Source organism: Marinimicrobium sp. LS-A18 (genome assembly GCF_000463525.1).
In the GTDB taxonomy this organism is placed as follows: domain Bacteria; phylum Pseudomonadota; class Gammaproteobacteria; order Pseudomonadales; family Cellvibrionaceae; genus Marinimicrobium; species Marinimicrobium koreense.
In genome coordinates, this window is sequence record NZ_AWEP01000006.1 from 807400 (window position 1) to 865070 (window position 57671).

At 57.3% G+C, this 57671-nt stretch carries 49 protein-coding genes (2 of these 49 only partly in view); 29 read left to right on the forward strand and 20 right to left on the reverse strand.

Annotated elements, in window-relative coordinates:
* The 6 genes from dnaB to N645_RS0114605 form a co-directional block, all read left to right on the forward strand.
* Positions 1-579 carry the final stretch of a replicative DNA helicase gene (dnaB, locus tag N645_RS0114580; RefSeq protein ID WP_024462251.1) on the forward strand. The gene continues 816 nt to the left of window position 1, outside the view, so only the last 579 of its 1395 coding nucleotides appear in the window; its start codon lies beyond the left edge, outside the window; the stop codon is at positions 577-579.
* Between the two features lie 176 nt (positions 580-755).
* Positions 756-1610, forward strand: coding sequence for a pantoate--beta-alanine ligase (panC, locus tag N645_RS0114585; protein WP_024462252.1), 855 nt, complete (start codon positions 756-758; stop codon positions 1608-1610).
* Positions 1611-1637: 27 nt separating this feature from the next.
* Positions 1638-2018 (forward strand): aspartate 1-decarboxylase, encoded by a 381-nt coding sequence (gene panD, locus N645_RS0114590; RefSeq protein ID WP_024462253.1) that lies wholly within the window; start codon positions 1638-1640, stop codon positions 2016-2018.
* Between the two features lie 244 nt (positions 2019-2262).
* Positions 2263-4200, forward strand: a complete 1938-nt coding sequence (gene acs, locus N645_RS0114595) for an acetate--CoA ligase (protein WP_024462254.1) — start codon at positions 2263-2265, stop codon at positions 4198-4200.
* Positions 4201-4226: 26 nt separating this feature from the next.
* Entirely contained in the window at positions 4227-5081 is an 855-nt protein-coding gene (locus N645_RS0114600; protein WP_024462255.1) for a hypothetical protein, read from the forward strand.
* Positions 5081-5851, forward strand: coding sequence for a TatD family hydrolase (locus N645_RS0114605; protein WP_036161457.1), 771 nt, complete (start codon positions 5081-5083; stop codon positions 5849-5851). The genes N645_RS0114600 and N645_RS0114605 overlap by 1 nt, the downstream gene beginning before the upstream one ends.
* 32 nt (positions 5852-5883) lie before the next feature.
* Here the strand turns inward: N645_RS0114605 and N645_RS0114610 are convergent, their stop codons facing one another.
* Positions 5884-6687, reverse strand: a complete 804-nt coding sequence (locus N645_RS0114610; protein WP_024462257.1) for a ThiF family adenylyltransferase — start codon at positions 6685-6687, stop codon at positions 5884-5886.
* Positions 6688-7217: 530 nt separating this feature from the next.
* Here N645_RS0114610 and N645_RS0114615 point away from each other — a divergent pair.
* The 3 genes from N645_RS0114615 to N645_RS0114625 all read left to right on the forward strand — a co-directional run bounded on the left by N645_RS0114615 (position 7218) and on the right by N645_RS0114625 (position 11750).
* Positions 7218-9950, forward strand: coding sequence for a TonB-dependent receptor (locus N645_RS0114615; protein WP_024462258.1), 2733 nt, complete (start codon positions 7218-7220; stop codon positions 9948-9950).
* Positions 9951-10104: 154 nt separating this feature from the next.
* Positions 10105-11088 (forward strand): amidoligase family protein, encoded by a 984-nt coding sequence (locus tag N645_RS0114620; protein WP_024462259.1) that lies wholly within the window; start codon positions 10105-10107, stop codon positions 11086-11088.
* On the forward strand, positions 11073-11750 hold the full coding sequence (locus N645_RS0114625) for a gamma-glutamyl-gamma-aminobutyrate hydrolase family protein (protein ID WP_024462260.1): 678 nt from the start codon (positions 11073-11075) through the stop codon (positions 11748-11750). Before N645_RS0114620 ends, N645_RS0114625 begins: the two co-directional genes overlap by 16 nt.
* Before the next feature lie 42 nt (positions 11751-11792).
* Here the strand turns inward: N645_RS0114625 and N645_RS0114630 are convergent, their stop codons facing one another.
* The 3 genes from N645_RS0114630 to N645_RS0114640 all read right to left on the reverse strand — a co-directional run bounded on the left by N645_RS0114630 (position 11793) and on the right by N645_RS0114640 (position 13397).
* A complete protein-coding gene (locus tag N645_RS0114630) occupies positions 11793-12359 on the reverse strand; it encodes a porin family protein (protein ID WP_024462261.1) in 567 nt (188 codons plus the stop codon).
* 73 nt (positions 12360-12432) lie between these two features.
* Entirely contained in the window at positions 12433-13050 is a 618-nt protein-coding gene (locus N645_RS0114635) for a BON domain-containing protein (RefSeq protein ID WP_024462262.1), read from the reverse strand.
* Between the two features lie 77 nt (positions 13051-13127).
* The gene (locus N645_RS0114640; RefSeq protein ID WP_024462263.1) at positions 13128-13397 is read right to left on the reverse strand and encodes a hypothetical protein; all 270 of its coding nucleotides are present in this window, start codon (positions 13395-13397) and stop codon (positions 13128-13130) included.
* A gap of 341 nt (positions 13398-13738) precedes the next feature.
* Between N645_RS0114640 and N645_RS0114645 the strand changes: the two genes are divergently transcribed.
* The 6 genes from N645_RS0114645 (at position 13739) to N645_RS0114670 (ending at position 20437) form a co-directional block, all read left to right on the forward strand.
* Entirely contained in the window at positions 13739-15232 is a 1494-nt protein-coding gene (locus tag N645_RS0114645) for a cell wall metabolism sensor histidine kinase WalK (protein ID WP_024462264.1), read from the forward strand.
* Complete coding sequence (locus N645_RS0114650; protein ID WP_024462265.1) at positions 15229-15750, forward strand: hypothetical protein; 522 nt, start codon at positions 15229-15231, stop codon at positions 15748-15750. Before N645_RS0114645 ends, N645_RS0114650 begins: the two co-directional genes overlap by 4 nt.
* Positions 15747-17111 (forward strand): sigma 54-interacting transcriptional regulator, encoded by a 1365-nt coding sequence (locus N645_RS0114655; protein ID WP_024462266.1) that lies wholly within the window; start codon positions 15747-15749, stop codon positions 17109-17111. Before N645_RS0114650 ends, N645_RS0114655 begins: the two co-directional genes overlap by 4 nt.
* Before the next feature lie 123 nt (positions 17112-17234).
* On the forward strand, positions 17235-18365 hold the full coding sequence (gene mnmH, locus N645_RS0114660) for a tRNA 2-selenouridine(34) synthase MnmH (protein WP_024462267.1): 1131 nt from the start codon (positions 17235-17237) through the stop codon (positions 18363-18365).
* A 60-nt stretch (positions 18366-18425) separates the two neighbouring features.
* Positions 18426-19949, forward strand: coding sequence for a cryptochrome/photolyase family protein (locus N645_RS0114665; protein ID WP_024462268.1), 1524 nt, complete (start codon positions 18426-18428; stop codon positions 19947-19949).
* A gap of 101 nt (positions 19950-20050) precedes the next feature.
* Positions 20051-20437 carry a DUF6746 family protein gene (locus N645_RS0114670; protein ID WP_024462269.1) on the forward strand — a complete coding sequence of 129 codons (387 nt, stop codon included), beginning with the start codon at positions 20051-20053 and terminating at the stop codon, positions 20435-20437.
* A 104-nt stretch (positions 20438-20541) separates the two neighbouring features.
* On the opposite strand, the gene N645_RS17220 is transcribed toward N645_RS0114670, so the two are convergent.
* From N645_RS17220 to N645_RS0114705, 7 genes are all read right to left on the reverse strand, one after another.
* Positions 20542-21240 carry a PEP-CTERM sorting domain-containing protein gene (locus tag N645_RS17220; protein ID WP_081666210.1) on the reverse strand — a complete coding sequence of 233 codons (699 nt, stop codon included), beginning with the start codon at positions 21238-21240 and terminating at the stop codon, positions 20542-20544.
* A 209-nt stretch (positions 21241-21449) separates the two neighbouring features.
* Complete coding sequence (hflK, locus tag N645_RS0114680) at positions 21450-22337, reverse strand: FtsH protease activity modulator HflK (protein ID WP_024462271.1); 888 nt, start codon at positions 22335-22337, stop codon at positions 21450-21452.
* Complete coding sequence (gene hflC, locus N645_RS0114685; protein WP_024462272.1) at positions 22334-23224, reverse strand: protease modulator HflC; 891 nt, start codon at positions 23222-23224, stop codon at positions 22334-22336. The genes hflK and hflC overlap by 4 nt, the downstream gene beginning before the upstream one ends.
* 4 nt (positions 23225-23228) lie before the next feature.
* Positions 23229-24911 (reverse strand): protease modulator HflK family protein, encoded by a 1683-nt coding sequence (locus tag N645_RS0114690; protein WP_024462273.1) that lies wholly within the window; start codon positions 24909-24911, stop codon positions 23229-23231.
* A gap of 7 nt (positions 24912-24918) precedes the next feature.
* The gene (locus tag N645_RS0114695; RefSeq protein WP_036161463.1) at positions 24919-26601 is read right to left on the reverse strand and encodes a hypothetical protein; all 1683 of its coding nucleotides are present in this window, start codon (positions 26599-26601) and stop codon (positions 24919-24921) included.
* 145 nt (positions 26602-26746) lie between these two features.
* Positions 26747-28753, reverse strand: coding sequence for an alkaline phosphatase PhoX (locus N645_RS0114700; protein WP_051174473.1), 2007 nt, complete (start codon positions 28751-28753; stop codon positions 26747-26749).
* A gap of 199 nt (positions 28754-28952) precedes the next feature.
* Positions 28953-30191 (reverse strand): bifunctional alpha/beta hydrolase/OsmC family protein, encoded by a 1239-nt coding sequence (locus N645_RS0114705; protein ID WP_024462276.1) that lies wholly within the window; start codon positions 30189-30191, stop codon positions 28953-28955.
* Positions 30192-30301: 110 nt separating this feature from the next.
* Here N645_RS0114705 and pbpG point away from each other — a divergent pair, with 110 nt between their 5' ends.
* The 4 genes from pbpG to N645_RS0114725 all read left to right on the forward strand — a co-directional run bounded on the left by pbpG (position 30302) and on the right by N645_RS0114725 (position 33594).
* A complete protein-coding gene (pbpG, locus tag N645_RS17225; RefSeq protein ID WP_051174474.1) occupies positions 30302-31261 on the forward strand; it encodes a D-alanyl-D-alanine endopeptidase in 960 nt (319 codons plus the stop codon).
* Between the two features lie 148 nt (positions 31262-31409).
* Complete coding sequence (locus tag N645_RS0114715) at positions 31410-31922, forward strand: RNA polymerase sigma factor (RefSeq protein WP_051174475.1); 513 nt, start codon at positions 31410-31412, stop codon at positions 31920-31922.
* Complete coding sequence (locus tag N645_RS0114720) at positions 31919-32626, forward strand: hypothetical protein (RefSeq protein WP_024462279.1); 708 nt, start codon at positions 31919-31921, stop codon at positions 32624-32626. Before N645_RS0114715 ends, N645_RS0114720 begins: the two co-directional genes overlap by 4 nt.
* A gap of 65 nt (positions 32627-32691) precedes the next feature.
* Complete coding sequence (locus N645_RS0114725; protein ID WP_024462280.1) at positions 32692-33594, forward strand: hypothetical protein; 903 nt, start codon at positions 32692-32694, stop codon at positions 33592-33594.
* 11 nt (positions 33595-33605) lie between these two features.
* Here the strand turns inward: N645_RS0114725 and N645_RS17620 are convergent, their stop codons facing one another.
* The 3 genes from N645_RS17620 to N645_RS0114740 all read right to left on the reverse strand — a co-directional run bounded on the left by N645_RS17620 (position 33606) and on the right by N645_RS0114740 (position 38091).
* Positions 33606-35318 (reverse strand): S8 family serine peptidase, encoded by a 1713-nt coding sequence (locus tag N645_RS17620; protein WP_024462281.1) that lies wholly within the window; start codon positions 35316-35318, stop codon positions 33606-33608.
* Between the two features lie 118 nt (positions 35319-35436).
* On the reverse strand, positions 35437-37143 hold the full coding sequence (locus N645_RS0114735) for a DUF5666 domain-containing protein (protein ID WP_024462282.1): 1707 nt from the start codon (positions 37141-37143) through the stop codon (positions 35437-35439).
* 168 nt (positions 37144-37311) lie between these two features.
* Positions 37312-38091: a hypothetical protein gene (locus N645_RS0114740; protein WP_024462283.1), complete on the reverse strand. Its 780-nt coding sequence runs from the start codon at positions 38089-38091 to the stop codon at positions 37312-37314.
* Positions 38092-38184: 93 nt separating this feature from the next.
* Between N645_RS0114740 and N645_RS0114745 the strand changes: the two genes are divergently transcribed.
* Positions 38185-39609, forward strand: a complete 1425-nt coding sequence (locus N645_RS0114745) for a GTPase domain-containing protein (protein ID WP_024462284.1) — start codon at positions 38185-38187, stop codon at positions 39607-39609.
* Between the two features lie 3 nt (positions 39610-39612).
* Here N645_RS0114745 and N645_RS0114750 read toward each other — a convergent pair whose 3' ends face one another.
* From N645_RS0114750 to N645_RS18120, 3 genes are all read right to left on the reverse strand, one after another.
* Complete coding sequence (locus N645_RS0114750) at positions 39613-39882, reverse strand: Txe/YoeB family addiction module toxin (protein WP_024462285.1); 270 nt, start codon at positions 39880-39882, stop codon at positions 39613-39615.
* The gene (locus N645_RS0114755; protein ID WP_024462286.1) at positions 39879-40130 is read right to left on the reverse strand and encodes a type II toxin-antitoxin system Phd/YefM family antitoxin; all 252 of its coding nucleotides are present in this window, start codon (positions 40128-40130) and stop codon (positions 39879-39881) included. The genes N645_RS0114750 and N645_RS0114755 overlap by 4 nt, the downstream gene beginning before the upstream one ends.
* A gap of 404 nt (positions 40131-40534) precedes the next feature.
* Positions 40535-41074 (reverse strand): hypothetical protein, encoded by a 540-nt coding sequence (locus N645_RS18120; RefSeq protein WP_152521727.1) that lies wholly within the window; start codon positions 41072-41074, stop codon positions 40535-40537.
* 598 nt (positions 41075-41672) lie between these two features.
* Between N645_RS18120 and N645_RS0114765 the strand changes: the two genes are divergently transcribed.
* The 3 genes from N645_RS0114765 (at position 41673) to N645_RS0114780 (ending at position 43601) form a co-directional block, all read left to right on the forward strand.
* Positions 41673-41888 (forward strand): AlpA family transcriptional regulator, encoded by a 216-nt coding sequence (locus N645_RS0114765; RefSeq protein WP_024462288.1) that lies wholly within the window; start codon positions 41673-41675, stop codon positions 41886-41888.
* Between the two features lie 477 nt (positions 41889-42365).
* Positions 42366-43031 carry an inovirus-type Gp2 protein gene (locus N645_RS0114775; RefSeq protein WP_024462289.1) on the forward strand — a complete coding sequence of 222 codons (666 nt, stop codon included), beginning with the start codon at positions 42366-42368 and terminating at the stop codon, positions 43029-43031.
* A 60-nt stretch (positions 43032-43091) separates the two neighbouring features.
* On the forward strand, positions 43092-43601 hold the full coding sequence (locus tag N645_RS0114780) for a hypothetical protein (RefSeq protein WP_024462290.1): 510 nt from the start codon (positions 43092-43094) through the stop codon (positions 43599-43601).
* A gap of 26 nt (positions 43602-43627) precedes the next feature.
* Here the strand turns inward: N645_RS0114780 and N645_RS0114785 are convergent, their stop codons facing one another.
* A complete protein-coding gene (locus N645_RS0114785; RefSeq protein WP_024462291.1) occupies positions 43628-45124 on the reverse strand; it encodes a tryptophan halogenase family protein in 1497 nt (498 codons plus the stop codon).
* Between the two features lie 91 nt (positions 45125-45215).
* Complete coding sequence (locus N645_RS0114790) at positions 45216-48230, reverse strand: TonB-dependent receptor (RefSeq protein ID WP_024462292.1); 3015 nt, start codon at positions 48228-48230, stop codon at positions 45216-45218.
* Between the two features lie 606 nt (positions 48231-48836).
* Here N645_RS0114790 and N645_RS0114795 point away from each other — a divergent pair.
* Positions 48837-50423 carry a carboxylesterase/lipase family protein gene (locus N645_RS0114795; protein ID WP_024462293.1) on the forward strand — a complete coding sequence of 529 codons (1587 nt, stop codon included), beginning with the start codon at positions 48837-48839 and terminating at the stop codon, positions 50421-50423.
* A gap of 89 nt (positions 50424-50512) precedes the next feature.
* On the opposite strand, the gene N645_RS0114800 is transcribed toward N645_RS0114795, so the two are convergent.
* Positions 50513-51406: a LysR family transcriptional regulator gene (locus N645_RS0114800; RefSeq protein WP_024462294.1), complete on the reverse strand. Its 894-nt coding sequence runs from the start codon at positions 51404-51406 to the stop codon at positions 50513-50515.
* A 237-nt stretch (positions 51407-51643) separates the two neighbouring features.
* On the opposite strand from N645_RS0114800, the gene N645_RS0114805 reads away from it, so the two are divergent.
* The 5 genes from N645_RS0114805 to N645_RS0114825 form a co-directional block, all read left to right on the forward strand.
* The gene (locus tag N645_RS0114805; RefSeq protein ID WP_238559265.1) at positions 51644-53209 is read left to right on the forward strand and encodes a tannase/feruloyl esterase family alpha/beta hydrolase; all 1566 of its coding nucleotides are present in this window, start codon (positions 51644-51646) and stop codon (positions 53207-53209) included.
* Positions 53210-53293: 84 nt separating this feature from the next.
* Positions 53294-54481: a CaiB/BaiF CoA-transferase family protein gene (locus N645_RS17235; protein ID WP_036161468.1), complete on the forward strand. Its 1188-nt coding sequence runs from the start codon at positions 53294-53296 to the stop codon at positions 54479-54481.
* Positions 54482-54539: 58 nt separating this feature from the next.
* The gene (locus N645_RS0114815) at positions 54540-55838 is read left to right on the forward strand and encodes a serine hydrolase (protein WP_024462296.1); all 1299 of its coding nucleotides are present in this window, start codon (positions 54540-54542) and stop codon (positions 55836-55838) included.
* Positions 55838-57136, forward strand: a complete 1299-nt coding sequence (locus N645_RS0114820) for a CitMHS family transporter (protein WP_024462297.1) — start codon at positions 55838-55840, stop codon at positions 57134-57136. Before N645_RS0114815 ends, N645_RS0114820 begins: the two co-directional genes overlap by 1 nt.
* Positions 57137-57193: 57 nt before the next feature.
* Positions 57194-57671 carry the 5' portion of a hydroxymethylglutaryl-CoA lyase gene (locus N645_RS0114825; protein WP_024462298.1) on the forward strand. Its footprint extends 422 nt past the window's final position, so 478 of the gene's 900 nt are visible here — the first part of the coding sequence; the start codon lies at positions 57194-57196; the stop codon falls past the right edge of the window.

Consider the following 57671-nt stretch of genomic DNA (forward strand, 5'->3'; position numbering starts at 1 on the left):
CAGGGCAAGATCCGCAACGGTAAGCTGACCGAGGAGGATTGGCCCAAGCTGTCCGCTGCGGTCAGCAAGATGAAAGACAAGCCGCTGTTTATCGACGATACCCCGGGACTGTCGCCCACCGAAATGCGAGCCCGGGTGCGGCGCATTGCCCGCGAGCACGGCAATCCGGCGATGATCATGGTGGACTACCTGCAGTTGATGCAGCTCTCCGGTCCGAGCGAAGGGCGGACCCAGGAGATTTCTGAAATCTCCCGCTCGCTCAAGGCCATGGCCAAGGAATTCGACTGCCCGGTCATTGCGCTGTCCCAGCTGAACCGGGGGGTGGAGCAGCGTCCCAACAAGCGGCCCATGAACTCGGATCTGCGTGAATCCGGTGCCATCGAGCAGGATGCCGATGTGATTCTCTTCATTTACCGGGATGAATACTACAATGAGGACAGCCCGGATAAGGGCATTGCCGAGCTGATTCTTGGCAAGCAGCGTAACGGTGAAATCGGCACCTGTCGGGCGGCGTTTATTGGCAAGTTCACCCGCTTCGAAAACCTGGCGCCGGAATATATGCAACAAGGGGAATATTGATGCATAGGGTGACGCTTTTGCCTCTGAAAGCATGAATCAGGCGCCACGTTGCACAAAGATTGTACATCCCGAAACGACCGTGTATTATCCCGCCCCCAAGTTTGGGTAATTAGGTAACGCTGTGCCTGGCACGGCGTTAGGGTCCGCACCGCGTTGTCGCCTGAAACGAGCCAGCCATGCAGGTATTTCATCAGATTCACTCGCTGCGCACCGCTTTGGCTGAGGAACGTCGCCAGGGCAAGCGTATTGGGTTTGTGCCCACCATGGGCAACCTGCATCAGGCACATCTTGCTCTGGTGCAGCAGGCTCAGGCCAGCTGTGACTGTGTCGTTACCAGTATTTTCGTCAACCCGCTGCAGTTCGGGCTGAACGAAGACTGGGACAAGTACCCCCGGACTCTGGCGGCCGACACGGCCAAACTGGAAGCCATCGGCTGCGACTTCCTGTTCTGCCCCGACGAAACCGAGATTTATCCCAACGGCATGGCCGAGCAGACTCGGGTCGTCGTGCCCACCATGACTGACGTGCTCTGTGGTGCCAGTCGCCCGGGCCATTTTGAAGGCGTGACGACGGTTGTTACCAAGCTGTTCAACATCGTTCAGCCGGATGAGGCAGTGTTCGGTGCCAAGGACTTCCAGCAACTGGCGGTAATACGCCGGATGGTGGAAGACTTGTGCATGCCGGTCAGGATCAGCGCCGGAGACATTGTACGCGAAGCCGACGGCCTCGCGCTCAGCTCCCGCAATGGCTTTATTGGTGAGGATGAGCGCCCGCGGGTGTCTCAGTTGTATCGGAGCCTGAGTTGGGTGCGCGAGCAGATTCAGTCCGGTCGGCGCGACTATCTCGTGCTGGCGGAAGAAGCGAAGGAACAGATTGAAAACGCGGGTTTCCGACCCGACTATGTCAGTGTGTGCAACAGTCATACGCTCGACCCGGCGGCCCACGATGACGCCGAAATCACGATTCTCGGCGCGATGTACACTCGGGGTGCGCGCCTGATTGACAATGTATCCCTTGTGCTGGACGCTTGACGTCAGCACCAAACACGGGAGAAGCCTATGCTTTCTACTCTGCTGAAAGGCAAATTGCACATGGCGGCGGTCACCCAGGCCGAGCTCTGGTACGACGGTTCATGCGCCATCGATAGCGATCTGGTGGCGCTGGCTGGGCTGCGCGAGTTTGAACAGATTGATATCTACAACGTCAACAATGGCGAGCGGTTCACCACCTACGTGATCCTGGCAGAAGCCGGATCGGGAACCATCTCCATGAACGGCGCCGCGGCCCGCAAAGTGCAGGTCGGCGACCGGGTCATAATCGCCAGTTACGGGCAGTACAGCGAAGCCGAGCTGCTCAATCACAAGCCTCGCCTGGTGTATCTCGATGAGAACAACCGGGTAGAGCGCACGACCAATACCATTCCGACCCAGGTCGCCTGACCCGGGTTGCCCCGCACCCGCCTCCAATCCGGCGGGTGTGGCTCTCCTTCCCCTCCGGCGCTTTCGAACTCCTTTGATCGACATCATCCGCTTAACGATTATTTACGGCCAGGCCGCTTTGGACAACGTTGTCTGTGGCCAATTTCAGAAACTGCTGTTAAGCTTGAGTTTGCGGCTCCGAGCCCGGATCTTGAACACTAGAGTCAACCACGAATTGCAATAACAACTGTCAGCGAGGCTTCTCATGTCCGAACACCACATCCACCCGGTTCCCGATTCCTTCAAAGCGCATGCGGCCATTGATGCGGAGCGCTATCGGGCGATGTACCAGCGCTCAGTAGAGGACCCGGATGGGTTCTGGGCGGAGCAGGCCGACGCCTTTCTGACCTGGGACAAAAAGTGGGACAAGGTGTGTGAGAGCGATCTGCGCAAAGGGGAAGTCGCCTGGTTCAAGGGCGGCAAGCTCAATGTCAGCGTAAACTGCGTCGATCGCCATCTGGAGCAGCGGGCGGATCAGGTCGCCATCATCTGGGAGGGGGATGACCCCTCGGAAGACCAGATGATCACTTACCGGGAATTGCACACCGAAGTCAGCCGGCTGGGCAATCTGTTGCGTGAGCGCGGCGTCAAGAAAGGCGATCGGGTGTGCATTTATATGCCGATGATTCCCGAGGCCACCTACGCCATGCTCGCCTGTGCCCGTCTGGGCGCCATCCACTCGGTGGTGTTTGGTGGCTTCTCCCCTGATGCACTGAAAGACCGGATTCTGGATGCGGATTGCCAGGTGCTGATCACCGCCGATGAGGGGGTTCGCGGTGGCAAACACATCCCGCTGAAAAACAATGCGGACAAGGCGATGAACGCCTGCCCGGGTGTGCATACTTGCCTGGTGGTCAAGCGTACCGGTGCCGATGTCGGCTGGAAGGAAGGTCGGGATATCTGGTACGAACAGGAAGTGGAGCGCCAATCCGATCACTGTGAGCCGGAGAGCATGGATGCCGAAGACCCCCTATTCATTCTGTATACCTCGGGCTCTACCGGCAAACCCAAGGGGGTGCTGCACACCTCCGGTGGCTATCTGCTGCAGTCGGCCATGACCCATAAATATGTATTTGACCACCAGGAAGGTGACGTTTACTGGTGTACGGCGGATGTGGGCTGGGTCACTGGCCACAGCTACATCGTATACGGCCCCCTGGCGAACGGTGCAACCACGCTGATGTTTGAAGGGGTGCCCACCTACCCGGATGCCTCCCGCTGTTGGCAGGTGGTCGACAAGCATATGGTCAACACCTTTTACACCGCGCCCACGGCCATTCGGGCTCTGATGGGGGCGGGCGATAAGTGGGTCACCCAGACCTCCCGTCAGTCCCTGAAGCTGTTGGGAACCGTGGGGGAGCCAATCAATCCCGAGGCGTGGGAGTGGTATTACCGGGTGGTGGGCGAGAGCCGCTGCCCGATCATGGATACCTGGTGGCAGACCGAAACCGGTGCCCATATGCTGACCCCGCTGCCCGGTGCCACCGACCTGAAACCCGGTTCCGCCACTTTGCCCTTCTTCGGGGTGCAGCCGGTGCTGCTGGACAATGAGGGCCATGAAATAGAGGGCGCCGGTTCCGGTAACCTGGCGATCAAGGCGCCCTGGCCAAGCCAGATTCGCACGGTGTATGGCGATCATCAGCGCTGTATCGATACCTATTACAGTGCCTACCCCGGTTACTACTTTACCGGCGACGGTGCCCGTCGGGATGAGGATGGTTATTATTGGATTACCGGCCGGGTGGATGACGTGCTCAACGTCTCCGGCCACCGGATGGGGACCGCGGAAGTGGAGAGTGCGCTGGTGCTGCACCCGAAAGTCTCCGAGGCCGCAGTTGTTGGCTATCCCCACGACATCAAGGGCCAGGGCATCTATGCGTATGTCACCCTGATGGGCGGTGAAGAGCCGAGCGATGCGCTGCGTAAGGAGCTGATTGACCTGTGCGTACAGGAAATCGGCGCCATTGCCAAACCGGATATTATTCAGTGGGCGCCCGGCCTGCCGAAAACCCGCTCGGGTAAAATCATGCGCCGCATCCTGCGCAAAATTGCCGCCAACGAGCTCGATAATCTCGGGGATACCTCAACGTTGGCGGACCCGGCCGTGGTGGATGATCTGATCGATAACCGGGCCAATCAATAAAACCAATTGTGGGAGAGTAGAGACCAATGAATCAACTTTGGAAGCAACGTTTCGGCACGGGGGTACTGGCCACCGCGTTGGCGGCGGCCGCACTGAATGCCGGGGCCGGTGAGTCGCCCCGGCTCGAACAGCAGTGGGAAACCGAGGGGCTCCGCACTCCGGAGTCTGTGCTTTACCATGAGGTTGATGGCGAAGCCTATCTGCTGGTGGCCGAAATCGAAGGCGAAGGCAATCAGGCCGACGGTAAAGGGGGGATTGCCAAGCTATCCCTGGACGGCGAAATTATTGATCAGGACTGGGCCCGCGGTATGAGCGCCCCGAAAGGCATGGGCGTTCTGCGCAACACTCTCTATGTCGCCGACCTGACCGAGGTTTTGGCAGTGAGCCTGAAAACCGGGCAGATCATGTCCCGGATTCCGGTGGCGGACTCGGTGTTCCTGAACGATGTCGCCATTGATGATGGGGGAACCGTCTATGTCTCCGATACCCGCACGGGCAAGGTCCACCGCATTCTCAGTGACGGTGCTGAGCTGTTTCTGGAGGGCCTGAAAGATCCGAACGGTCTTTACATCGACGGCGACGATATCTATATCGGGGCTGGAAACCGTTTGCTGAGAGCGAATCCCGAAGGCGATCTGGAAACCGTGGCCGAAGGCTTTGAGTCCGGTATTGATGGCGTTGAGAAAATCGGTTCCAACGAGTTCCTGGTGACCTGCTGGGTCGGGCTGGTGTATCACGTCCGTGATGGCCAGGTGACCCGCCTGATGGATACCCGTGATCCGCGCATGAATACCGCCGACCTGGGGTGGAATCCGGATGATGGGGTCACCTATATTCCCACATTCTTTACCGACTCGGTCATTGCCTACCGTTGGCGCTGATGACGACTCCCCTGATCGACAGCCACTGTCACCTGGATTTTGAGGCTTTTGATCGGGACCGGGGGGCACTCTGGTCCCGGTGTCGATCCGGGGGAATTCATCAGCTGATTATTCCGGGGACGGATCCGGAGCAGTGGGGGCGAGCCCGGGCGCTTTGTGACGCACCGCACTCCGATTGGTACTTCGCCGCCGGTATGCATCCCTGGTGGCAGGAGCGGGCCGTTGAAGGCTGGGACTCGGCGTGTCGGGATTTCCTGGCTCACCCCCGTTGCGTGGCGGTGGGGGAGTGTGGTCTGGACAAGCAGATCGATACGCCCATGGGCGAGCAGGAGTCCCTGCTGGACATCCATCTTGAGCTGGCTCGGAGCTGTGACAAACCGCTCATTCTTCACTGCGTCAAAGCCCACAATGAACTGATCCGGCGGCTCAAACGTCACCGGTTTCCTCGGGGCGGTGTAGTTCATGCCTTCAGCGGTAGCGAGGATATCGCGCAAACCTATTGGCAGATGGGATTTCGGCTCGGCGTGGGAGGTGTCATCACCTATGAGCGCGCCCGCAAAACCCGGGACGCCGTCAGCCGGGTGCCGTTTGAGGCACTGTTACTGGAAACCGATGCACCGGACATGCCGTTGTCCGGCCGGCAGGGCGAGCGCAACAGTCCGGAGTTCTTACCGTTGATTGCCCAGGCGCTCGCCGATTTGAGGGGTTGCTCTGAGGAGCAGGTGGCCCGTCAGACCACCGACAATACCCGGCAGCTCTTCGGTATCTGAATGGCGGTTCAATTTGATGCGAAAGCGTCGGCTCAACAGCCTCGGTCCTGAAGATAGCGTTCCACGGCCTGACTGGCGGCGGCGAACCCGAAACTGCCCGTGACCATAACCGCCGAGCCCAGTCCACCGCCACAGTCGAGTTTGACGCCGCTGTCCGGGTCCCGGTTGCCTTTATCGCCCACGCACACGCTGCCGTCCAACTGAGGGAAGTGCATCTGCTCATTGGAATAAATGGCGTCCACCCGAAAGCGTCGCTTGGCGTCTTTGCGAAATCCGTAATGTCGAAAGAGCAGATTGCGTACCTTGCGCAGCATGGGGTCGTAAGCGGTTTGTGCCAGGTCGGAACAGACAATCTGCTTCGGGTCCCGCTTCCCACCCGAAGAGCCCACGGTGATCAGGCGGCCCTTGAGGCGACTGATGTAGGCCACCAGGTGTGCTTTGATGTGGGCGGAGTCGATGGCATCAATCACAACGTCGTGGTCCCGATTGATCAGTTGTTCAATATTGTCACTGGTCAGAAAGGTTTCCTCGCTGTGAACCGTCATCTCCGGGTTGATGGCCTTGAGGCGATCGCTCACCACCTGATTCTTGGACGCGCCGATATAGCCCTCCAAAGCGTGCAGTTGCCGGTTGGTGTTGGTCACGCACACGCCATCGAGCTCGATCAGGGTCAGGGTCCCGACGCCGGTACGCGCCAAGGCCTCCGCCGCCCAACTGCCTACGCCACCCAGCCCAACTACGGCAAAGTGAGCGCCTGCCAGGTGCTCCAGGGCCGGTTCGCCATAAAGCCGCGCCAGGGCGCCAAAGCGTTGCCGGTAAGCGGGCGTCAGAGTCATGCAGTGCTCCTCAAGTGCAGGGGTAGGCTGGATAATGTGCCATTGTAAAAGATTTGAGCACTTTGGCCTAAATAAAGCCGTGTTAAACCTTGAGATATCTCCAAAGCTGTGCAACTATTAGTCCGCTGGAATCTAATATAAGCCTTAAGCAGGGTCCGTTGTCCGTCGTTTGATAAAGGACGCGATCGATGCAAAAAGGCGATCAGCCAAATTATAAAGTGAGAGAGGATAGGGAGAAATGAACCATTCAAACGACGTTCTTCCAGTCGGGTTTCCTGCTGTCTATAGCCAGTCGGACTCGATTGCCCCGCGTTTCATACCTGCGTTAGCAAATCCTTTGTAACGATATCTGTGTTAAGTCAAGTGCCAGCGTTGGTACGGGCTTTTCGTTTTCACTTTGGTGATTTCCCCGAAGGGAGTTGCTGTGGCTGTACGTTAGAGTCGCATCTGGTTTGTGCATCCCTGCAGGCCAGCGTGTTCCAGTAGTGAGAGTCAAAGACATTAGTCTACATAATAAACCAGGAGGCACCATGTCCCTATTTAACTACAAGTTTGGTAAGCAATTCTTGGCCAACACATCCATGACCGCTCTGGCACTGGCTGTTGCCGGCGCCGCCCAGGCCCAGGCGCCTGCGGATGAGCCGGTACTGGAAGAAGTGGTGGTGACCGGTTTCCGCCAGAGTCTGGCTCAGGCGCTGGATGTGAAACGTGACAGTGTTGGTTCTGTCGATGCCATTATGGCCGAAGACATCGCCGACTTCCCGGACCAGAACCTGGCCGAATCCCTGCAGCGTATCCCCGGTATTGCCATCACCCGTGACTCCGGCGAAGGCCGCGAGATTTCCGTGCGAGGCCTGTCCGGTGAGTTTACCCGTATCCGTATCAACGGTATGGAAGCGATTGCCGCAACCGGCGGTGAAGGTGGTCCTAACCGCAGCCGTAGCTTTGACTTCAACGTCTTTGCCTCTGAGCTGTTCAACTCCATCGTCGTGCGCAAAACGGCATCGGCGAACGTGGACGAAGGTTCACTGGGGGCCGTGGTCGACCTGAATACCGGCCGTCCCTTTGGTTATGACGAAGGCCTGACTCTGGTTGGTGCCGTTGAAGGTCAGTATAACGACCTGAATGAAGATTTTGGTCCTCGCGTCACTGGCTTGTTCGCCTATAACGATCCGGAAGGTATCTGGGGTGTATCCGCGTCAGTCGCTTATTCAGATAACAGCACCAGCGAAATGGGGCAGAACACCGTTCGCTGGCAAGCTGCGGATTTTGCCAGTGTTGAAGGCGTGGACTGTACCGCCAATCCGGATGATTCGGGTTGTGTTGAAGTCGGTAACGGCTTCCACCCGCGTATTCCCCGCTACGGTCTGATCGATGTCGATCGCAAGCGCTTGGGTATTACCGGTGGTCTGCAGTTCCGTCCGACCGATGCCACGACAGTGAGCCTGGATCTGTTGTACTCCGAGCTGGACGCGTCCCGTGCGGAAAAATGGGGCGAAGTCCTGTTCCGCGGTAACGAAGGTGGTATGGACGTGGTCGATTACACCTACGACGCGGCCAGCAACAATCTGAATTCCATGACCGTGAACAACGCCTGGGTCCGGAATGAAAACTTCCTGAAAGCCTGGACCACCGAGTTCAATCAGGTGTCTTTGGATGTTGAGCATGAGTTCAATGAAGACCTGACCGGTCACTTCCTGGCGGGCACCTCGGAATCCGAGCTGGACTTCCCCTACGAAATCACCTTCATGTACGACGATCGTGATTATCAGGGCTTCAGCTACGATTATACCGATGATGAATTCCCGGTCATCGCGTTCAACGGACCGGATGTGACTGATCCGACCAACTTCCAGATGTCTGAATTCCGTGATCGTCCGACAAACACCGTACATGGTTTCGATACGGTCGCGGGTGATTTCACCTACTACCTGAACGACGCGTACTCTGTCGATTTTGGTGCTAGCTACAAGAAGTTCACCTTTGATACCGAAGGCTACCGTCGCGATACCGGTGTTTGCGGAGCTGAATTGATTGATTGCTCCAGCGATGACGTCTACGGAATTCCCGGTACCGACGCTCTGAGCGAAGTCTTTACTTTCGACGACAAAATGGGTTCTGGTTCTACCAGCCAGTGGGTGATTCCCGACCTGTGGGCCTGGGCCGACGAAATTGACCTGTTCAATCAGGAAGCGCGTCAGGACCAGGGCAACATTCGTAGCGTTGAAGAAGAAAGCACCTCTCTGTTTGTGCAGTTGAACGGTGAGACGCAACTGGCCGGTAAGGACTTCATGTTTGACGTTGGTGTTCGTTACGCCGAAACCGATCAGACATCTTCCGGTTACAACTCCGGTCAGTTTGTCACCGTAAAGCGTGATACTTACGATGACGTACTGCCGTCGTTCAACACCGCCATGTATCTGACCGAAGACCTGATTTGGCGCGTGTCCGGTGCCAGCGTGATGACCCGTCCGGGACTGGGCAACCTGAGTCCAGGTGGTAGCGTTGACAGCTTCAACTACAGCGTATCGTTCCAGAATCCGCAACTGGATCCGACCCGTGCAGATTCTTTTGATACCTCGTTGGAGTGGTATTTTGCAGACGAGGCGATCGCGTCTATTGCCTTGTTTACCAAAGATATCGAGTCACGTCCGATTGGCGTAGAGCGCGAGGGCACCTATGCCTCTACCGGTCTGCCTTTGTCCCTGCTGGCGCCAACCTCCCCTGCCGAGGCGGATCCGGAAGGTCGTCCCTGGACCATTTCTTCACTGGAAAATGGCCCGGGCGCAGAAGTGAAAGGTTTTGAGCTGGCGCTGCAGGCTCCGTTCTCAACCTTTACCGATGCGGAGCTGATGCGGGACTTCGGCTTTATTGCCAACTACACCTATGTAGACTCGGATGTAGACTATACCTTTGGGGATGAAGTGGTCAGCGAGCGTCTGTTCGGATTGTCCAACAATTCCTACAACGCGACCGTCTACTATGAGAATGACCGCTTCAACGCTCGTATCTCCGCGGCCTATCGTGATGATTACATCACCGGCACCAGCGGTACCGGAAACCGCTTTGAAGGCTACGAAGGTACCTTCAATGTCGATTTCTCCGCAGGCTACGAGTTGAACGACAACCTCGACATTAACTTTGAAGCGCTGAATCTCACTGATGACTATCAGGACCGCTGGACCGACATCACCGAGAAGCGTCGCTACGAGTACGACCACACTGGTCGTGTCTTCAAAGTCGGTGTGAAGTACCAGTACTAAGCGAATCCCACCTTCGGGTGCGCTTTGATCAACCCCGGGAGCCGTCAGGTTTCCGGGGTTTTTTTATGAGTTGGGCAAAGTGGGCGGGTCTGTGTCATGCTATTGGGTAAAGGGTTTTAGACGACTATCGCAATACTCAGGAGGTATCCAGACCGTGGGACTACGACTGCCCGCCAGAGCCGAAAATGCCCAGGGCGAGCCTCGCCGTATTGGGGTCGAGCTGGAAATGAATGGTCTGACGCTGGATCAGCTCAGTGAGCTGGTGGCGGATTACCTGTCTCTGACCGTCAAGCCGAATGGGCGCTATGAACGGGTGCTCAGTGGTGATCCGGCCGGGGACTGGGGTGTGGAACTGGATTTCCGCCTGCTCAAGGAGCTTGGGCGGGAAGAGCGCGACCGGGGCACCTTCTCTGGTGAGCTCGGAGATTCAGCCGAAGAGGTTCTGAAGTGGTTGGCCGACTCGTTGGTGCCGATGGAGCTGGTCAGCCCGCCGCTGCCCATGACCCGGCTTGATGAGGTGGAGGAAATCATCCGGCGCTTGCGCGCGGCCGGTGCCAAGGGGACCTCGGATCGTCTGGTCAACGCCTTCGGTATGCAGTTGAACCCGGAAGTGCCCGACGAAAAAACCGGGACGATTACCGCTTATCTCAAAGCGTTTTCCTGTCTGTACGACTGGCTTTATGCGCGGGCGGACATCAACCTGTCCCGACAGGTCACTCACTATATTGATCCCTATCCCACGGATTATCGACGCCTGTTGGCCAGAGCGGATTACTGGCCTGATCAGAGTCAGTTGATCGATGACTATCTCGCGCACAATCCCTCGCGAAATCGCGCGTTGGACATGTTGCCGCTGTTTGCTCACCTGGATGAACCCCGCGTGCGGCAGCAGTTGGACGACCCCTTGATCAAGTCGCGCCCGGCGTTTCACTACCGCTTGCCGGATTGTGAAATCCATCGCCCGGATTGGAGCTTGGCGCTGGCTTGGAATGACTGGCTGGAAGTGGAAGCTCTGGCGGCGGATGCGCCACGCCTGGCGGACTGTTGCCGGGCGTACCATGAGTTTCTGGCCGATCCGCTGGATCGTTGGTTTGGTGATTGGGTTCAGCAGGTGGAGGATCGATGGTTGCTCCGCTAGTGGCGGTGACCGGGCCACAGCGAGGTGCGTTCGGCCCCCGTTTTCTGGTCGCTCAAGTGCTGCGTCTGTATGGCGCCCGCCCGATACAGGTGCGTCCCAGTGATGTCGACGCACTGCCGGACTTTGATGCGGTGGTGGTGACCGGCGGACACGACGTGCAACCGGTTTTGTACGGTGCGGAACCCGAGGTTCATCCCAAGTATGATCCCGAACGGGATGAGCTGGAAAAGCGGGTCATTCACAAGGCTCTGGCGGAACACCGTCCGCTGTTGGGGATTTGCCGGGGGGCGCAGCTACTGAACGTGTGCCTCGGCGGTACACTGGTGCAGGATCTTCGTCTGCATCGGCGCAAAACCTCGCATCGACGTACCATTCTGCCTCTGAAAACGCTGGACGTCGTGCCGGGAACGCTCTTGCTGAAACTACTGGGGCAGGGGTCCCAGCGAATCAATAGCCTGCACAATCAGGCCATCGATCGTTTGGGGCGGGGGTTACATATCGCCGGGCGGGACCACGATGGTATCGTGCAGGCGGTTGAGGATCCCGCTTACGGTTATTTACTGGGCGTTCAATGGCACCCGGAATTTCTGTTGTACCGCCGTTCGCAGCGGCACCTGTTTCGCGCTTTGATTGCGAGCATAAAAAAGCCGGCCCTGGGGTGAGGCCGGCAAACTGTGCAAACGCACGTGGGTGGAGCGAAGTAATCAGAAGCGCAGGCGCAGGCCAACCTTGACGGTGTCGAGGTCGGTGTCCTCAACGTTCGGTAGTTCCTCAAGGCGCGTATCGATTTCGTAGCGGCTGTACTCGACGATCATGTTCAGGTTCTGCGCCAAGCGGAAATCCATGCCCGCTGCGTAGAAGGGATCGTCACCGTCGGTATCACCTGAACCCACGGGGGTGTCGATATCCGCTTCCCAGAAAAACTGCCCGCCTTTGGCATACAGGCCCCAGCTGTCGGACAGCGGCAGGCGCCCGATCACCGCCATGCCGTAGCCTTCGGCGTCTGCGGTCGCCAGGTCGTTGCCGTACTCTCCGAAATAGGTCGCGCTGGCTTCCAGGCCCACATAGGGGTTGAAAAAGCCCCCGAAGCTCAATTCAAAAAAATCCTTTTCATCATCAAATTCTCCGCCACGGGCCTTGAAGCCACCGTAGCTGCCACCGACGTAGACATGGGCCGCGTTCTCGTTGTGGGAGACGCTGTCCTGTGCCAGAGCGGCGCCGGAGGTCAGCGCCAGTGCGCCTGCGATACCGTACATGATTGACTGTTTCATAGGATCATTCCTCTTTGGTTGTGATTGACAAAGCATGTCAGTGAACATTGAAACGGTCCGGTGAGTCCGGAATTCATTCCTCTTTCGGTGTCACATTCAGGGTGCTCTCGACCGAGCGCACCCCCTGCGTATTCAGCGTCGTGTAATACGCCAGTTCCTGCTGATCCCGGTGATCAACCTCCCCGCTCAGGGTGACGTGCCCCTGCTGTGTGTCGACCTCGATGCGGGCGCCGGGCAGGTTGATATTGGCCAGCAGCCGGGTTTTGACCTTGGCCAGGAGCGCGCTGTCAGACTGTTGCTCGCCCCAGGCCGGCGATGAGTGGTGGTCCTCAGTCAAACGGGGGTTCACTTGAAGCTGATTGCTCACCGTGTCGATTCCGTCAATACTCATCGCAAGTTCCTGTGCAAGATCCCGCTGCACGTGTGACTCCACTTCGCCAACGAGTGTGGCGCGATTTTCCCGAACCTCTACCTGAATCGTGGAAGCATCCAGGGACGGGTGGAACAGGTAAACGCCTTCAATCTGGCCGCGCTGTCGTTGCTCTACCAGATGCGCTTCCTGTGCAGCCTTGGTCGGGGGCTGTTGTTCTTCACTGCTGGCCTGTTGAGTCAGCAGCGTCATGGTGGCAGCCGTCAGGCTGATGCCAATAATCCAGTAGCTGTAACGTCCCAGACGGGCTAGCGGTGTCATTGTGTGCTCCCCAACGGTTCGGAAATTTCAGTAAAGTGACCGGAGCGGCGCGGAGCCGCTCCGGTTCGGCATGGCAATTACTGCCAGCCGCTTCCACTGCCCTGTCCTTCGTATTCGGACTGGGTTACTTCGCCATCTCCGTCGCTGTCCATGGATTCAAAGCGGCGGTCACTGATGCCGCTGTTTTTGGCTTCGTCCTTGTCGATGCTGCCGTCACCGTTCTGGTCGATCACCGAGAACGCGGAGTCGGCGCCGCTTCCCTGAGTCTGAGTGTCATCCTGAGCCACTGCGCTCAGGGTTCCCAAAGACAGAAGTGCGGTGGTTGCAATCACAGATACAATTTTCATAATTCACCTCATCATTCCTGTTGGTGTGTGTTACCAGCTATTGACGCGCCGGTACCGAAGCATGTCAGGCAAGGGTACCAAGTCTTTTTTGCCTGACGCCGAGGTGTATTGCCAAGGTCGTGCCACCTTTCAAAAAATATTTATTTTCAATCACTTAGCTAAATTGCTGCCCGTTTGGTGGAACTTTTCCACCAATACAGTGTTGCTAAAGTGCGACGGAGTTTTGGTTTATTGGACGCGAAGCCCGCTATGATCGGTAAGCGAGGGTGTTTCTTATTGGCAACAGTGCGCCTGCGTTCTGAACGGTTCGGGTGGCCGCCATCGCTATGAGGAAAAATTTCATGCCGCACCGAAGAGGTCTGTCACTGTCTCAGCAATGGTTATTGATTGCCGTGGTGACATTGGTGCCGATGCTGGCGTTGGTGGCCTACGCGTCCTGGTCGTTTTATCAGCAGATGCACACCCAGCGCCTGCTGGTGGATCACTCCGACGCCCTGGTCAGCCGGCAGTCGGGGTTGAATGCCGAGGTACGTGATCTGGAACGCTTTGCCCGGCAGTACCGCCTGCTGCGTGACGTGACGTTTCTTGAACCCTACCAACAGAAGCGTGATGAACTTCTGACCGAATTGGAGCAACTGACCCAGTGGTTTGAGAGCGGTAGCTCGCGGCGCATTGAACGTGTTGCCAAACCGCAACAGAGCGTGGTTTACGACGCGCTTGTCGCGCTTGAAAATACGCTGCATGCACTGAATGATGAAGCGATTGAATCCTGGCAGGACGAAGAATTTACCGAGCAACTTGCCGTTCTCTCCCAGCGTCGCTCCGCGCTCGATGAGGCCGTCAGTGAATATGTTGCGGTGCTCAGTGATCGTAACGAAGCGGCGCTTCAGCAGATTTTATGGCGCTTGTCTCTGTTGGGAATGATCAGCCTTCCGGTGACATTGACGCTCATGGCACTGGGGTTCTGGCAGATGATTCGCCCGCTGCGCCGATTGTCCTCGGCGATCCGTCATTTGGGTCACCGCGATTGGGAAACCCCCATCCGGGTCACCGGCCCCCGGGACTTGCAGGCGCTGGGCGAGCGACTGGAATGGTTGCGGGGCCAGTTGCTGGCGGTCGAGCAGCAAAAGCAGATATTTTTGCGCCATGTGTCGCACGAACTGAAGACGCCATTGTCCGCGATCGTTGAGGCGGGGTCCTTACTGCAGGATGAAGTGCCTGGGCCGATCAATGCTCGCCAACAGAATGTTTTGCGAATTCTGCTTGAGAATTCACAAAATTTGCAGGAACTTATTCAGCAGTTATTGAACTACAACGTCATAACCCACAATGTCACGGTAGAGGATCGAACCGTGGCCATGGAACCGCTGTGTGCGCGAATTACCCAGCGCCTCGATCAACAGAACCTGCGTCATCGGGTGACCTGGGATTACCAGGGCAGCCCCGGGAGCCTGAACGGCGACACTCACCTGCTGGAAATGATATTGACCAACTTACTGTCCAATGCCTATCACTATTCATCCGATGGCGGCGTCGTGTGCGTGCGCTGGGGAGTTGACCAGAGTGGCGCCTGGTTGTCCGTCGCCGATCAGGGGCCGGGTATTCACCCGAACGATCAGGACAAAATATTTCAGCCGTTTGTGCAGGGACGTGTCCGTCGGCACGGATCGGTACACGGTAGCGGAGTGGGGCTGGCGATTGTCAAAGAGTCAGTGGCCCGGCTCGGAGGCAGCATTGAGCTGACGTCGGCCCCGGGGGAGGGCAGCTGTTTTCTGCTTCGCTATCCGGTGTCAGAGGCGTCCCGGGCATTACCGACCAGCGAGGCATCGACATGATGAAGCTTCGGTTGGTATGCCTGTTGTTGCTGATCACTGGATGCGTTCATTGGGAGGGCCGCGCGGCCGACTCCGCGGTGCGCCCTCAGCCGGTACCTCCGCCGCAGGCGCCGGCTAAAGAAGTCACCAGCCACCATACGTTTCACAATCTGGAAGCCCTGGTAACCTTCCGTCATCAGGCCTGCCAACTGCCGGTGGAAGAGCGGGATCAACTGCTCAACGCCTATCGCGAAATGACGTCGGATGAAGCGGTATTGGGTTCGCTTATGCTGGCGACCTGCGCGCCGGATCAGACGCCGGGCCTGTTGGCCAACTCGTTGGTCGCCGCCCGGAGTATCGAGCGTCCGCCGCCCGGTTTTCCAGCATTCCTGGAGCTGTTGGCCGCCGAGGCGAAGTCTTATGCGTTGCTGGAAAGACGGCTGAAAAACACCCAGAAAAAACTCGACGATATGATTGACGGTATTCGAGCCATTGAGGCGGAAATGGGTGAGTCGACGGATGAGGAATCGCTGCGATGAGTGAAGCCCGAACAACCGCGACGGAGCCACCACTGATTTTATTGGTGGACGATGACCCGGACATTCTCCAGCTCCTGAGTATGCGACTGAATGCCTCCGGCTACCGGGTGGCGACCGCGAGCTCGGGTGAGGAGGCGCTGGCCAGCCTGGATCGCGAACAGGCCGCTGCGGTGATTACCGATCTGCGCATGGAGCCGATGGATGGCATGGCCCTGTTTGCGCACATACAGCAGAACTGGCCCAACGTGCCGGTTATCATGCTCACGGCGCACGGTTCCATTCGCGAAGCGGTTGAGGCAACCCAGCAGGGTCTGTTCTCTTTTCTGACCAAGCCGATCGATAATCGGGAGTTGCGCCAGGTGCTGGATCAGGCGCTTGAGCTGGGCGGGTTGGGGGCGGCCCCCAAAGCGGGCTGGTCCGATGCCATCGTTACCCGCAGTGAGCTGATGTTCAAGCGCCTGGAGCAGGCTCGCCGGCTGGCGCGCAGTGACATCAATGTACTGATCGGCGGTGAGAGCGGAACCGGTAAGGAGCTGCTGGCCCAGGCGGTCCATAACGCCAGCGCCCGGGCGGAGCAGCCCTTTATCGCCGTCAATTGCGGAGCCATTCCGGCGGACCTGTTGGAGTCCGAGCTGTTTGGTCACGTCAAAGGGGCGTTCACCGGTGCGACCCATAATCGGGATGGTCTCTTTCTGGCGGCCGATGGCGGCACCCTGTTCCTGGACGAGATTGGCGATATGCCCCTGAACCTGCAGGTCAAACTGCTGCGCGTGTTACAGGAGCGCAAGGTTCGGCCTCTGGGGTCATCGGCCGATCAGCCGGTGGATGTCCGGATCATTTCCGCAACCCACCGGGATCTGGAGCAGGCCATCGCCGCCCAGGACTTCCGGGAAGATCTGTATTACCGGCTGAACGTTGCCCAGTTGGCGCTCCCGCCGCTGCGCGAGCGCAAGGAAGATATTCCCTTGCTGGCCCGCTCTTTCCTCGATGATATTGCCCAGCGTACCGGCGACGCGGTGCGCCAGCTGTCGCCCGGTGGGCAGCGGATGTTACTGCAGTTCGATTGGCCCGGTAATATCCGCCAGTTACGCAATGTCATTGAACAGTTGGTGGCGTTATCACCAGCACCACTGATCGCCGAGTCGCTGATTGCGGAGGTATTGCCCGAGCAGGCGTCGCCGGCGCTGGTGCCCCTTAAAGAGGCCAAGCGGCAGTTTGAGCGGGATTATGTGGTACGCATACTGCGAATGACCGGTGGCAACATTACTGAGGCGGCGCGGCTGGCGGGGCGAAACCGCTCGGATTTCCATAAAATCATGAAACGCCATGAGCTCGACAGCGAGCGCTTTCGGTCGGCCTAGCAACTGTCGCTGCCCACGTCTTGGTCACACGTTTTTGTCGCACGTTTTGTCGCACATAGTCACTATCGGCCAGAGCCCGTATAATCTCCGCGACTGAATGTTGCCTCACACAGCGGAGCCCACATGGCCGATCGCCCCCAGGATATTGATGACTACCTAGCGCTCTTCCTATCGGACACGCCGATGATCGATACCCGTGCCCCGGTGGAGTTTGCCAAGGGGGCGTTTCCCGCCGCGGTCAATCTGCCGCTGATGCTCGATGACGAACGGGCCCGGGTGGGCACCTGCTACAAGGAGCAGGGCCAGGATGCGGCCATTGAGCTGGGTCATCAGCTGGTGCAGGGTGATATCAAAGCCGAGCGGGTGCAGGCCTGGTTGGATTTTGCCCGCGCGAACCCCGACGGCGTGCTGTACTGTTTCAGGGGCGGCTTGCGTTCACAGATCTGTCAGCAGTGGCTGCGCGAAGCCGGCTGCGACTACCCTCGGGTCACCGGCGGCTACAAAGCACTGCGCTGGTTTCTGATTGATCAGATGGAGCGAATCTGTCGGGAACACCCCCTGATCGTATTGGCCGGGCGCACCGGTGTGGCAAAGACCGACCTGCTGGTCCAGTTGCCCCAGAGCGTTGACCTGGAAGGGCGAGCCAATCACCGCGGCAGCGCCTTCGGACGTCGGGTGGGCGGCCAGCCCAGCCAGATCGATTTTGAAAATGCCGTGGCCATTGATCTGCTGCGCTGCCACCACCGAGCGCCGGATACGCCGATTCTGGTGGAGGATGAAAGCCATCTGATCGGTCGCTGCGTATTACCCATGCCACTGAAGGAGGCCATGGAGCGCGCCCCGTTGGCTCTATTGGAGGTGTCGCTGGAGGAGCGGGTTGAGCACACCTACACCAACTATATCCTGCGCAAGCTGGCGGAGTGGTCCGAAGATCAGGGCGAGGAAGCCGGTTTTGAGCGCTTTGCGGAGGACCTGCGGGTGTCCCTCGGGCGCATTCGCAAGCGTCTCGGCGGCGTGCGCTACGAGGAAATGGTGCACCTTCTGGAGCAGTCCCTGAGCGCGCACCGCCGGGGTGATCCGCAGTTGCATCGGGTCTGGATTCGCCGCCTGCTGGAGGATTACTACGACCCCATGTACCGCTACCAATTGAGTAAAAAGTCCGATCGCATCGTGGTCCGCGGTGGCCCCGAGGAAGTCTTCGCCTACCTGGCTGAGCACTACGGCATCGAACGCCGGCCCGACGCCCCGCGATGATCTGAATCGGCCTCGGGCGCGTTCTTAACCGGACCCCTTACCGGAAAGGTTCGAACGCCCATGACTCAGGTCAGACTGATTCTCGGAGATCAACTCAACGCCTCCCACTCCTGGTTCCAGTCGCCGGATGACGACGTGCTGTTTGTCATGGCCGAGCTGCCCCAGGAAACGGCCTACGTGGTGCACCACCGCCAGAAAGTACTCGCGTTTTTTGCCGCCATGCGGCGGTTCGCCTCGGCGCTGGAGCGGGCGGGCCACCGGGTGCGCTATTTCACCCTGGATGACAGTGCCGCCTGCGCCGACCTGCCCGAGTTACTTCGCCGTGTATTGAACGAGACGTCGGCGGAGGCGTTCGCCTACCAGTGGCCGGATGAATACCGACTCGATCAACAGCTGGCCGACTTTGCTCGCACGCTGGACCTGCCGGTGAGTGTCGTAGACACGGAGCACTTTCTGACCGCGCGGGATGCCTGGGAGCACTACTCGACCCATCGCATGGAGTATTTCTATCGGGCTCTGCGCCGTGAATATCGGGTGCTGCTGGACGATGACGGCAAGCCCCTGGGCGGGCAGTGGAACTTCGATGCCGATAACCGTGCCCGACTGCCGCGCGACGCCGCGCTGCCGGAGCCACTGGTGTTTGCCACCGATGTCACCGACATTGATCAGATGCTCGATCGTCACGAGGTGCAGACTCTGGGGGTGGCGGACCCGAGTGCGTTACTCTGGCCGGTAAACCGGGCCCAGAGCCGGGAGCTGTTGCAGTATTTTCTGACGCATTTACTACCGGCCTTCGGCCGCTACCAGGATGCCATGACGCCGGATGGGTGGAGCCTGTACCACAGCCGTCTGTCGTTCAGCCTGAACACCAAGATGCTGCATCCACTCGAGGTGATTCGCGCCGCCGAAGCCCACTGGCAGGCGAACCAGGCGCAGATCACGCTGGCGCAGGTGGAAGGCTTCATCCGGCAGATACTCGGCTGGCGAGAGTATGTGCGGGCCCTGTACTGGCACCATATGCCGGACTATCGCCAGCGCAACCACCTGTCCGCACAGCGCCCGCTACCGGACTACTATTGGACTGGAAAAACCGACATGGCCTGCATGGCTCACGCGATCGGGCAGTCCCTGGAGTACGCCTACGCGCATCACATTCAACGCCTGATGGTCACCGGAAACTTTGCGCTGCTCGCCGGTGTTCACCCGGATGCGCTGGATTACTGGTACCTCGGCATCTATATCGATGCCATCGAATGGGTGGAATTGCCCAATACCCGGGGTATGAGCCAGTACGCCGATGGCGGCCTGATGGGCAGCAAGCCCTACGCCGCCTCTGGTCAGTACATCAATAAGATGAGCCATTACTGCAAAACGTGCGCTTACGATGTGAAAGCGAAAACCGGGGAGGGGAGCTGCCCGTTCAACAGTCTCTATTGGCACTTCCTGAGCCGTCACCGGGACCGCCTGGGGGATAACCCGCGGATGAAGCTGGTGTATGCCAACTGGGATCGCCAGGCGCCGGCCCAGCGCAAGGACGTGTTGGCGACCGCCGAGGCCTACCTTGCCCGGCTGAATACCCTCTAAAGGGGACTTGTGAGGCGGGGCCAATCGTGGGATTATATGGAAACAATTCTCATTTATATTGGGCGATTGAGGCCCACCTGTAACGCGACGAGGAGTTGCCAATGAAACTGACCCGAGCCCTATGCTACCTGCCACTGTGTGCCCTGCTGTCCTGGCCGGCCCTGGCCGATGACCCGGTGGACCACTACGCGGGCAAGCCCTCGGAGACGCTTGAAGAGGCGGTCAAAAACTTTACCGAAGGCAATGCCCGTCTGCGCGAGCTGCTGTCCGGCGAGGTGAGCAATCAGGACATGGCGGATATTCACGAGCTGAGCTACACCATTGAGAATGCCGTGGCCACGCTGCGCCGGGAAATGAACGTGTTAGCGGTGGTGCTGGAGGATGTGCATCTGGCCTCTGAATCGTTCAATCAGGATACCGTCAGTGCCAGTGGCCGGGCGTATCTGGGTATGGCGGATACTTTGGAGACTTTGGGTAACGCGGACTGACCGTCGACAGAATCCGAGCCATAAAAAACCGGCCCTGTCCCTGGCCGGTTTTTTTATGGTAAGCGGTCAGCACCGGTGAGGCGCCGACCGCGTGTCAGGTCCTGTTAACGCACCCGACGGCGGGCCCGGAACAGTGCAAGCAGGCCGGTCATCAGCAGCAACAGGGACGCCGGCTCTGGCACGCTGGCGGTGGTTACCGTCAGCAGGTTTTGCGAGCTGTCGGACACAAGATAATGGAAGTCGTACTTTCCGGTATCCAGGTTAGTGTCGTTGAGCGAGCTCAACCAATTCTGAGCGGTAGCTCGTGCGCCAGCGAAGTAATCGGACTTGAAGGCACTGGTGGTCAGGTCGTAGGCACTGCTTGGCCATTCGTTGACGATTTCCCACAAGGCCAACTGAAACGCTGCGCTATTGCCTTTGTTGGCTTGGGCATCGTCGTAATAGTTGGAAAACAGGCGATCGATGTGCAGTCCCGCCGTACCGAAATCCAGTGGGTTCAGGCCGCTGGTTACCGTGTACTGGGTGGCGGTGGTTTTCAGCGTCGTGCCGATTTCCACACAGAACGCACTGAGGCCGTCATCCCACTCGGCGATGCCGCTGGTGTTGTTACTGGTGGAGAAATCGAACTCACCCGCGTAGACGTTCGGTGTGCCGTAAGACGAGTAAATACGGCCCGTCGGCGCGCCTTCAGCGGCTAGGTTGTTGTCGTATTTCAGAGTAATGGAAGCCGCTTGGGAGGCGACTGACGCGAGAGTCAGTAAGCCGGCGGCCATTGCCAGACGCATTAAGTGGATCATTTTCATAGCAGTTCCCGTGCACTTGTAGGTTTGAGTCTGCCCAGCGCTGATGTCGAAATCCTTCAGGCTGGTGAATTACAGTCTTACGTTAAGCAGAAAGTACGCCAGAAACTATAAGTTCAATTAAATCAACAGGTTATAAAATTTTGGGGCGATGGTAAATGGAGCGGACCGTGATTCCTGTCAAGTTCTTCGACTCCAGCGTTGGTTCCTTCTCAAGGGGTCAAAACCGTAACCTGCATTTCTCCGAGCAGCGCTTCGAGGTGTTCCAGGTAGAGACGCTGGCGCGACAGGGCCGGCGCTTCCTGGTGGGCCTGCCAGTTGGCGATAAAGCGCTCCTGGTATCCTCGGGCGCGCTCGAGGTTCTCGGTAGCCTGGGCCTGGGCGTTCGCCCGGAGCGCGCTGATGTCGCTGCGAGCCCTGGCCAATTGGGTGTTGCGCTCACCGGCGCTTTCCTGAATCAATTTCTGTTTCTCGGAGCGCGCTCGGGCCACGTCGTCGAAGGCGGCCTTGATCGAGGGGGGCGGCTCCAGGCGGCGCAGCTGTACCGAGGTCACCCTGAGTCCAAGCGCCAGGGATTCGACGCTGCGCTGCAGGTCGAGAGTCAGCTGGTTCTGCAGTCGCGTGCGTCCCACAGTCAGTAGCGGGTCAATGGCGTGGGCGCCGACATAGGCAATAGTATGAGCCCGGGTGAGTTGTTCGAGTAACGCTTCCGGCGCTTCGGCGCTGTCCAGATAGCGTCCGGGGGAGCCGATGGTGTATTGCACCAACAGTGCCAGGTCCACCAGATCTTCGTCGCCGGTGGTCAGTTCCGGTTGCAGTTGGGATGGCGCCGAGGCGGAAAAATCCAGCTCTAGGGTTCTCAGGGTCGTCGCCGGCACCGTGCGCACGGACTCCACCGGCCAGGGCCAATGGTAGTGCATGCCGGGAAGCACCTGGTCGTCCACCAGTTTTCCAAACCGCAAAATGACGCCACGCTCTTCGGTGCCCACCGAATAAAACCCGCTGAGCACATACAGTGCAGGTAAGAGCACCGCCAGGCCCGTGATCAGTAGTGGACGAATTTGTTGGAAAATATGGCGGATATCCTCGTGCAGGGTCACGGCTGGTCGAACTCCGGTGGGTTGAACAGTAAGTCGAACAGCGGGGACTCCGCCGAGAGTACCAGTCGGGTGTCCTCGCCCAGAATCTGGTTGTAGGCTTCCAGGGTGCGTATGAAGCGATAGTAATCGGCGTTGGTCTGATAAGCGTCGGCATACCGTCGGGCTGCCTCGGCTTCGCTCTGCCCGATCAGGGCCTGGGCTTCGCGCTGTGCCTGGGCGCGCATCTGCCGGACTTCCCGCTCGGTTTCCGCGCGCAGCGTGGCGGCCTGCTCCTGCCCCTCGGCCCGATACTGACGGGCAATGCGATCGCGCTCGGATTCCATACGCTTGTAAATGGCCAGCAGGTTCTGCTTGGGGAAGCCGAACCGGTTGGGGCGTACGGTCACCACCTCGATGCCCAGCTCCCGCTCGGCAATGCGATTGGCGGAGCGGCTGATCTGCTCGAACATCTCATTGAGCTGAAAGTCCTGCTCGTTGAGGGTAAAAATCTGGGTGATCGGCCGGGCCGCCAGGGCCGCGCCGATTTCCGAACTGGCCAGGGTGCTCAGGCGCTGCTCGGCGGTGTCCATGCTGCGCAGGCTGGTCAGGAATTGGCCGGGATCGACAATGCGCCAGACCACAAAGGCACTGACCACCAGGTTGCGCCGGTCCAGAGTGACCAGCTCCGTGGGCTCAAGCGATAACAGCTGTTGGCGTTTATCAAAAAACACCGCGGTTTCAATCGGGTCCGGCCACTTGAAGGCCAACCCCGCCTGATGAATGGCCCGGGTGGGTTTACCGAATTGCGTGACCATGGCCATGTGCGTTTCCGGGACCACCAGGGCCGAGCTGATGCCCAGATAGCCCAGCAGAATGACCGCGGCGAGTGTCCAGAGCAGTTTTTTCACAGCGTTATTTCCTGTCGTCAGTCCCCAGTAAACTCTGGGGCCCCCAGAGTCTGATGTCATCGGTGTCCAGGGCCGGGTCGGTCAACCACAGGCGACGGTCCTTGAGGGTGTCGGTGGTGTACTGCAATTGCTGCTCGAAACCGACCGCGTTGCTGTTCTCGCGGTACACCTCGGCCAGCGACAAGAAGCGTTCCACGGCGCCCTCGGCCTGCAGAATCCGTTCGTTGGCTTCCGCGCTCACCCGGGCTTTTTGTTGGGTGCGTTCGGCCTGGGCCATGAGGAGGTCGTGAATCTGTTGCGCCTCGGCACGGGTCTGGTACTGGCGCTTTTCCTGCTCGGCATTGAGCAGATCGCGGTAGGCGCGCACCGCTACCGCCGGTGGCTGGGCCACCAACACCTGGGCGTCCACAACCTGGATGCCGATGCCAAGCGCCCGCAGTTGCCGTTGGGTCTGAGTGGCAACCCGTTGGGCAAAATCGTGCTGGCCATGACTTAACAATTCAAAAAACAGGTGCCCGGCGGTTTCCTTCCACAGGGCCGCCTCGGTGGTGCGGGTGATCAATGTCGGCAAGTCCTGGACCCGCAGGGTCATCTGTGCCGGGTTTTCAATGCGGTAATGCAATGCGAATTGCAGGTCGATGAGATTCTCGTCTTGCGTGACCAGATAGTCGGTCACATCTTCATGAGCCTGCGGCGTTTTGATTTCCCGCCACAGCGCCCCTTGACGGTCCTCTTGAGGCAAGGTGTGGCGGCTGCCAACCTGGGCGGTATAGACCAGGCCATGGTCGACCTGTTTGAGTTGATCTACCGGCCAGGGCAGCGTCAGGTGCAGCCCCGGTGGCAGGCCGGTGTTCACCGGCGCGCCAAAGCGGCTGTGAATGCCGGCGTATCCAGCGGGAATGGTGTGGACGCCTGTGCTCAGCCAGAGCGCCGGCAGAGCCGCAATCGGCAGCCAGCGGAATTGATACAGGATGCGAGCCAGCCGTCGCCCCAGTCGGGCAAGGGGCTTGCTGAACGAGCGCCGGGCCAGCCATTCCAGGGCCGGCTCCAGCAGGGAAATGGGATCCAGCTCCTGCCGGTAGCGAAGCCCCTGGATGCCTGAGATCAGCAGCTCAATCCCGGCCACGGCAATCAGCAGGGCAATGATCAACGCGACCGGCTCGTCGATATTTATGCCGACCAACAGACCCACCAGCGAGGCCAGTACGGCAAGGGTGGTGAACAGGTCGATTTTGCTGTGATAACCATCGGCTTCCAGTGCCGGTGAATCGGTTTCCTGGCCCACGTAGGTTTTCAGTCTGGCCATGAAGTGCACCAGGGCGAGAATCACCAGCACACCGAGAATGCCCGCCCAGAGGAAGCGCACATCCTCGGCGCTTCGGGCGTTCAGTTCCAGCAGAATTTCCACCGGAATGTACAGAATCAAGAGGGCGACCGCGATGGCCAAGAGCGATTCGAGCATCCGCGCCTTCTGTCCCGCCTGTGCGCCTTTGCGTTCCTGACGAAAGCGGATGATCAGACTGACTAAAAGCACCAGTGACACCACCAGATCGGTGCCCGAATGATAGGCGTCGGCGAGCAGCGCCGCGCTGCCGGTGAGCAGCGCCAGCCCTACCTTGGCGCCGGTCAGTAAAAGGTCCGCCCCGATTGCGATCAGGGAGGTGCGTATGCGTCGATCACTGAGCATCACGATATCATTCCTGCCAGGACCAGTAGTCTTCGGTGGCGGTGTCTGGCCAGGCGAGGCGAATGTCCCACTGATGCCGGTGTTCGGGCTCCAGGGGTGGGGTGCTCGGGTCGACGCTCTGGAAGACATTGGTGGCCGGTTTGATGGTCGCGTCCCGGCCAAAAATATAACTCTGCTCTTCCACGATGGCCCGGTAGGCCTTGTTGAGCGCCAGGGCCCGTTCCCGCGATGGTGTGATCAGCTCATACAGGTTGCGTACCGAGGTGACTTTCTCACGGTTGACCCGTCCGTCCGGGTGGAACCAGCGCTCGAGCATTTCCTCGTTCTGCCGGAACTCATCACCGCCACCCACACGCTCCAGGTACTGCAGAAATTCCCCTTCGTACTCGCCCAGGCTGGGCGTATCCTGTTGGGTGGTCAGGTCGATATAACCCCAGCCGTCTGTCCCAGCGACCTTGCGCGGAAACGCGAAGGTGTGGTCTATGGAGGTGCCGACACTTTTGTGACACCCCATGCAGAAAAACTGTTCTTCGTGATGCTGTTTGCGCAGGGTACCTTGAGCGTCTTCAATAAAGCCCCAGAGCCGCCAACCGAATTTGTTGTTCATGCCCCGGTCGGCGTGGTCCGCCACCCCAGGCAAATTGCCAAAGTGTTTTTCCTTGGCTTCCATATAGTAGCTGCTGGCCAAACTGGTGGCGGGACGGAACCGGTCTTTCACCATGTAGCGTACTTCCTTCATACGCGGTGCGTTATAAATGCGACCGCTATCGTCCACTCCGAGGTAGCGCACGGTGTGCAAAAAGGCCGTCCCCTCCGGGTACAGCATGTGGGTCAGAGGTACTTCACTGGCATCACCCAGGTAAAACGGACGGTACCGGATACGGTGGCTGGCAACACTGAGCACGCCATCGCCGTCGAGGTCGATATCCAGCGCCGCTTCGTTCAGTGGCGGCGTGTCCAGTTCCTGTGTGCCGGTAACGGCCATTTCCAGCAGGCTGAGGTTGGCGAAGTACACATCCCGGGAAAACTGCCCGTCGATTTCAGAAAAAGCCTCCGGTAGGCGGATCATGACATCGTCGGTGGAGCCGTTGGTGGGCCAGAAGGTGCTAGGCAGGGGCTTGTAGTTGAAGGCAACCCAGCGGGAACCATCCTTGGCCAGCCCTTGCTCATCAAAGGCGTCTGCACCTCGGTGGAGGTTCTCAATGATGGCTTCCTCGCCGGACCACTGATCCGAGCGCATCCACTGGGCTAAATCGGTGTAGTTGTCCTGGTGAACGTACTCAATGATTGCTTCATCGGAGACTTGCTCGATGTAGGGGCGTCGGTCCTTGAACAGATTCTGCCAGTGATTGCGTTCGCCAAATTCAGAAAAGGCGTAGCTGCCCTGAAGAAAACCGTCGTGCATCTGGTTAGGGCGGCGGTCGCCATAGGTCTGATGGCAGGTGTAGCAGGGGTTATGTCGTCCGTCGGTTTTGGTGTAGCACTGGGACGGAATGGGGGCTTCGCGGTTGTAGGCTTCCCCCGAGCGCAGATAGTCCTGCGCATTGACGCCACCTTGTTGTACCGCATCGGCGGCAAACTCGATTGTGTTCGTTTCGGCTGGTGCGCGATCGTTGGCTGTGTGCGAATCGCAACCGACGAGCAACGTCAGGCTGCTTACCAAGATCAAGCTGAGAAAGCGTTTTATCATTGAGTCACGGCTCCCGTTTTTTTACGTGGCGTATGGTACCCCCGGGAGTGTGAACGGTTTGTTACAGTGCATAAAAAAGGGGGTGCGAAAATCGCACCCCCTTTGAGCCGACCGCGACAACGGGTCGGATCGTTATTGCTGTGTTTTAGTTATTGATCTTGGGGTCATACATCCACAGGGTGTTGTTGGTCTGGAAGCCGTCTTCACCCAGCAGAATGCGGCCATCGTCCAGAACCACAACGTTATCGGGCTGAGACAACGCGTTGACATCACAGCGCTCCGCGCCGTCGGCGGTTGAGCGGTAGGTCGAGCCCATCACAACCGGTTCAATGCGATCGACATCATAGCCGGGCAGCAGACGCATACGATAGACACCACCGCAGTCTTTGACGCGCGCTGAAAGGCGAATATCACCCTCGTCGTCCACCATGCCGTTGTCCATATCGGCAATGGCAAAATAGACGTAGGCGTCTTCCACGACTTCATCCGGAATCAGGTCGGTGCCTTCCACGGCTTCTTCCGCCCGTTTTGGGTTGACCATGATGCCTTCAAACTTCTGCCACTCGGCAGTCGCGCCTTTGGCACGCGCTGCTTTGCGAGACTCCAGGAACGCGATGCGATCGTCCATGACCTCGCCCGCCGTCACCAGGCCACCGAAGGTGTTGGCGTCGGTGTAACCGGCATCGATTGCCGGCTGATAAGCGGTATCGTAGCTCGGGAAGTTGGTGTCACCGTTGGCCCAGGCAATGGCGTCGGCATCGCTCAGGTAGCTGCTCTTGCCTTCCACGTAGTCGTCGCTGCCAATGCTATCGTACTCGGCGATCCAGGTTTCGATCTCGGTGTTGTTGCCGTTGGCAAGAGGAATCCACTCGATATCGAAGCCGGTGGTCAGTGGTTCGCTGCTGCCGGCGTCCTGAGTCAGCTTGGCGGCGAACAGGGTGCCCGCGCTCAGGTCACCCGGCTGGTCGGCCACGAACTTGAAGAACACGCCGCGGGAGTTGTCCTGGGACAGGTACACCGTGCGCTCATCGGGCATTACCACAGAGTTTTCGTGTTCATAACGTCCCATGGTGTAATGTTTAACCGGCGTCGGGTTGGCGCTGGTTGGCTCAGTGAGCTCCACGATGTAGTGGTAGCGGTAGGTGTTCGGGAATTGCGCCGCGTCGTTGGCGGTATTGACTGACGAGTCGATGTAGCGGGCCAGCGCGGTTTGCGATGAACCTTCACCAGCGCGCTCGGGGTTGTTCCAGCGGTGGGTGTTGTCGCCTTCGTTACCCCACTCTTCGGAGGTCAGCGGCGTGCCCCAGGGAGACATGGAACCGAAACAGTTGGCGATGGTGCCCCAGTCGCCAAAGTCGAGCATCATCACATCAGTATTGTCCACCGACCAATGGCCGCTGTTGGCATCCTTGTTCAGCTTGATACGGCTCATACCACCGGGAATGGATTCCCAGTTGGTGAACAGGTAGCCTTCATTGGCGCCGGTGGGCAAATAGCCGTTGAAGTCTGGGGTGTCGCTTTGCACCGCGATGGTATTGCCGTCGGTTGCCATGACATAGCCCAGGCCCTCGGCCAGCGCGCCGCCAAAGCTGTCACCGGTTTGTCCGAGCACCTGATATTCACCGTAGGCGGTCTGAACGGTTTCTTGTTCCTGTTGCGTCCGGGGCACAGGTGAGGAGATCAGATTGCGCGGCAATTGGTGCACATTCACTCCGCGCAAGACACCCACGGTACCGGTATGAAAGGTATTGCCGTCAGCATCTTGAGCGGTGTTGCTACCGCTGGGGTGTTGAACATTGAAGAACAGATCGCCGTCTTCGGTCACGTAGGCACCGGTCACTTCCGCGCCGAGTGGCACGGTCGCCAGACGAGTCAAACCGGGTGTCATCAGACCGGCGCCAATGCCGTCTTCACCGTCAGCACCGTCTTGCCCGTCGACGCCATCCTGACCATTCTGGCCATCAGCTCCGGCCTGACCGTCGGTACCGTCCTGTCCATCAACGCCGTTCTGTCCATCGACACCAGCTTCGCCCTGCGGACCTTGCGCACCGGCTGGGCCCTGCTCACCGTCATCGCCGCTGCAGGCGGCGAGGGTAGAGGTCATGGCTATCAGCGCCAACAATTGTCCTTTTTTACTCAGCTTGAACATCATTGTGTTACTCCCGTTATTTGTGGGGTTATCTTCGAATTTGGAGCCCGCAGGCTTTCAGCGTGGAAAGCGTGCTCTGGCGGACGCGATAACGTTAAACGGGAAATATGACGGTTGGCGGGAATAAAAATGACAGAAGGGTGAAGTTTTGATGAATTGTGATTAAACGGGGCCCCGGTCCGTCTGGACCGGGGGGTTACCGCTATTGGTCAAGGGCGATGTTGATGGTGCGAATACGGATTTCTCCCTTCAGGGTTTTGTGCACCGGGCACTTGTCGGCAATGTCCAGCATTCGCTGGTGCTGCTCTTGACTTAACGAACCGGTATAGCTGAGTTCCCGGTGAATCTCGCTGACCATGCCGTCTTTGGTTTCGCAGTCCCGGCAGTCTTCGGCGTGGACGCGTTCGTGCCGGAGGCGAACTTCGAGGTTTTCCACCGGTAATTTTTTATGATTGATATACATGCGGAGGGTCATGGAGGTGCAGGCCCCCAGGGACATCAACAGGAAGTCGTAAGGGTTGGGGCCCTGATTGCTGCCGCCCTTGTCTTTCGGTTCGTCGGCCTGCCATTGGTGGTCAGCGGTGTACAGCCCGCGCAGGAAGTGCGCGTCCTGCTCGGTAATTAACACTTCGCCGGCCTCGACGCTGGGGCGGTCGTGACTCTGCGCCTGGACCGGTTCGAGTTTCAGGTAACGGCTGGCCCAGGCGGCCAGCGTGAGCGCGACGTAGTCGGCATCGCTCTGATCGCTGAGCAGGTGGTCGGCGTCTTCCAGGGAAACGAAGCTTTTGGGGTGCTTGGCGGCCTGGAAAATTTTCGCCGCCTCATCCACGTTGACCACCTGATCCACCGGGGAGTGGAAAATCAGCAGCGGCTTGCGCAGAGCGCCGACGGTTTCTTCCAGTGGCCAGTTGTCCAGGTCTTCCAGCAGCTCGGCGCCGAGCTCAAAGGTGCGCCCGGCGATGGTCACGGGCGCGCGGCCCTCCTGACGGATGTCGCAGGCCTGATCGGCGAACAGGTGCTCCACGTGCTTGGGGGACGCCGGGGCGGCGATGGTGACCACCGCCTGTACCGACTTCAGCCTTCGGGCCACCGCCAGAACCGCGGCGCCGCCCAGGCTGTGGCCGATCAGCAGGGCCGGGGCCTGGTGCTCTTCGGCGAGAAACTTTGCCGCCGCCTCGAGGTCCGACACATTGCTCGAAAAGGTGGTGTTGGCGAAGTCGCCCTCGCTACTGCCCAGGCCGGTGAAGTCAAAGCGCAGTACCGCGATGCCCTGGTCGGCCAGGGTACGGGCGATGCGGGTAGCGGCGATCACATCCTTGCCACAGGTAAAACAGTGGGCGAACAGGGCGAAGGCCTTGGGGCTGCCGCTGTCGGGCAGTTCCAGAGCGCCGGCCAGGCTGTGGCCATCGGCGTTGGTGAATTCAACTTTCTGGCGTGGCATGGAACCTCCATTCTGGGATTGAGTGCTCGGCGCGATGGCCAAACTTACGTTAGAATACCTTAATATAAACCCCGGTTACGAGAACCCACGAAAAGAGAACCTTCCGATTCATGACCCTAATCAATAAAGTCAGATCGTCGTCAATCGCACGTTTCCTGCTCCGGGGGGCGCTACTGACCTTGCCCCTGGCCCCGGTGACCCTGGCCGAGGAGGCCCCGGACCCCGAGCGGTTGACGTTGGCCTCGGTCAGTGCGGCGGTGGCCCCTATCGGTGCCGAAACCCCGTTCTACACCAAACGCGCCGACTGGAGCATGCCGATCGCCTCGGTCACCAAGCTGATGACCGGGCTGGTGGTCCTGGAGTCCGGCGCGTCTCTGGATGAGTGGTTGACGGTCGAGGAGCGGCATTTCCCACCGGCGGCCAACGCCTTCTCCCGCCTGCGTCCCGAATCTGAAGCCCAGCGCGGCGATCTGTTGCGTATTGCCCTGATGTCCTCGGAAAACTATGCCGCCTATCTGTTGGCCCGCCATCACCCCGAGGGCTATGACGCCTTCATTGAGGCGATGAACGAGAAGGCCCGCTCCCTTGGCATGACCCGCACCCGCTTTGTCGACTCCTCGGGCCTGTCGGATGACAACGTCTCCAGTGCGGGCGATCTGCTGAAGCTGGTGCAGGCCGCCTACGGGAACGAAACCCTTCGAGAGCTCAGTGCCGACGGGCGCCACAGTGTGCGCTTTCGCAAGCCAGGCTATACCCTGCACTTTGGTAATACCAACCCGCTGGTGCACAGCGGTCGATGGGATGTGGACCTGACCAAAACCGGTTACCTGACCGAGGCCGGGCGCTGTCTGGTCATGGTGACGGAAATGAATGGTGAGCCGACGGCGGTGGTTCTGCTGAACTCCTTCGGTACCCGCACCCCGTTGGGCGATGCCGGTCGGATCCGTCGGTGGATCGAAAACGGCACCACCAGTACCGTGGCCCAGGCGGCGCTGCGCTACGAGCAGGAAACCGCCGAACGCCTGAGTGGGCAGCAAGTGGCGGAAAGCGGCGCCGCGCCAACGCGCTGATCTGCACCGGTGTCCTCCCCGTGCCAGTGCTCGAAGCCACCGTCCGGTGGCTTTTTTGTTTGTCTGGCTATTTGGCGTCACAGTTTTTATTCTACGCCAGAGGGGAATAAAACCCGCCCCGGTACGTTGTCTGGAATATGAGGCCTGAATGACACTGGATTTTCGTTCGCAGCTGGTGGCGATGCTGCCACGCTTGAGGCGGTTTGCTCTGGGCCTGACGGCCAGCCGGGACGAGGCGGATGACCTGGTCCAGGCGGCCTGCGAAAAGGCGCTGGCCAAGCAGGATCAGTGGCAACCGGGCACCCGGCTGGATTCCTGGCTGTACCGGATTGTCCAGACCCAGCGGATTGACCACCTGCGCCGCGCAAAACACGCACCGGTGAGTATGGCCGCCGAGACCATGCCGGACTGGGAGGATACCCAGAGCGCTGACCGGGCTGAGCGCGAGGATCTGCTTCGGCACACCTTGAGAGCTCTGGAGCAGCTGCCCGAGGATCAGCGGCTGGTCATGCTGCTGGTGGTGGTAGAAGGCCACTCCTATCGGGAGGTGGCCGAGCAGTTGGGAATTCCGCAGGGCACGGTCATGAGTCGCCTGGCGCGCGCCCGCCTGCGAGTGCAGGAACTTCTGGCGCCTGAGCAATACACTAGGAAAACACCATGAATGACGCCGACTTTCAATTGATCATGGCCTACGCCGACGGGGAGACCGGACAGGAAGATACCGTCCGGGCCGAAGCCCTGCTCGCCGATAGCGCCGATGCGCGCGCGGCGCTGGCGAATCTGCGGGCCGTGGATGATCAAATCAAAACCAGTCTGGGCGGCGTGCTGAGTGAGCCGGTTCCGCCGCGGCTGACCCGCGCCGCGACGGCGGAGGCGCCCGCCCGGGGACGCCTGTTCCGGTTCCCGGGCGGCGTGCGGGTGGCGCCGTCTCACTGGGCCATGGCCGCGTCGGTGGTCGTGGCCCTGAGCGCGGTTCTGTTCTGGGCGACAAGCCCCAAGCCGGAGGCCGAGGCCATGCAGCGGTTTGTTTATCAGACTCTGGAGCAGACCCCGAGTGGTGAGCGCCGAACGGACGCCGATCGCGGCTGGCAGGTAATGCCGCTGGCCAGCTACGAGACCGCCGAGGGCCGATGGTGCCGCGAGTACGCCGGGCGAGTGGGTGCCGATACGTTGTCGGGGCTGGCCTGTCGGGTCGACGGGGAAGAGTGGCAAACCCTGGTGTCTGAAACCCACGCCGTGCCGGAGGGCTATCGGCCCGCGGCCGGACCCACGTATACCGTGGCGGCAGTACTTGCGGGGCTGCAGGCCGGTGAGCCTTTGACCGAGGCGGAAGAGGCGGCCCGCTTGCGCCGGGCGGGGCAATGAGGGCGGTGACGGCCGCCGCATGGTGTCCCCGGTCCGGTTGGCTCGGTGCCACTGGACTCAATGTCATGGCTTCGTGCCTGCTGGGCTTTGCCGCTTCGGCGACCCTCGCCGAGGAATCCCCGTTGAATAGCCTGCGGGACGCTGTGGATCTGTCGGTGTCGGCCGGTGCACGCCACGAAGACAATCTGGTGGTCGAGGAGCTCGATTCGGTGTCCCGGGAGTCTGGCTCGGCCTGGGTTGGCTCGGTGGACCTTGACCTGGAACAGGGGCTGGGCGGCGGGCGCGAGATCGGCGCCGGTTATTTTATGGAGCAGCGACGCTTCGACCAGCACCCGGACTATGACCTGGATCTGCACTATGGTTATGGCAACCTGAGTCAGCGGCTGGGGGCGGTGCGTTGGACCACACGCCTCGATGGCAGCATTGCCTATTTGGGCGGCGAGCGCCTGCTGGAGAACCGGCAGATCGCCCTGGAGGCGTCCCGTTTGTTTAACCGCGTCTGGTATCTGCGCGGGGAGCTGGCGTTCAAACAGACCGATTTATTGCAGGCACCAGAGCGCAATAACGACGATACCCGGGCGCAGTTCGCGGGCTATTATTTTCTGGACGGAACGGCTCACTACCTCAGCGCCAACTACCGGTTCAATGCCAAGCGCGCCGAACAGTTCCGGTTTGATTATGACGGGTACCGGTTTGGTGTGTTGTATAACCGTCGCCTTTCAGACTGGGCGACGCTCAAGCTGGATTGGCGCTACGAGGAGCGGCAGTACCTCAGTGGTGCCTCGACTCCCGCCAGTGGCCAGCGCCTGGATGAGCGCGAGCGGTGGCGGGCGCGCCTGGAAATCCCGATGGGTAAGCGGTTGGAGCTTGAGTTGCGCTATGAGCATCGGGACTATGGCTCCAATCTCGAGAGTGTGGATTACACCGACAATCGTCTGGAAGCGCGCTTTACCCTTGAGCTGCTTTGAGGCGGCGGGCCTCAGGGGGAGGCCGGCGTTGCCAGTTGGCTTTTCCCCGGCAGTCCAAGGCCGAACAGCGGGTCCTTACCGGGTTCACCCAAATCCACCGTGTCCTCACTCAGCGCTTGAAGCGCCTGCCCCGGCGAGCCGGAATCGGCCAACTGCCGGGCCAGCAGTGCGGTGACCACCGGCGCCGCAAATGACGTGCCGGAGACCTGGGTAAAACCCTGGTCCCCCGAAGCGGCGGTCAGGTTGACGCCATAGGCGGCAAAATCCAGATGATCACCGCGCACCGCGTAGGGGTAGAGGTCGAGCGCCCGGTCCACGGCGGTTACCGCCACCACGGTGGGGTAGGCGGCCGGATACTGCGGGTCGGCGAGTGGGCCGGCATTGCCCACGGCGGCAACGGGCAGTATGCCGCGGGATCGGATCTGTTCCAGAACGGTTTCCAGCGTCTGATTCGCGGGACCGGAGAGGCTGATATTGATAACCTCCACCGGCCGGGACGCCAGCCAGTCCAGGGCCGTAATCAGGGTCTGGGTGGTGGCAATGGAGCCGTACTGGGCCTGTTCGGAAAATACCGAGGCGATGTACAGCTCGGCATCGGGTACCAGACCTTCCCAGGCTTGTGTTCGCCCCACCAACAGCGATGCGACGGCGGTTCCGTGCGCCAGGTCCTCGTCCGAGGGGCGGGCGGCAAAAGCTTTCTGTTCCAGGCGCGCACGGGCAAACGCAGGGTGTCGGGTATTCACCGGTCCATCCAGCATGCCAATGGCGGTACCCGAACGGGAGGGCGCGCCGGGGCGGTAAAGCGCTGACAGGGTCAGGGGGGCATCGGGCGCGGTTGTCGGGCCCTGGTGGTATTCGTAGCCGTGGTTAAAGTCGACCGACAGCCCCGGATAGCGTTCGCGCAACTCGTTGCGAAGTGCTTCCAGCGGCACGTCGCCTTTGACCTCAAAACTTCCCAGATTGGTTCCCAGTGCAGAGAGCGGCCGTCGCTCTCTGAGGTCCAGCGCCGGGTGGCGGCTTAACTGTTCCAGCAGCTCGTCGTCCGCCAGCACCAGCATTTCGTTGCGGACGATGAGGTCACCGGTATTGAGCTCTATCAGGCTGTCCAGGTCCTCTTCCAGCGCGTCCAGCAGCCGCTCCTCCAGAGCGTCGGCCAGTTCATCGTCCTCGTCGAAGCGATCGTCCAGGTCATCATCGTTCAGTTCATCCTCGAGGTCGTCGTCAATATCGTCGAGCTCGTCTTCCCAGTCATCGTCGTCCAGTCGATCTTCAGCGGCTTCCTCCGCCAGATCTTCGGCAAGGTCCTCGGCGTCATCATCCAGGCTGTCTTCCAGCTCATCCTCGGCTGCTTCTTCGGCCAGTTCCTCGGCGAGGTCTTCCGCGTCATCGTCCATGGCATCCTCGGCGGCGTCCTCCGCCAAGTCATCCAGTTCATCTTCCAGCTCGTCGTCGAGTTCGTCTTCCAGGTCATCTTCCAACTCGTCTTCGATGTCATCATCCAGATCGTCCAGCTCGTCCTCGAGGTCTTCAAGCTCATCGTCGATGTCGTCGTCCAGTTCATCCAGGTCGTCGTCATCAATCTGGGCCAGATAGAGTGTCTGGGAGGAGCTGGTGAAGGAAAAGGGCGAGTCCGCCTGAACCGTTCCGGTACCCAATACAACGCCCAGCAGACTGGCGAGTAGCAGGCGAGGGCTGGGAAGGAGACCGTTTGCAGGCATGGTCATGGGCTCGATTCACGTCGAAGGAGATAGGCTGGGAGCAGAATAGAGCAGGGACGACAGGTTTGGCAATCGATGGCAAAGTGCCGGGCCCTTTCCCTGTGGCCCGGCGAGGGGTTACGCCTTATGACTCGGCGCTGTCATCATCCTGATCGTCATCTTCCTGGTCATCATCATCGTCCTGATCGTCGTCTTCATCCTCATCGCTGTCATCGTCCGAATCGTCATCATCGTCACGATCGTAGGTGGTTTCGACGTCGTCATCCCAGTCGAATTCCACTTCCTCGGCAATCAGCAGACCGTCAGAGCAGGCGGCGGCATTGTCTTCGTCGCTCTCGGCTTCGATCACCGCACCGCCACTGAGGGTCGTGAAGAAGCTCGCCCGGCCGAGGATGCTGTCGTCGTCATCGCCAAAGGCGTCATCGTCCACAATGCTGGCGGTATCGATGGTCACACCCAGGATGGTGAAGGTGCCGGCGGAGGCATCAATGCTGTCGGCGTCTACCGGGCCGCGCAGGGAACATTCCTGATCGTCCTCATCGTCATCGCGCTCGATCCGGGTCCAGGTAAGGGTACCGTCTTCGGCGAAATAACCCCGGGCTTCAATACTGTCGCCCGCTTGCAGCCGAGCCATGAAGTCTTCCGGGTTGAGGCGATCGCCGTCGTCCTCATCGTCGTCTTCCACCCGGCTCAGGCCGGTGGGGGTGACGGTCACGCCCAGGCGGGTGGTGAAACTGGTGGCGCCGACGGTTTCGACCCGATCGGAGATCTCCACATTGTTGTTCCACTCGCGCTTGATGCCATCGTCATCGGTGTCGATTTCCAGGCGGCCTTCTGCGTTGAAGGATCCCTCGATTTCCACTTTGACGCCCACCAGGCTGACCAGCGCACTGGCGTCTGCCAGGGGAATCACCACCCCGTTGATGGTGACGCTGTTCGGGGTGCTGTCGGTATCGACGGCCTGAATGATGCCTTCGATTTCGAACTCACCTTCGCGCTCATCGTCATCGTCCCAGCGATCGTCTTCGCGTTCGATTTTACTGGCCAGCAGACTGCCGTCGGCCTGAACCTCGCCTTCGACTTCCACAAACCAGCCGTTGCTGAGCTCACCGTCTTCGATGTCATCGTCCAGGGCGGACAGGTCGTAATGAACCAGCAGATCCCGGATCATGAAGGTGCCATTGGTGGTATCCAGATCGGCGATGACCCCTTTGACCTCCGCTTCGTTGTCATCGTCGTCGCTGTCGTCGTCATTCTGGTTGAGACGTTCCAGGCGGGTGGCAATAAAGCCCTCTTCCGTCGGGAAGCCGCTGACCTCGACCACCACGCGGCCCTGGCTGCTGTCCAGGTCGTTCAGGTCAATGCGTCCGTCCATATTGGCGTCAGCAATGTCGCTGCTCAATACCGTGTTCGCATCCACGGTCACGGTCTGACCGAGTACCACCAGGGTGCCCAGGGTGGGGTCCTCAGCGTTGGGGGAGACAGAACTGACCGGCCCTTTCAGGTCTTTGTCGAACATCACGCGGGTAGCGCGGCGGTCGTCTCCGTCCTGTTCCGCTTCGATCTCGACCCGCATACCCAGGCGAAGATCGTCTTCGGACATGCGGCCTTCGCCTTCAAACTCGATCTCGGCGTTGGCGGTGTCGTAGCGCACCCCGTTGACGTAAACACTGCCAAACCCGGTAATGACACCGGAGGAGCTGACTTTGTCGCTTGAATTGTTGCCGTCGGGGTTGTTGGCGTTCGGGGCGGAATCACTGCTGCCGCCGCCGCAGCCTGTTAGAACCAGAGCGATGGATGTGGCCAATGCACTTTTTTTCAGATGTTTCATGGCGAGACCTCTTCGTCGTTGATCGCATTACCAAGGCGGCGTAGCGCCACCTTTCCGTGTGTTTCATTAGCGACAACGTTTGGCGCCGGGTTTTATTCCCTCAAGACGGATCGGTTTCTCAAAATGTGCAGGGCGTCACACAATATCGGGGGTTGGTGATGGCTTCGCTCACAGAGGCTGGAGCGTCTGGGTCAGTTGGGTCTCATGGTGCTCGCCCGGAATATCGGTTTTCCGCCAGCGTTGGCGCTCGCGGACGATCAGGTGACCATCCAGTACCTGATAGTGTTGGGTGGACTCCTCCCGGTACTCGCCGCGGATGACAAACAGCAGGCTTCCTTTGGCATGAAGGTTGAGACGGCTGGCCAGGGGCATCCCGGCTTCGTCGACCCAGACTTCCAGGGTGGAGTGGAACTGTTTGACGTATTTCCGGGCCCGCTCGTCGAGCACCGTTTTGTCCCGGTCAAAGATCAGGCGCCGGGCGGGCTGGCCCTGCCAGCGGTCAGTGACGAGGGTCCGAAAGCTCGAGCGCTGGATTTCCCGACGCAGCGGGGCGGCGGCATTCAGAAGCGGGCGAACCTCGTTCAGGTCCAGGCGCCACATGAAATCGGTGGTGGGGGTGCGGGCATCGGGGTCCTCCAGCAGGCGGTTCGCTTCGGCCTCCAACCGATCCAGCAGCGGCCAGCCGTAGGTCACGCTGGTGCCATCAGTGCCCCGGTTGATGACCGTGTTCACCGACACCTCGACTTCCTCCCGGTCGTCGCCTTTGCCCTCGGCACGCCAGAGCGCCGATAACAGTTGTACGCGAACGGGGCGGTTGTGCTCCAGTTGGTCGAGGGTCTGGAGCAGGTCTTCCGGCTGCGAAGCGCTCGCGGTTAGAGCTATCAAGAGAGCGGCGGTGGGCCCGATCAGCGCAAGAGTGCGGCGCAGAAGTCCGGAAGGCAGCGTCATGGGTCATCCCTCAAAAACGGTCGTAGGTCGGTGAGTACTATACGACGCTTCGACTCCAAACCGTGAAGAAAGCTCCTTTGATATAGTGACGGTATGAAAGACCTGATCCGCCAATTCGGTCGCCTGCGTCTGTTGGCGCTGGTGCTGACCTATCTGCCGCTGACCGCGATTCCTGTGGCCGGCGTGGTCTGGCTCTGGCAAACGGGGTACCTGGCCTATTGGTTGTTGCTGTTGGCCATTTGCGGCGGCTGTGCGCTGATGCTCCAGCTGTGGCTGGCGCGCATCGATAAACGCCGGATTCCGGACGCGCGCACCGGCCCCAGCGGGCATTGGTCCACGACGGCCGAAGGCGCCTGGACCCAGGTGGAGGCGCTGGCTCAGAGCGCGGACCCCGCGGAATACGCCCTCAGCGACGGTTCCGCACTCTGGCTGCTTGGGCAGCATGCGTTGGAGCGGGTAGCCGGGCACTTTTTCCCGGATAAGGAGCGGCCGCTGCTCGAGCTGACGGTACCCCACGCGCTGTTGATCATCGAGCGCGCCAGTCGTGAGTTGCGTCAGGAGATTGTGCATACCGTGCCCTTCAGCCATCGCCTCAGCCTGGGCAACCTGGTGCGGGCCCGGCGCCTGCAACAGACCGCCACGCGCTACCACAATGCATTCCGCATGGGGAGGGCGCTGATCAGCCCGGCGAGTGCACTGTACCAGGAGTTCAGCCGCGCCGTGGGCGGCCATATTCTGGATTACGGCAGCGAGCGCATGCAGCGCTGGTTGCTGCAGGAATATGTGCGCAAAGTGGGGTTCTACGCGATCGAGCTGTACAGCGGAAACCTGTTGCTCAGCGGCGAGCTGACCGCCGGCACGGGGCAGCCGCTGCAGGTCCTGGTGCTCGGCTCGGCCGGCAGTGGTAAAACCAGCCTGCTTGAGGCACTGGCCGGCGGCCAGTCCGACATCAATCCGAACGCCAGTGATAAGTGGATCAATGCCCATCGAATCACGTCACCGGTCTGGGGCGAGCTCGAACTGTGGGATACCCCGGCGTGGCCAAAGTTGCCCCGGCGCCGAGCGCGTGCGGCGGTGGCAGCGGCCGATCTCATCATCTGGGTCAGCGATGCCAGCGCCGAGGGTATGAAAGACGATGCCGAGCAACTGGCGCGACTGCAACGCTGGCTGGGGCGTCGCGCCGGACAGCCGGAACCGCCATTACTGGTGGCCCTGACGCACCTGGAGCAACAGGGAGAAACCTTTTCCTTGGCGGCAGTGGCAGAGCAACTGTCGATTCCGGCCGAGCAGATCATTTCTCTCTCACTGGCGGACCCACACTCTGAGCAGGCCCGAGAGCCATTACAGGCCGCCTTCAACCAATACTATGCCCAAGCGGAGCGGTGCCACTACTGGCGATACCTGCACCGGCGCCGCCAGGCGGAGAATAGAGAACTGTCGGGCCGTCAGTTGCGTGGTGCCGCCGGCACGGCATGGCGCGCGGCGCGTGGGCTGTTTCGTCAGGGGCCCAAGGGGTAGAGGTTATTCGTAATGGAAACGGCACTGAATGATAAGCAAAGTGGCGTCGGGGCCTTCGCCTTTGAGCTTGTAAACCAGTCGGTGCTCCCGGTCGATACGTCGGGACCAGTAACCTTTCAGTCCGTGTTTTAGGGGCTCAGGTTTACCGCTGCCGTCAAAAGGGGTGCGCATCGTCTCCTGGATTAGCTTATTGATACGTTTTACCGTTTTCTTATCCGTTCCCTGCCAGTATTCGTACTCATCCCAGGCAGTCGATGTCCATGCCAAGATCATTCAACCAGATTCCTCTGCACGATGTCGCCGCGCTCGGCCTCTTCCAAAGAGGTTTGAAGCGCCCGGGCATTGGCTGGCGTAGACAGGAGGTAGCTGGTTTCCTCATAGGACTGGAAGTCTTCCAGGCTCATCAGTACTGCTGACCGGTTCTTTGAGCGGCGAATGATTACGGGTGCGTGATCGTCATTGACCCGATCCATAAAGCTCGCCAATTTTTCCCGGAAGGCAGAGAAATTGATAATGTCCATAGGCGGTACCTCAGTCAGCCATCAAATGATGTACGAAAAATAGTACACCTTTTGGCAGTGAAAGGGCAATGGGTGCGTAAGGGCTGCTGGTGTCGACATTTTTTCGACACGTGAGGCCCAGAAATGAAAAACCCCTGAAATTCGCTAGGAAAGTCAGGGGTTTAGGTCTTGCTATGTGGGCCGGGGGAAGCTGAACAAATGCTGTAACTTCCTGAAATAAAGAATTAAACCATGGGTTCAGTTATCCCTTGGAATACCGTTTGGAATACCTGCCACTCCCGTGAACCGGGGGTTCAAGGTAACCACAATAGACTGCCGGAAAAACGCTCTCCTGAACGAGTCCTCCTCCGGAGATCGGCTCAAAAAACTTCCAGGCGTATCCGTATGGTCGGGGAGTGTTCCCCCTAAGGGGCTTGGGTGATGAGACGGGCTTTAGATGAGTAGTGCCGCTCTTCAAATTCTCTCTCGACCAGCAACTGAATCAGCTGGTTTCGATGTAACCCCAGATCTTCTGATAGCCTGTCAATTTTGTCATTTGTCGCCTTTTCAAGGCTAAAGTTGTACTGCTTTTTGCCCTGCTTTTTTTGCTTTTCCTGGTATTTATGCTGGCTCCACCCTCTTTTTATTTTCTCCAAAAAGTATGCCTTTTCCTTGGTAGTGTAGTTGGAGCAGTCGAAGGCCGACAGCACACATGTATAGACGTCGTTGTTGCTGGTTGGCGCTTTGGGTCCCCAAACCATCTTCTGCCGATTTAGCCAGGCCCATGCAAACCACGCTTTTTCTGCTTTGCCCTCTTGGCACCAAATTCCCCAGCTTTTGTCACCCAAGAGAGTGGACCACTCACCCCGAAGCTGGGCTATTGTAGCTCTCTTTAGGTGGAGATCCGTGTCAGCGGTATCGATTGCTGCGATGAGGCGGTCCTTGAGTGGGAGCTGTGCTGGCAAGTGAAATCCCCTGTACCCACTTTCCTTCGATAGTCGCCATTCCAGCCACGTCAATAGCCTCGAATCATCGTGAATCCAATCGAGCTCTCCGCTGGGAACAAGGTGAGAACGCATCTCACCTATCAGCTCAGCTTTCTCTGCGTGCGGGTTGGGTAAAGTCAATAGTTGCGCTCCAATGTGCTCCCGTCGGCTAAATAAGGTCCCAAACCTTTCCTCTTGCATTGGCATCTGCCGCTTTAGCAAAGCTACCCAGAGCCAAGTTGACTCCCGGTGGTTAATGGGCCCAATGAACCGTTCTTCCTCTGGAGCATCATCTCTAGTAATTCCCATTTTTTATGCCCTTAAGTTATATCTATAGGTGATTATTAAGGTCTATTAAAGGGGCATTTTACCAGAATTAAATGTGATATGTAGCGCTAATATAAAAGATCTATACAAGATAGATAAGTAAGCTGACTGTTCTGTAGACCCCGATTTTACAGGGGGGGGATCTATAATTTTACTAAAGATAAATTAGGATTACTAAAGATCCGTCGCTTTAATGTGTAATTCCGTACTGATGAGGCACATCTCATGAACGGATCTACAGGAGTCCAACATGAGATTTTTACGCCTCAAAGAAGTCATAGAGCTGACGGGCCTGAGCCGGTCCACCATCTACAAATACATTGAAGACGGGCTGTTTCCCCGGTCCGTCTCTCTGGGCGGACGAGCCGTCGCCTGGATCGATCAGGAGGTTCACGATTGGGTGTTGGCCCGGATAGAGGAGCGGGATCAGGGCAAGCCGGTATTCTCTGACCGAGTGGTTGCCTAGTTAGGCCGACTCTCCCACTTGGACAGAAATTGATCAGTGAGCATTGAGCTTGGCACAGCTAGACGGTGGGGATCAGCCCCATCCTCTGGCTTCGCGGCGCTAGGCACTACCACCAGAAAAACTCTCCCACAACCTTCCAAGGGGCGGGGTTTTGAGTTGTAATTTTTGTCACCTCGATAGCGGGCTCCAAAGCCCAGTAAATCACTGCCTTTTCGTTGACGATGCCAAGCATTTACCGGCATTCGGATTGCGATTTTCTTTAGGATATTAGTTATATACATTTCGAAGCAGCGCACGCAATAGCCCATGCACGAAGTAAGCATGGGGGTGCAGTATGGGCGAGAGGTAGGGGAGTTGATGCTTGGGCAAGAGGGGAGCAACACGGGGCAGCGATAGCCCCGTGGATTGGGAGGCGAGGTGTAAAAGATAACAAGAGCTCCGGATGGTGTGACAATCACTACGACTTAGGAGCCAGCGATGCTTAACAGCACCTATAAGCGATTACCACAGAACCCTAATATTAAGCTTCATTGGGGTCAGGACTACAACGAATATGAGCTGATGCCGGGCGTTGGCCCGTTTATTGAGCAGAACCTAGCCAAGATTGACCGAACTATACGCTGGGCTAGGGAACAGTCCACTAGGCTGTACGCGGTGAGGCTGGATTTACGATTTCCGCAGCATTACGAGCTATCCGGTTTGGGGGACTTTTCAAACGATCCTATTAATCGGTGTCTTAAGAGCCTCAAGGGGCGGTTGGACAGGTATTGCAAGTCGAGGCTCCATTGGCACAACTATGCAAGCCTTTGGTCTCGGGAATACGACAAAGGCGACACCCGCCCGCATTTCCATGTTCTTCTGCTCCTCAATGGTCATGCCTTCAGGGCGATAGGTAACATGAGTAAAGGGGGTGAGTCGCTTTACCGGATGATTGAAGAGTCCTGGCTGTCTGCCCTTAGGTGTCAGGGGCTTGGTCTAGACAAGCTGGTTCACGTCTGTAAGGCCGGTCAGTACCGGATTGATACGAGTAAATATGCGGAGGCTAGCTCTCTGTTCCAGCGAGTTAGTTACATGGCCAAGGTGAGGGATAAGTGCTTTGATGATGGCTACCACCGCTTTGGAGGTAGTCAGATGAGGGGGTAGAGCGGTAAATCTGTACGGGCCTGCCTGTGGATATGTAGCCATATCCACAGGAGCCCAATCATGAACACTGAATATCAAATCGTTGCTGCCGGAACCATTTCACCCCTCAATACCGATACCGCTGACAGTACGGACCAGGGCGAACTGCTTCAATACCAGAAAGCCCGAGATGAACGGCTAGAAAGAATACTAACCTCCAAGGTCATGGTTGAAATCACCACTGAATACCCCAGCTACGAGAGTCTGAGTGAGGGCGCCTGGCGCCACGAGCTGTTGGAGCGCATCTACCAGGCCGTCGTTGCCCGAGCGACTAAACGCTTGGAGCATATCAATCCTCGACGCTTCGCCTGTCTACCCAAGTCTGCCAGTGTGAACCTAGCCTGGGAGCGCTTACACCACAATGACAGTGGGAAGCCGGTTTACTCTCAGCGGTGGTATATTGAAAAAGATCATGCCGCGTTGCTCGGTTATCCGGGGCGGTTGGGTGAAGAGTCCTTCGCGGATATCATCATAGCCACTTGGCATGCGGGAACAGCCGATGCAGAAGCGCAGCGTGGCACTAAGATTTAGCAATCGCACTGTCATCTCTAAAATCGTTAAAAGACTTGTCCTCTGTCCATGGCACAATATCGGTCTAGAAAGGACTGGTGAGATGGCAGTTGCCGAACGGTTTGCTGCACTGAGTTTCTGTCTCCTGTGATAAATTTCTGTAAATGATCTGGTGTCATTACATCGGCAATAGGGTGGTACCGCTGGGGCGAGACACCCTGGCCGAGCATTACTTGAACCCATGAATCGCTGGAAAATAGGTCGTTATTACTTTGAAAGACGTGCGCCTGACTCTTGAAAAGCTCAATTCGGTGCGCCAGGCTGTCCGGAATGTCCACCGCTTTGCATGAACGCCAGAACGGGGAGTCATCGCGTTTGGTCAAGTGGTAGTGCAAAATAATAAAATCTCGGACTGATTCAACCTCTGATCGGACTAGGTCGTTGTACTGTCGGACATGACTTTCCCGTATCTCATCGTAAGGAAATAGCTTCATCAGGTGTGTAACTGCTGTGATGATCAGGTGGATGCTGGTGGATTCCAGAGGTTCAATAAAGCCGCTGGATAAGCCAATCGCCACGCAGTTCCTGTACCATGGCTGACGTCGCCGGCCGGTTTTATAATGAAGAACTTTGGGGTCGGTAAGGGGTTTTCCCGAAACCGATTGCTGCAGCCTCTCCAAGGCGGCGTCCTGGCTCAAGTGTTGCTGCGAATACACCAGGCCATTGCCCAATCTGTGCTGTAGAGGGATCTGCCAGCGCCAGCCTTCGGGGTGTGCGGTTGCCTGAGTATAGGGGAGAGGATCTTCTTGCGCTTCTGTTTGCACGGTAACAGCACTGTCACAGAGAAGCCACTGGCTCCAGTCCTCATAGTCGACATTGAGAGTCTTGTCGATCAAAAGCCCGGAGAAGCCGGTACAGTCTATAAACAGATCGCCGTCGAGGTGCTGGCCGGATTCGAGCTCCAAGGTGGTGATGTGGCCGTTATCCGCCTGTACCACTTGGGTGACTTTACCCTCAATTCGTTTGACGCCCAGGTTCGTGCTGAATGTTCGCAGAAACGTCGCGTACCGGCTCGAGTCCAGATGGTAAGCGTAGGTCATCGCCGCCTGAGGTTCCTTACCAAACCGGCCGGACTTTGCTGCTTGCATCTCCAGAGAGTGATCCGAAAACCCTTGGCTGATACCGAGTCGGTTGGCCCGCATCCAGAAGTGGTGAAACTCGCCAAGCCAGGTATCTTTGCCGCTTTTACCAAAGGAGTGCATGTATTGGCTTCCGGGAGTGTACCAGTCGTTAAACTCGATACCGAGCTTGAAAGTGGCCGCAGTGGCCTTCATAAAAGACTGCTCGTCAATTCCCAGTAACTTGTGGAAAATGCGTATGGGGGGAACGGTAGATTCGCCGACGCCGATCGTGCCGATCAGGTCGGACTCTATCAACGTTATGTCCAGAACGTTGCCTAATTGGCGTGACAGGGCTGCAGCGGTTATCCAGCCTGCAGTGCCTCCGCCAACAATTACAACCTTCTTAAGCGGATTGGAGCTCATGGACGTGCTCCTTTTAGATAATTTTATTAAAAAGGACCGGCCCGGAGGCCGGTCTAAATGCACTTGCTGAGGCAAATACAATTCACAACAATCAGAATGTGTATCGGGCACCGATCTGATACCGAGCACCCAAGTCATCCAGGTTCCATAGTTGGCGAGGAGAACGGCTGTGGGACCGGAAGTTTTCCTCGGTCAAATTCAACCCTTCAAAGAATACCTGGAAGTTGTCGTTGATATCGTAACTGATGTTGGCATCAACCTGTTGGTATTCTTCGACCCACGCTGGGTTCCTATTAGAGAAATTGGCATCAGCCAGATACTGGTCTCTCCAATTGTAGGCAAGTCGCGCAGAAATGCCGTGCTTCTCATAAAGCAAGACAAGGTTTGCGGTGTCGCTAAGGCCGAGAAGGGCGAACTGTGAAATGGAGGGATCGCCTGCGTTGTCGTAAGAAACATCTCCTCGAACGATGGTGTAGTTGGCCTGGACGCCAAATCCGCTATCTCCAAAGAAGTGTTGCACCGCCATCTCCGCGCCGTAAATCTTAGCGGATTCATTGTTGACCGGCGTATCGGTCTGGAAGGTGTACAGGGGATCATCGCTGTTAGGCTGAACATCGTAATCGATCTCTACCTGATTATCATCCAGTGAGTCATAGTCCAGTCCATTATCTATGGCAACTACCATGGTGAACAGCTCGGTCTCATCGACAACACCGTCGTGATCACTGCGTGACTCCAATGCGGCTCTTGCCGCTTGAGCACGAGGTCCGGCCGTCGGGTCTCGAAGATCGAAGAGGTTACGGCCAACAGGCTCACTACCGATAAAGTTGTCAACGCGTTTCTCGAAGAAGCCGACTGAGGCGTAGTCACTGTCTCCGTAGTACCACTCAAGAGACAAGTCGAAGTTATTGGACTCTAGTGGCTCCAGCAAAGGATTCCCCGCACTCGCCGTAGCGGATGACAGACCACTTGTCGTCGGACGGCTGGGCGGATTGACCTGAATGGCGGAACTCAAGTTGTCGTAGGTCGGTCTCGCGATGGTCTTGCTCATGGACATGCGGCCGACGAGCTGTTCGGTCAGGTCAAGGCTGAAATCCAGGCTGGGAAGTAGGTGGTCGTATTTGTTGGTGATGCTCAAGGCATTCAGACCACCTTCGCGGTTGACTAGAAAGTCGTTGTTGCTCTGCCAGGTGATGGACGTTGGCGTGGCAAGAAGCGACTCTGACAAGACCTCGGTTTCTTCGTAGCGGAAGCCGGTCAGCAGGCGGAATGGGTAATCGCCAAGGTCGCCCGCCAGATCGAACTGCAGGTATGTCGCCAAAATGTCTTCGGCAACCAGGCGATCGGTGTTGTAATTGGTCAGCGGCGCGAAATCGAACCCGTAGGCGTCGGCGCCCCAGCGGGCGATTTGCTCGGCGTCCCCGGTCCATGCCTCTTCGGGAATAGAACCAATTACGTCTGACGATGTGGAGTAATCTCCGTACTCGGCGGGGAAGTTGATCGGAGACATAAACTCGTTTGGAATGTCGCCCGGATTGGCTAGACCCCAGTTACCCATGGCGTTGATATTGTTGGAAAAGAGTGTCGAGTTCTCAGTGGAGCGATCCTCCACTCCGAACTGGATGGCGCCCTGGTCCAGTTCCCACTCACCATCAATGCGGAATTGCTGGGTATCGGTGGTTTGCGTGGAGTAATAAAGCTGTTGAACCTGGCTGCCAAGATCGTTGACGGTAAATCGGCCATCGCAATCCATTCCAGGGCCACAGTCAGCGATGGTATCGACCACGAAAACGGGAAGGTCGCCATTGAAGTCGGCTTGATGGTGCCCGACCAATCTGGCCCCCAAACCGGTAGTCAGCGAGCTGCCACCCCATGAGCCCTCGGGGAGGCTTTCAGCTTTGGAATCATGGTAATCGAGAGTTAACGTCAACTCGTCAGTGGGGTTGAGCTCAACGTTCAAACCCAATGAACTCAACTCGTTGGTTTGATGTGTTGAACTCTGCGGCATAAAAAGGTCTTTGCCGTTGGTGTCACTGATTTGCTCAGAGTAGATCACCGGTGTGGCTACAGCCTGGTCGGTATCAAAAACAGCGCGGTCGGCATTCTGAGTAAACCAGATGCCGTAGACAGAGTCGTCTGATTGAGTTTCGTTTTTGGCGTAAGTGTAGTCAACCGTCGCGTTGACGAACGAGGAAGGCTCAAACTGCAGAACGAGTTGACCATTGGTCCGGGTCCGCTCCCGGTCTGAAATCCGGTACGCGACGTTCGCCGGGGTAGAGTACAGTTGCCCTTCGTCCGGGGCGTTAACGATGTCCCGCTTACCGGTTTCCGGATCGACACCGATGGCCATGGCGGCCGCCAGATCGGTATCGTGGTCAACCCAAGGTCGTGTGTCCCAGCCGTTTATATAGGCCCCTGAGGAACCGCTCTCGCGTTGTTGGTGGCTCAGTGCGAGCCCGACACCGAATACATTGCTTGAGTCTGTCCAGCTGACAATGCCGGACACTTCGGGGGTCAGGTCCGAGCCGATGCGGCTGGTGGTGTCGTGAACGCCTTTTATGCCTGCGGAAATATTCAACCCGGGGTTGTCCAGCGGGCGTGCTGTCTTGAGATTGATGGTGGCGCCAATCCCCCCGCTAGCAATATTGGCCCGGCCGGTTTTGTATACCTCAACGCCACTCACAGCCTCAGAAGCAAGCTGGGAAAAGTCAAAGCCGCGTCCGGACGCGGCGGCTGTGGCAGGAGCGTCGGCCGCTGGCATGGTACGGCCATTCAGCGTGATCATGTTGTAGTTTTCGCCAAAGCCCCGAACGGTGACCTTTGAGCCTTCCCCGTTTTCCCGGCTGATGGAAACACCGGTGATCCGCTGCAAGGACTCGGCGAGGTTAGTATCCGGGAACTTGCCTATATCTTCGGCTGAGATCGCATCCACCACGCCGGAGGAATCCCGCTTGATGTCCATCGCCCTCTCCAGGGAACCGCGAATACCTGTAACAACCACTTCTTCCAGTGGTCCTTGAGTAGCGCCCTGAGCGAAAGATTGCGGTATAGCCATGGACGACATAGCTACAATGATGGCACTGGATAACTTATTTTTATATAACATTAACGTGTTCCCCTTCTCGGTGTTGTTAAATAGTTCGAACCTTTCTTCCGCTCGTATTGACCTTTCTGCGATTCAAATATCGTTTGCTGCCGTGTCTCTATTGCCTATGCCACTTTCAAATTAGTTGCTCTACTGATTAAGAGAATAAAAGTTGCTGGATAGTCCACGGGCAAGAGCGGAAATCGTTATTTAATTTTGTTTCTCCTTTCGGTGGCTAGTTCTGTGTTAAAAGCCACCGTGACTTGTCTCTGACCAAAAAATGTATGGTTTGGCTAAAGACGAGAAAAGCCTAATCTAAAAAAAATGATAAAACTACACTTCCTTGTATATATTTTGATCGCATCTAACAGTATCAATTTTTGTTATTGACGAAGTTACTTGAGTTATACGAAAAATGAATGCAGCAATAATAAAATACAATGTGTAATTCTCTTTCGAAGGTGTAAAGTAGTGGCGCTAGCAAAGCAACTAATCATAAATTGACACAATAATTGGTCCGAAGCCCGCTATTAAACCCCCAGTACGAATCATCGTGAGCGCCCAATAGAGCCACGGTTTTGTCTCCGGCAGGGCTTTTGATGAACTATTTCTGATGGAGAGGTAATCATGAAGATCAAATTTTCTGTTCTTATAAAAGCGGCCAGTCTGGCGCTAGTGGCAACTAGTCTGTCTGTCAATGCCGCGCCGGAGCTCGTCCGAGAAGTTGAGGGCGGAAAGGTGAAGGGCGAAGTAGAGCAAAATGTTCTGTCTTACAAAGGTATTCCCTTCGCTCAGCCTCCTGTGGCCGATCATCGGTGGAGAAAGCCGCAACCAGTTGCTAGCTGGGAAGGCGTAAAGGATGCCACTTCATATGCCAGCGATTGCATGCAAATACCCTTCCCCAGTGATGCTGCGCCGTTGGGTACGGAGCCTTCTGAAGACTGCTTGTATCTGAACATTTGGCGACCAGCCGAGAGTGCAGAGAAACTGCCGGTCCTGGTATGGATTTATGGGGGTGGATTTGTCAACGGTGGCTCCTCGCCTGATGTGTACGACGGGTCCGCCTTTGCGAGTCAGGGGTTGGTTTTTGTGAGTTTTAACTATCGTTTGGGGCGATTTGGATATTTTGCTCACCCAGCCCTTGAAGAGGCAGGTGAAGGTCTGGGTGGTAACTTTGGGCTCATGGATCAGCATGCAGCACTTCGGTGGGTCCAGGACAATATTGAACAATTCGGTGGTGACCCGGATCAAGTCACTATTATGGGGGAGTCGGCCGGAGGCATGGCCGTTACTCACCTGATGGGGTCACCAGCGGCAGAAGGCCTTTTTCACCGTGCGATCGTCATGTCTGGCGGTGGTCGAACTGGCGGTCAAACGAGAGATATCCGCGAAGATCAGCCAGACATGCCTTCAGCTTCCACTATTGGAGTGAACTTCGCGGAGAGCAAGGGTATTTCTGGTAGTGGAGAAGAGGCACTAGCCAAGTTGCGCGGCTTGTCTCCTGAGGAAGTTGCTGGCGACCTGAATTTGGCAACGCTTTTTTATGGCGACGAGGAGTCCAAGCGGACGTGGACTGGCCCCTTTAAGGATGGCGTGACATTGTTGGCTGGTAACGAAGAGCTGTTCCGCCGGGGGGAGCATGGCAAGGTTCCTTTGATGGTAGGTGCCACCAGCGCAGATGTCGGCTTTTCTTCGGCTGAAACGAAAGAAGAGCTATTCAAACAGTTTGGCCGGGACGAAAGACGCGCTCGAAAGGCGTTTGATCCCACAGGCGAGACACCGCTCAGACAGCTGGGTATGACTGTTGGAGCAATGCAGTTCATGGTAGAGCCGGCCCGTTACTTGGCTCGAGAGGTCACTGAGTCGGGTGAAAAAGCGTGGCATTACCGATTTTCCTATGTGGCACTGTCGAAGAGAGATGAGTGGAGTGGTGCTCCGCACGCTACCGAAATTCCCTTTGCGTTCAGTACCCTGGAGGCTAAATATGGTGTTGATCTGATGCCGCAGGACCAGGCAACAGCTAAACTGATGAATGCCTATTTCGGTAATTTCGCTCGAACCGGAACACCCAACAGTGCAGGTATTCCCGAGTGGAGTGAGTATGCTCCAAGAAAGAAGAATCTTCTCGAATTCACAATGAACGAATTGGTTTCCGAAGGTGCTGACCCTTGGCGGGAGCAACTTGACTTGATTGAGAAGCAAGCCGAGCAGTGATCAATAACTGATTGGTTGGCCTGGGCTCTGTAGCCTGGGCCTCGCCAGCTCCTGCAGCGATAATTGTTGTAATTAGGTTGTTGTATAACTTATTGACTTGGTTCCGGTAGGGTGGAAAACAGGACCGAAATGAACTTCTCAGCGGCCGGCGACGATACCATCTGGTGGAGTTTAAGAAGGCAGATCTCACGCTTTATCTGCGGAGAAGTAATCGGTATCCGCTTTAAGGTTTTGGGAAGCTGACTGGTAATGCCAGAGTCCGGAAGAATGGCGGAACCCAAGCCTGCCTCAACATAAGCAATAGCAGATGGCATAAGTTTTGGCTCCAGTATGATGTTCAATTTTATGTTCTGTTCGTTGGCAACGTTGTCGATCAGGTTTCGGATAGTGGTGCCTTTGTGCATCGCAATGATCGGTTCCTTTGAGAGGCTTTCCCAGTCGACCGTAGCGTTTTTTGCAATTTTTCTGCTTGTGTCACAGATAAGAACAAGTTCGTCCTGCATAAGTGCTCGAGCTTCAATGTCCTTTCCGGGATGTTTGTAGGTAATGCCAAAGTCAACTGATTTGCTTCTGACAGCTTCTACAACTTCATCCCCGGATATGTCTAGTACTTCGATGCGGATACCTGGATGATCGTTCTTAAATTGCTTGATTATAGGCGGCAGTACGGAAGTGCACAAAGAGGGTAGTGCGGCAATAACAAGTCGACCTCGTTTGATGGCTTTATACAACTTAATATCGTTCAGGGCATCCTCAAAATCATTGACCAGTTTTTGCGCAGTACTCAGGAATTCCTCTCCTGCTTGAGTCAGTTGAACTTGGCGGGTGTTTCTGGCCACCAACGTTATGTCAAGGTCGGATTCCAGTTGTCGAATCAGTGTACTCAAGGCGGGTTGGGTAATGCATAGCTGATCCGCTGCATTTGTGAAATGCAGTTCTGATGCTAACGCTATAAATGCTTTTAAGTGCTTGATGTTAACCATTTTCCGAAGCCTTTCATAATAGTTAATTATTAATATATATAATTAATCAATTTGAATGATATCTCACCTTTGCCCTAGTATCAATCTCGAGAGTTGAGCCCAATGTCCACCGGTAGACGAATACAAAGAACGAGATAAACAGTTATGTTGAAGTGTTTCTGGAAAGGGCCTATTCCTAACGTTTGTATTATTTTCGCATTGCTCTGCGGGGTCAGTGTAAAGGCGAACGATGGGCTGATGGAAGAGGTGGACAGCTGTGCCGAGATGGCGAGTATGGTCTTGGATAACGCTAGCAGTATCTCCGCAAATAGCGAAGTGATCAACAAGCAATCCCCGCAGGGAAATGAGGCATTGACTCAGTCGGTGTGCCAATTACAGTTGCAGGCTTTCCCGGTCAAAGGCTCCACAATCGGCATTGAGATTTGGTTGCCGGAATCAGGTTGGAATGGAAAGCTCCAGATGGTGGGTAATGGTGGTTATAGTGCCCGGATAGACTATGCGGCCTTTAAGAGGTTGCTTCGCCGGGGTTATGCCGTCGTGGGGACCGATACTGGTCATGAAGGGGATGACCCTTCGTTCGCTGCGGGGCGCCCGGAGGCTATCAAGGATTGGTCCTATCGAGCAGTGCATGTGTCTGTGGTTCATGCCAAACGCTTGGTTGAGGCCTTCTACGGTCAACCAGCACAATACAGTTACTTTTCAGGCTGTTCGACAGGCGGGCATCAGGGGTTAATGGCTGCGCAGCGTTACCCGCAGGATTTTGACGGAATCATCGTCGGAGCCCCTGGCCATAACCGTACTCACCTGAACGCGGGATTTCTTTGGCAGTTTGTAAAGAATCGCGATCCTGAAAATACGAACAAAGCGCTTCTTTCATCCGAACAGCTAAAGATGGTCTCGGCGAAGGTTCTGGAAGTATGCCAAAAGAACAACGGGGCGGTATCAGGGGGTGTTCCTCAGGATACTTTCCTTAACAACCCTTACCATTGTGACTTTGCCCCGGGAGTTCTGACCTGCCCGGATGACGGAAAAGGTGGGAAAGATTGTCTGAGCGAAGAACAGGTTCGAGCGCTTGACAATATGTACTCAGGTGCCCACAACCCACGGACAGGGGAACGAATTTACTTCGGTAATCTTCCGGGCACGGAAGCTGCTGGTGGCTATTCCGGTAAAGTAGGTTGGAGCTTATACTGGGCGGACCCGAATGATCCCTCAAAGCCTGCGCGAGAGTCCTTTTGGCAACATTGGGCCTTTCCAGGTGAGTCCTGGCGTTGGCAAGATTTTGACTTTGATCGCAGTATGAGGCAGGCGGATGATCAGCTTGCTGCTGAAGTCAACGCTATGAACGCGGACCTTTCTGGGTTTTTGAGCTCAGGAGGGAAGTTACTTCACTATCACGGACTTAATGATCCCGTGGTGCCAGCCACTGACTCTATTAGCTATCACAATCGTGTAGTAGACGCTGCCAAAACATCGAGTTGGGGAAATCTCTCTAAGCGTTACCGGCTATATCTGATGCCGGGCGTCAATCACTGCGGGGGCGGTGCAGGGCCTGGGCAGGCGGACTTTCAAACAGTTCTTGAGAAATGGGTTGAGCAGGGGGCTGATCCCGATAGGATAGTTGCGCGCGGGGGTTCACCAGAAGGTGAGACGTCCTCCTCTTACGAGCGACCGCTCTGCCCTTATCCGGAGTTTGCCTATTACGACGGAGCTGGTAATCCCAAATTGGCAGCTAGCTTCGTTTGCCGTCGCCCCGATCGGGAGTTTCAGGTCCCAAGAGTGTCAGCCGATTACTTGAGGTGAGACGGGGCGTAGTAGAAGTCCGGTTAGTAACGTCCGGATAACCACCAGTTGGCACGTTCATTTTTCTAGTAGAGAGTCAGGTTTATGCAGGATCTTCTGAAAGGGCTTAGAGTCATCGATATGACGACAGTTGTGCTTGGGCCCTATGCAACTCAAGTACTCGGTGATTTCGGTGCGGAAGTGATAAAGGTTGAGAGCCTGTCCGGTGATGTCTTTCGATATGTTCGCCCGGGCCGATCCCAAACCATGGGCGCAGGTTATATCAATTGCAACCGTAACAAGAAGTCAATCGCTCTGGATCTGAAAAGTGAGCAGGGCCGCAAGGTCTTTAACAAGCTTCTGGAGACAGCTGACGTTGTCGTCCACAATATGCGGGATAAGACCGCGAGTAAGCTGGGCGCCTCTTATGAGGCAGTCAAAAAGGTGAACGAGCGCATTGTCTACTGCTCAGCACCGGGCTATGGGCAAGATGGTTTGTATGCGGATGAGCCGGCTTATGATGATATCATTCAGGCGGCTTCCGGAATCGCTCATTTGAATACTGACATTAATGGAGAGCCGCGTTTTCTGCCCACTATTATCTGTGACAAGGTGGGAGGGCTTCATTTGGCGCTTGCGGTCTTGGGAGGTATCGCTCACCGTTTGAAGACAGGAAAAGGATGTGCGGTTGAGGCTCCGATGTTCGAAAGTATGGTTTCGTTCCTGATGGTGGAGCAACTTGCTGGACAAAGTTTTTCCCCTCCGATAGGGGGTACCGGATATGAGAGGTTACAGTCGCCCTATCGACGCCCTTTTGCCACGGCGGATGGCTACATCAGCGTGCTTCCTTATACCACTAAGCATTGGGTCGGATTTCTCAAGCTTGCCGGACGTGATGACTTGGTGTCGGAAGATTACGTGGTAAATCCCGTCGTAAGAAGTGAAAACATCAACAACCTCTACAAAATCATCGCAGAGGTCACTCCTGAGCGGACCACTGATGAATGGGTGGCGATTCTAAGAGCTGCGGATATTCCCTGTTCGCGGGTGAATAGTATTGCGGACTTGCTTGAAGACGAGCACCTTAAGAGCGTTAACTTTTTCACTCATTACGAACATCCTTCCGAAGGTTCTATGCAGGGAGTGAGGTCACCTATCACGGTTAAGGGGATGACTCCCTCAGAAGACCTGCCGCCTCCAACACTGGGAGAGCATACAATGGATACTGTGCAGCGTCTTGGAATTCCAGAATCCCAGATAGACGTTATGAAAAGAGAAGGAAATTTGCGCTAGAGATTGACACAGAACCTACTAAAAACGCGGATGAGTAAATGAAAGGGCGAGAGTGAGTATGAAGAAAAGTCCGATGTCGATAAAAAAATCGTTTCTGGGGTTGGTTGGGGTTACGGTTCTAGGGGGGGCACTGTTAGCTTGCTCAAGTACTACCAGTAATCCTGTTGGAGATTCTTATCAAGGCCTTGCGGAGGACATACACCAGGCGGTGGATAAGCGTCTGGCACCGGGAGCGATCACTACCATTTACGAGAAAGGATCGGTCGTATTTCACGATGTTTACGGCTACGAAGACCTGGATAGTGCCAAGCAACTTCACGATGACAGCCTCTTTCGTCTTTACTCAATGTCAAAACCGATCACCAGTGTGGCGATCATGATGTTGGTCGATCAGGGACGGTTGGCGCTGGAGGACCCTATAGAGCAGTTTTTGGTTGAGTTCAAAGACGCTGAGGCCTATGCTTCTGGCCCCCTTGGTGCCATTAAGACGGAGCCACTGCAACGGTCAATCACCATTGCAGATCTGCTTACCCATACATCGGGCATTACCTATCACTTCTCGGGGGATACACCAGTACACCAGTACTACCGAAAGTACGGTGTTAAGCGAGCGACACCGGTGGGAAGCAATCCGGATGACGGCGCTCCCGCCGACAGCCTCAAAGAACTGACTCACCGAATTGCCCAGGCACCTCTGTTACATCAACCGGGGGAGCGATTCTCTTACAGTTATTCGACCACGGTTCTGGGCCGCGTTATTGAGCAGGTGACGGGTGAGTCTCTGGATCGGGCACTCAAGCGTATGGTGCTGGAGCCCCTTGAAATGAATGACACCGGCTTCTATGTCGAGGGCGATGACCTCGATCGGTTTGTCACCAACTATCTGATGACCGACGAGGGGTTGGTGGCGATTGAAAACCGTGATAACACCGACTACAAGGATCGGAGCCGATTACTGGACGGTGGTGGAGCCTTGGCCGGCACCGCCCAGGACTACCTGAATTTTTCGATGATGCTGATGAACAAAGGGCGCTACAAGGATCATCAATTACTCAGCCCAGAGATGATCGAGCGGATGTTTACACCCGCAGTAGAGATACCTGGTGCGGACAGTGACGCCAGCGTTTGGTTCGGCCTTGGATTCGCTATAGGTACTGAAGAGACTGAGCGCGCGGGAAATATGCCGAACGGGAGCTTTGGCTGGGCTGGCTCAGGTAACACATTCTTCTGGGTGGAACCTGAATCGCAGCGGGCGGTGGTATTTATGACGCATGTGATCGCTCCGCCGGACCAGATTCCGTTTCGGGGACTTATTATAGACGCACTCGGTGACCGGACACCAAGTCGGGGACTGTGATGCTCTCTCTTATAGGGTTTATCACCATCATCGCCGTTCTCGCTCTGATCATGAGCAAGAAGGCTAGCCCATTTGTGGCTCTGCTGGCGGTCCCCGTGGTGGCTTCATTGGTGTTGGGCAACGGTGTGGATACAGCAGGCTTCATGGAGGAGGGCATAATCAGGATCGCCCCGGTGGCAGTCATGTTTGTGTTCGCGATTTTATATTTCAGCCTGATGAACGAAGCCGGTTTGTTCGATCCCCTTGTTGATTGGGTCGTGCGCTTCTCCGGCAACGACCCCCGGAAAGTGTGTGTCGGCACGGCCATCTTGACTGCCTGTGCCCACATGGACGGCTCTGGCGCCTCGACGTTTTTAATCGTGATACCGGCCTTGCTTCCGGTTTACGACCGAATTGGAATTGATCGAAAAGTGTTGGCCTGCGTCGTCGCCATGGCGGCAGGTGTAGGGAATTTACTGCCCTGGGGCGGGCCCACTATTCGGGCGGCGGCGGCCATCGACGTGTCTGTGATTGAACTCTATCTGGCGCTGCTTCCTGTTCATGCCGCAGGTCTTCTGTTTGTTCTGGCTTCTGCCTACTGGTTGGGCGCCAGAGAGAGCCGTCGCCTGAACCCTGTGGGGCCGTCGGTCGACGAGCGAACCGAGAGCGGCCAATCAAGGGAGGTGGAGCCTACCGCTCGTCCCAGCTCGATCCTTTATGCCGCCAACCTCGCGTTAACGGTGGCCGTGATCGCGCTCATGGTCAGTGCGGTGCTGGAACCGGTGATCGCTTTTGCACTGGGTTTGGTAGTGGCGATGTTGATTAATTTTCCCAAAGTTGAGGATCAGAAGTCGCTGGTCGAGCGTCATTCGCAACCGGCTTTGACGATGGCAACGATCCTGTTCGCAGCCGGTGCCTTTACGGGGATTTTGTCCGGAACCGGCATGCTGGACGCCATGGCCTCGTCCACCGCCAATGCGATTCCGGACTCTTTGGGAAGCCACATTCCCTCAATGCTTGCCGTGGTTTCAATGCCCCTGAGCTTCCTGTTTGATCCCGACTCCTTCTACTTCGGAATACTTCCCGTGCTATCTGGAGCGGCGGGTGAGTTTGGCGTTGCCCCGGAGCAAGTGGCCAGGGCAGCATTGATGGGGCAAATGACCACGGGCTTCCCGGTCAGCCCGCTGACACCCGCCACTTTCTTGTTGGTGGGGTTGAGTCGAATCAGTTTGTCCGATCATCAAAGGTTCAGCATTCCTTTTCTGTTTGCGACCTCCCTGGTGATGTCGCTGGTGGCAATGCTGTTGGGCATTTTTTGATGGGTTTCGATTAACCGTTCATAACCATGAACTCACACTGGATTGCAGGTACAGATCATGCACCTCCCTAACGATGTCCGCGTAGTTGAAGTTGGCCCGCGAGACGGTCTCCAGAACGAAAAGGATCCGCTGTCGGTCGAGCAGCGTGTGCAGCTTGTCAATGCACTGGCTCGGGCCGGAGTTTCCAGCGTGGAGGTGGGCAGCTTTGTGTCTCCTAAATGGGTGCCTGCCATGGCGGCTAGCGACGAGGTTTTCCGGAAAATCGAGAGGCGGCCCGGCACTGTCTATTCGGCCTTGGTTCCCAACGAGCGGGGCCTGGAAGGTGCGCTTGAAAGCAACGTGAGCGAGATTGCGGTCTTTATTTCCGCATCAGAATCCTTTTCGAAGCGCAACATTAACTGCTCTATTGAAGAGAGCTTTGAGCGCTTAAAGCCAGTGTTCGACAAAGCCTTTAAAGCCAGTATTCCCGTGCGCGGGTATTTGTCCTGCGTGGCCGGTTGCCCCTACGAAGGGGCGATCTCGCCCGCTGTGGTCG

Bases quoted from the DNA above. Each gene is read 5' to 3' on its own strand.
- N645_RS0114780 (WP_024462290.1), top strand. From the start codon at position 43,092: ATGAACACTGAATATCAAATCGTTGCTGCCGGAACCATTTCACCCCTC.
- N645_RS0114650 (WP_024462265.1), top strand. From the start codon at position 15,229: ATGATGAAGCTTCGGTTGGTATGCCTGTTGTTGCTGATCACTGGATGC.
- N645_RS0114640 (WP_024462263.1), bottom strand. From the start codon at position 13,397: ATGAAAATTGTATCTGTGATTGCAACCACCGCACTTCTGTCTTTGGGA.
- pbpG (WP_051174474.1), top strand. From the start codon at position 30,302: ATGACCCTAATCAATAAAGTCAGATCGTCGTCAATCGCACGTTTCCTG.
- N645_RS0114795 (WP_024462293.1), top strand. From the start codon at position 48,837: ATGAAGATCAAATTTTCTGTTCTTATAAAAGCGGCCAGTCTGGCGCTA.
- N645_RS0114665 (WP_024462268.1), top strand. From the start codon at position 18,426: ATGACTCAGGTCAGACTGATTCTCGGAGATCAACTCAACGCCTCCCAC.
- N645_RS0114695 (WP_036161463.1), bottom strand. From the start codon at position 26,601: ATGATAAAACGCTTTCTCAGCTTGATCTTGGTAAGCAGCCTGACGTTG.
- panC (WP_024462252.1), top strand. From the start codon at position 756: ATGCAGGTATTTCATCAGATTCACTCGCTGCGCACCGCTTTGGCTGAG.
- N645_RS0114735 (WP_024462282.1), bottom strand. From the start codon at position 37,143: ATGAAACATCTGAAAAAAAGTGCATTGGCCACATCCATCGCTCTGGTT.
- N645_RS0114725 (WP_024462280.1), top strand. From the start codon at position 32,692: ATGGCTTCGTGCCTGCTGGGCTTTGCCGCTTCGGCGACCCTCGCCGAG.
- N645_RS0114715 (WP_051174475.1), top strand. From the start codon at position 31,410: ATGACACTGGATTTTCGTTCGCAGCTGGTGGCGATGCTGCCACGCTTG.
- N645_RS17235 (WP_036161468.1), top strand. From the start codon at position 53,294: ATGCAGGATCTTCTGAAAGGGCTTAGAGTCATCGATATGACGACAGTT.
- N645_RS0114720 (WP_024462279.1), top strand. From the start codon at position 31,919: ATGAATGACGCCGACTTTCAATTGATCATGGCCTACGCCGACGGGGAG.
- N645_RS0114750 (WP_024462285.1), bottom strand. From the start codon at position 39,882: ATGATCTTGGCATGGACATCGACTGCCTGGGATGAGTACGAATACTGG.
- acs (WP_024462254.1), top strand. From the start codon at position 2,263: ATGTCCGAACACCACATCCACCCGGTTCCCGATTCCTTCAAAGCGCAT.
- N645_RS0114670 (WP_024462269.1), top strand. From the start codon at position 20,051: ATGAAACTGACCCGAGCCCTATGCTACCTGCCACTGTGTGCCCTGCTG.
- N645_RS0114635 (WP_024462262.1), bottom strand. From the start codon at position 13,050: ATGACACCGCTAGCCCGTCTGGGACGTTACAGCTACTGGATTATTGGC.
- N645_RS0114815 (WP_024462296.1), top strand. From the start codon at position 54,540: ATGAAGAAAAGTCCGATGTCGATAAAAAAATCGTTTCTGGGGTTGGTT.
- N645_RS0114765 (WP_024462288.1), top strand. From the start codon at position 41,673: ATGAGATTTTTACGCCTCAAAGAAGTCATAGAGCTGACGGGCCTGAGC.
- N645_RS0114820 (WP_024462297.1), top strand. From the start codon at position 55,838: ATGCTCTCTCTTATAGGGTTTATCACCATCATCGCCGTTCTCGCTCTG.
- N645_RS0114700 (WP_051174473.1), bottom strand. From the start codon at position 28,753: ATGATGTTCAAGCTGAGTAAAAAAGGACAATTGTTGGCGCTGATAGCC.
- N645_RS0114600 (WP_024462255.1), top strand. From the start codon at position 4,227: ATGAATCAACTTTGGAAGCAACGTTTCGGCACGGGGGTACTGGCCACC.
- N645_RS0114625 (WP_024462260.1), top strand. From the start codon at position 11,073: ATGGTTGCTCCGCTAGTGGCGGTGACCGGGCCACAGCGAGGTGCGTTC.
- N645_RS0114785 (WP_024462291.1), bottom strand. From the start codon at position 45,124: ATGAGCTCCAATCCGCTTAAGAAGGTTGTAATTGTTGGCGGAGGCACT.
- panD (WP_024462253.1), top strand. From the start codon at position 1,638: ATGCTTTCTACTCTGCTGAAAGGCAAATTGCACATGGCGGCGGTCACC.
- N645_RS0114655 (WP_024462266.1), top strand. From the start codon at position 15,747: ATGAGTGAAGCCCGAACAACCGCGACGGAGCCACCACTGATTTTATTG.
- N645_RS17620 (WP_024462281.1), bottom strand. From the start codon at position 35,318: ATGACCATGCCTGCAAACGGTCTCCTTCCCAGCCCTCGCCTGCTACTC.
- N645_RS0114705 (WP_024462276.1), bottom strand. From the start codon at position 30,191: ATGCCACGCCAGAAAGTTGAATTCACCAACGCCGATGGCCACAGCCTG.
- N645_RS0114745 (WP_024462284.1), top strand. From the start codon at position 38,185: ATGAAAGACCTGATCCGCCAATTCGGTCGCCTGCGTCTGTTGGCGCTG.
- N645_RS0114610 (WP_024462257.1), bottom strand. From the start codon at position 6,687: ATGACTCTGACGCCCGCTTACCGGCAACGCTTTGGCGCCCTGGCGCGG.
- N645_RS0114605 (WP_036161457.1), top strand. From the start codon at position 5,081: ATGACGACTCCCCTGATCGACAGCCACTGTCACCTGGATTTTGAGGCT.
- N645_RS0114800 (WP_024462294.1), bottom strand. From the start codon at position 51,406: ATGGTTAACATCAAGCACTTAAAAGCATTTATAGCGTTAGCATCAGAA.
- N645_RS17220 (WP_081666210.1), bottom strand. From the start codon at position 21,240: ATGAAAATGATCCACTTAATGCGTCTGGCAATGGCCGCCGGCTTACTG.
- N645_RS0114775 (WP_024462289.1), top strand. From the start codon at position 42,366: ATGCTTAACAGCACCTATAAGCGATTACCACAGAACCCTAATATTAAG.
- N645_RS0114755 (WP_024462286.1), bottom strand. From the start codon at position 40,130: ATGGACATTATCAATTTCTCTGCCTTCCGGGAAAAATTGGCGAGCTTT.
- N645_RS0114805 (WP_238559265.1), top strand. From the start codon at position 51,644: ATGGAAGAGGTGGACAGCTGTGCCGAGATGGCGAGTATGGTCTTGGAT.
- N645_RS0114740 (WP_024462283.1), bottom strand. From the start codon at position 38,091: ATGACGCTGCCTTCCGGACTTCTGCGCCGCACTCTTGCGCTGATCGGG.
- N645_RS0114690 (WP_024462273.1), bottom strand. From the start codon at position 24,911: ATGCTCAGTGATCGACGCATACGCACCTCCCTGATCGCAATCGGGGCG.
- N645_RS0114645 (WP_024462264.1), top strand. From the start codon at position 13,739: ATGCCGCACCGAAGAGGTCTGTCACTGTCTCAGCAATGGTTATTGATT.
- N645_RS0114630 (WP_024462261.1), bottom strand. From the start codon at position 12,359: ATGAAACAGTCAATCATGTACGGTATCGCAGGCGCACTGGCGCTGACC.
- mnmH (WP_024462267.1), top strand. From the start codon at position 17,235: ATGGCCGATCGCCCCCAGGATATTGATGACTACCTAGCGCTCTTCCTA.
- N645_RS0114615 (WP_024462258.1), top strand. From the start codon at position 7,218: ATGTCCCTATTTAACTACAAGTTTGGTAAGCAATTCTTGGCCAACACA.
- N645_RS0114790 (WP_024462292.1), bottom strand. From the start codon at position 48,230: ATGTTATATAAAAATAAGTTATCCAGTGCCATCATTGTAGCTATGTCG.